The organism is Flavobacteriaceae bacterium (genome assembly GCA_014075215.1).
Lineage (GTDB): Bacteria > Bacteroidota > Bacteroidia > Flavobacteriales > Flavobacteriaceae > Polaribacter.
On the sequence record CP046177.1, the window covers coordinates 634,385 to 692,055 of the forward strand.

At 33.5% G+C, this 57,671-nt stretch carries 48 protein-coding genes, 2 tRNA genes and 6 pseudogenes (2 of these 56 running past the window's edge); 30 read left to right on the forward strand and 26 right to left on the reverse strand.

Annotation, left to right across the window (positions count from 1 at the left end; all coding sequences use genetic code 11):
• The 8 genes and pseudogenes from tilS to GKR88_03230 form a co-directional block, all read left to right on the forward strand.
• On the forward strand, nucleotides 1-882 hold the 3' portion of the coding sequence (tilS, locus tag GKR88_03195) for a tRNA lysidine(34) synthetase TilS (protein ID QMU63378.1). Its footprint begins 435 nt before the window's first position; only the last 882 of its 1,317 coding nucleotides appear in the window; its start codon lies beyond the left edge, outside the window; it ends in the stop codon at nucleotides 880-882.
• Nucleotides 879-2,828 (forward strand): DUF255 domain-containing protein, encoded by a 1,950-nt coding sequence (locus GKR88_03200; GenBank protein ID QMU63379.1) that lies wholly within the window; start codon nucleotides 879-881, stop codon nucleotides 2,826-2,828. Before tilS ends, GKR88_03200 begins: the two co-directional genes overlap by 4 nt.
• Before the next feature lie 467 nt (nucleotides 2,829-3,295).
• Nucleotides 3,296-4,201 carry a site-specific DNA-methyltransferase gene (locus tag GKR88_03205; GenBank protein QMU66629.1) on the forward strand — a complete coding sequence of 302 codons (906 nt, stop codon included), beginning with the start codon at nucleotides 3,296-3,298 and terminating at the stop codon, nucleotides 4,199-4,201.
• 347 nt (nucleotides 4,202-4,548) lie between these two features.
• Nucleotides 4,549-4,866 (forward strand): annotated as a pseudogene (locus GKR88_03210) (hypothetical protein).
• Nucleotides 4,867-4,889: 23 nt separating this feature from the next.
• Nucleotides 4,890-5,174 (forward strand): helix-turn-helix domain-containing protein, encoded by a 285-nt coding sequence (locus GKR88_03215; GenBank protein QMU63380.1) that lies wholly within the window; start codon nucleotides 4,890-4,892, stop codon nucleotides 5,172-5,174.
• A 384-nt stretch (nucleotides 5,175-5,558) separates the two neighbouring features.
• Entirely contained in the window at nucleotides 5,559-6,554 is a 996-nt protein-coding gene (locus GKR88_03220) for an ADP-heptose--LPS heptosyltransferase RfaF (GenBank protein ID QMU66630.1), read from the forward strand.
• 494 nt (nucleotides 6,555-7,048) lie between these two features.
• A pseudogene (locus tag GKR88_03225) lies at nucleotides 7,049-7,467 on the forward strand (oxidoreductase, 2OG-Fe(II) oxygenase).
• Nucleotides 7,461-7,929, forward strand: a pseudogene (locus GKR88_03230) (hypothetical protein). Before GKR88_03225 ends, GKR88_03230 begins: the two co-directional pseudogenes overlap by 7 nt.
• 159 nt (nucleotides 7,930-8,088) lie before the next feature.
• Here GKR88_03230 and GKR88_03235 read toward each other — a convergent pair.
• The 3 genes from GKR88_03235 to GKR88_03245 form a co-directional block, all read right to left on the reverse strand.
• On the reverse strand, nucleotides 8,089-10,500 hold the full coding sequence (locus tag GKR88_03235; protein ID QMU63381.1) for an AAA family ATPase: 2,412 nt from the start codon (nucleotides 10,498-10,500) through the stop codon (nucleotides 8,089-8,091).
• Between the two features lie 121 nt (nucleotides 10,501-10,621).
• A complete protein-coding gene (trmB, locus tag GKR88_03240) occupies nucleotides 10,622-11,293 on the reverse strand; it encodes a tRNA (guanosine(46)-N7)-methyltransferase TrmB (protein ID QMU63382.1) in 672 nt (223 codons plus the stop codon).
• A gap of 7 nt (nucleotides 11,294-11,300) precedes the next feature.
• Nucleotides 11,301-11,513, reverse strand: a complete 213-nt coding sequence (locus GKR88_03245) for a hypothetical protein (protein QMU63383.1) — start codon at nucleotides 11,511-11,513, stop codon at nucleotides 11,301-11,303.
• A 41-nt stretch (nucleotides 11,514-11,554) separates the two neighbouring features.
• Between GKR88_03245 and GKR88_03250 the strand changes: the two genes are divergently transcribed.
• Together GKR88_03250 and GKR88_03255 are read left to right on the forward strand one after the other, a co-directional pair.
• Nucleotides 11,555-12,493, forward strand: coding sequence for a hypothetical protein (locus GKR88_03250; protein QMU63384.1), 939 nt, complete (start codon nucleotides 11,555-11,557; stop codon nucleotides 12,491-12,493).
• A 127-nt stretch (nucleotides 12,494-12,620) separates the two neighbouring features.
• Nucleotides 12,621-13,403, forward strand: coding sequence for an alpha/beta fold hydrolase (locus GKR88_03255; GenBank protein QMU63385.1), 783 nt, complete (start codon nucleotides 12,621-12,623; stop codon nucleotides 13,401-13,403).
• Between the two features lie 96 nt (nucleotides 13,404-13,499).
• On the opposite strand, the gene GKR88_03260 is transcribed toward GKR88_03255, so the two are convergent.
• Nucleotides 13,500-14,615 (reverse strand): ISAs1 family transposase, encoded by a 1,116-nt coding sequence (locus GKR88_03260; GenBank protein ID QMU63386.1) that lies wholly within the window; start codon nucleotides 14,613-14,615, stop codon nucleotides 13,500-13,502.
• Nucleotides 14,616-15,051: 436 nt separating this feature from the next.
• Between GKR88_03260 and GKR88_03265 the strand changes: the two genes are divergently transcribed.
• Nucleotides 15,052-15,297 (forward strand): GlsB/YeaQ/YmgE family stress response membrane protein, encoded by a 246-nt coding sequence (locus GKR88_03265; protein QMU63387.1) that lies wholly within the window; start codon nucleotides 15,052-15,054, stop codon nucleotides 15,295-15,297.
• Between the two features lie 76 nt (nucleotides 15,298-15,373).
• Complete coding sequence (locus tag GKR88_03270) at nucleotides 15,374-16,663, forward strand: M24 family metallopeptidase (GenBank protein ID QMU63388.1); 1,290 nt, start codon at nucleotides 15,374-15,376, stop codon at nucleotides 16,661-16,663.
• A gap of 22 nt (nucleotides 16,664-16,685) precedes the next feature.
• Here GKR88_03270 and GKR88_03275 read toward each other — a convergent pair whose 3' ends face one another.
• A complete protein-coding gene (locus GKR88_03275) occupies nucleotides 16,686-17,006 on the reverse strand; it encodes a heavy-metal-associated domain-containing protein (protein QMU63389.1) in 321 nt (106 codons plus the stop codon).
• Nucleotides 17,007-17,106: 100 nt separating this feature from the next.
• Here GKR88_03275 and GKR88_03280 point away from each other — a divergent pair, with 100 nt between their 5' ends.
• The gene (locus tag GKR88_03280; GenBank protein QMU63390.1) at nucleotides 17,107-17,979 is read left to right on the forward strand and encodes an EamA family transporter; all 873 of its coding nucleotides are present in this window, start codon (nucleotides 17,107-17,109) and stop codon (nucleotides 17,977-17,979) included.
• A gap of 54 nt (nucleotides 17,980-18,033) precedes the next feature.
• On the opposite strand, the gene GKR88_03285 is transcribed toward GKR88_03280, so the two are convergent.
• The 10 genes and pseudogenes from GKR88_03285 to brnQ all read right to left on the reverse strand — a co-directional run bounded on the left by GKR88_03285 (nucleotide 18,034) and on the right by brnQ (nucleotide 26,451).
• Nucleotides 18,034-18,555: an amidohydrolase family protein gene (locus GKR88_03285; GenBank protein QMU63391.1), complete on the reverse strand. Its 522-nt coding sequence runs from the start codon at nucleotides 18,553-18,555 to the stop codon at nucleotides 18,034-18,036.
• Nucleotides 18,527-19,798, reverse strand: a complete 1,272-nt coding sequence (locus tag GKR88_03290; protein ID QMU63392.1) for an amidohydrolase family protein — start codon at nucleotides 19,796-19,798, stop codon at nucleotides 18,527-18,529. The genes GKR88_03285 and GKR88_03290 overlap by 29 nt, the downstream gene beginning before the upstream one ends.
• Before the next feature lie 112 nt (nucleotides 19,799-19,910).
• Nucleotides 19,911-20,918: a recombinase RecA gene (recA, locus tag GKR88_03295; GenBank protein QMU63393.1), complete on the reverse strand. Its 1,008-nt coding sequence runs from the start codon at nucleotides 20,916-20,918 to the stop codon at nucleotides 19,911-19,913.
• Between the two features lie 73 nt (nucleotides 20,919-20,991).
• On the reverse strand, nucleotides 20,992-21,435 hold the full coding sequence (locus GKR88_03300) for a GNAT family N-acetyltransferase (GenBank protein QMU63394.1): 444 nt from the start codon (nucleotides 21,433-21,435) through the stop codon (nucleotides 20,992-20,994).
• 4 nt (nucleotides 21,436-21,439) lie between these two features.
• On the reverse strand, nucleotides 21,440-21,871 hold the full coding sequence (rpiB, locus tag GKR88_03305; protein QMU63395.1) for a ribose 5-phosphate isomerase B: 432 nt from the start codon (nucleotides 21,869-21,871) through the stop codon (nucleotides 21,440-21,442).
• Between the two features lie 539 nt (nucleotides 21,872-22,410).
• Nucleotides 22,411-22,496 (reverse strand) — tRNA-Leu (locus GKR88_03310).
• Between the two features lie 27 nt (nucleotides 22,497-22,523).
• Nucleotides 22,524-22,595 (reverse strand) — tRNA-Gly (locus GKR88_03315).
• Nucleotides 22,596-22,823: 228 nt separating this feature from the next.
• Complete coding sequence (locus tag GKR88_03320; GenBank protein QMU63396.1) at nucleotides 22,824-24,176, reverse strand: OmpA family protein; 1,353 nt, start codon at nucleotides 24,174-24,176, stop codon at nucleotides 22,824-22,826.
• 414 nt (nucleotides 24,177-24,590) lie between these two features.
• Nucleotides 24,591-25,001, reverse strand: a complete 411-nt coding sequence (locus GKR88_03325; GenBank protein QMU63397.1) for a BrxA/BrxB family bacilliredoxin — start codon at nucleotides 24,999-25,001, stop codon at nucleotides 24,591-24,593.
• Between the two features lie 164 nt (nucleotides 25,002-25,165).
• Nucleotides 25,166-26,451 (reverse strand): annotated as a pseudogene (gene brnQ / locus GKR88_03330) (branched-chain amino acid transport system II carrier protein).
• 594 nt (nucleotides 26,452-27,045) lie between these two features.
• On the opposite strand from brnQ, the gene GKR88_03335 reads away from it, so the two are divergent.
• The 6 genes from GKR88_03335 to GKR88_03360 all read left to right on the forward strand — a co-directional run bounded on the left by GKR88_03335 (nucleotide 27,046) and on the right by GKR88_03360 (nucleotide 36,639).
• Nucleotides 27,046-27,801 (forward strand): DnaJ domain-containing protein, encoded by a 756-nt coding sequence (locus GKR88_03335; protein ID QMU63398.1) that lies wholly within the window; start codon nucleotides 27,046-27,048, stop codon nucleotides 27,799-27,801.
• 87 nt (nucleotides 27,802-27,888) lie between these two features.
• Nucleotides 27,889-31,293: an isoleucine--tRNA ligase gene (locus GKR88_03340; GenBank protein ID QMU63399.1), complete on the forward strand. Its 3,405-nt coding sequence runs from the start codon at nucleotides 27,889-27,891 to the stop codon at nucleotides 31,291-31,293.
• 4 nt (nucleotides 31,294-31,297) lie between these two features.
• On the forward strand, nucleotides 31,298-31,675 hold the full coding sequence (locus GKR88_03345; protein QMU63400.1) for a TraR/DksA family transcriptional regulator: 378 nt from the start codon (nucleotides 31,298-31,300) through the stop codon (nucleotides 31,673-31,675).
• Between the two features lie 228 nt (nucleotides 31,676-31,903).
• Nucleotides 31,904-32,521, forward strand: a complete 618-nt coding sequence (locus GKR88_03350) for a lipoprotein signal peptidase (protein ID QMU63401.1) — start codon at nucleotides 31,904-31,906, stop codon at nucleotides 32,519-32,521.
• A gap of 133 nt (nucleotides 32,522-32,654) precedes the next feature.
• Nucleotides 32,655-34,445, forward strand: a complete 1,791-nt coding sequence (gene uvrC, locus GKR88_03355) for an excinuclease ABC subunit UvrC (GenBank protein ID QMU63402.1) — start codon at nucleotides 32,655-32,657, stop codon at nucleotides 34,443-34,445.
• A 1-nt stretch (nucleotide 34,446) separates the two neighbouring features.
• On the forward strand, nucleotides 34,447-36,639 hold the full coding sequence (locus tag GKR88_03360; protein QMU63403.1) for a patatin: 2,193 nt from the start codon (nucleotides 34,447-34,449) through the stop codon (nucleotides 36,637-36,639).
• A gap of 603 nt (nucleotides 36,640-37,242) precedes the next feature.
• Here GKR88_03360 and GKR88_03365 read toward each other — a convergent pair.
• On the reverse strand, nucleotides 37,243-38,277 hold the full coding sequence (locus GKR88_03365; protein ID QMU63404.1) for an IS1595 family transposase: 1,035 nt from the start codon (nucleotides 38,275-38,277) through the stop codon (nucleotides 37,243-37,245).
• Between the two features lie 100 nt (nucleotides 38,278-38,377).
• Between GKR88_03365 and GKR88_03370 the strand changes: the two genes are divergently transcribed.
• Nucleotides 38,378-38,560 carry a hypothetical protein gene (locus tag GKR88_03370; GenBank protein ID QMU63405.1) on the forward strand — a complete coding sequence of 61 codons (183 nt, stop codon included), beginning with the start codon at nucleotides 38,378-38,380 and terminating at the stop codon, nucleotides 38,558-38,560.
• Here GKR88_03370 and GKR88_03375 read toward each other — a convergent pair.
• Nucleotides 38,557-39,722: pseudogene (locus tag GKR88_03375) on the reverse strand (IS3 family transposase). The gene GKR88_03370 and the pseudogene GKR88_03375 sit on opposite strands and share 4 nt — an antisense overlap.
• A 163-nt stretch (nucleotides 39,723-39,885) precedes the next feature.
• Between GKR88_03375 and GKR88_03380 the strand changes: the two are divergent.
• Entirely contained in the window at nucleotides 39,886-40,251 is a 366-nt protein-coding gene (locus tag GKR88_03380; protein ID QMU63406.1) for a hypothetical protein, read from the forward strand.
• On the opposite strand, the gene GKR88_03385 is transcribed toward GKR88_03380, so the two are convergent.
• Entirely contained in the window at nucleotides 40,177-41,055 is an 879-nt protein-coding gene (locus GKR88_03385; protein QMU63407.1) for an IS982 family transposase, read from the reverse strand. The genes GKR88_03380 and GKR88_03385 overlap by 75 nt on opposite strands.
• Before the next feature lie 300 nt (nucleotides 41,056-41,355).
• Between GKR88_03385 and GKR88_03390 the strand changes: the two genes are divergently transcribed.
• The 4 genes from GKR88_03390 (at nucleotide 41,356) to GKR88_03405 (ending at nucleotide 44,596) form a co-directional block, all read left to right on the forward strand.
• A complete protein-coding gene (locus tag GKR88_03390) occupies nucleotides 41,356-41,670 on the forward strand; it encodes a diacylglyceryl transferase (GenBank protein QMU63408.1) in 315 nt (104 codons plus the stop codon).
• A gap of 73 nt (nucleotides 41,671-41,743) precedes the next feature.
• Nucleotides 41,744-42,370, forward strand: coding sequence for an NUDIX domain-containing protein (locus GKR88_03395; protein QMU63409.1), 627 nt, complete (start codon nucleotides 41,744-41,746; stop codon nucleotides 42,368-42,370).
• A 60-nt stretch (nucleotides 42,371-42,430) separates the two neighbouring features.
• Nucleotides 42,431-43,240 (forward strand): 1-acyl-sn-glycerol-3-phosphate acyltransferase, encoded by an 810-nt coding sequence (locus tag GKR88_03400; protein QMU63410.1) that lies wholly within the window; start codon nucleotides 42,431-42,433, stop codon nucleotides 43,238-43,240.
• 411 nt (nucleotides 43,241-43,651) lie between these two features.
• A complete protein-coding gene (locus GKR88_03405) occupies nucleotides 43,652-44,596 on the forward strand; it encodes a LysR family transcriptional regulator (GenBank protein QMU63411.1) in 945 nt (314 codons plus the stop codon).
• 9 nt (nucleotides 44,597-44,605) lie between these two features.
• On the opposite strand, the gene GKR88_03410 is transcribed toward GKR88_03405, so the two are convergent.
• Nucleotides 44,606-46,225 carry an ATP-binding cassette domain-containing protein gene (locus GKR88_03410; GenBank protein QMU63412.1) on the reverse strand — a complete coding sequence of 540 codons (1,620 nt, stop codon included), beginning with the start codon at nucleotides 46,223-46,225 and terminating at the stop codon, nucleotides 44,606-44,608.
• Nucleotides 46,226-46,416: 191 nt separating this feature from the next.
• Here GKR88_03410 and GKR88_03415 point away from each other — a divergent pair, with 191 nt between their 5' ends.
• Both GKR88_03415 and GKR88_03420 read left to right on the forward strand, forming a co-directional pair.
• Nucleotides 46,417-47,793 (forward strand): hypothetical protein, encoded by a 1,377-nt coding sequence (locus GKR88_03415; protein ID QMU63413.1) that lies wholly within the window; start codon nucleotides 46,417-46,419, stop codon nucleotides 47,791-47,793.
• Between the two features lie 133 nt (nucleotides 47,794-47,926).
• Entirely contained in the window at nucleotides 47,927-49,738 is a 1,812-nt protein-coding gene (locus GKR88_03420; protein QMU63414.1) for a DEAD/DEAH box helicase, read from the forward strand.
• Between the two features lie 86 nt (nucleotides 49,739-49,824).
• Here the strand turns inward: GKR88_03420 and GKR88_03425 are convergent, their stop codons facing one another.
• Both GKR88_03425 and GKR88_03430 read right to left on the reverse strand, forming a co-directional pair.
• Nucleotides 49,825-51,069: an aminotransferase class I/II-fold pyridoxal phosphate-dependent enzyme gene (locus GKR88_03425; GenBank protein QMU66631.1), complete on the reverse strand. Its 1,245-nt coding sequence runs from the start codon at nucleotides 51,067-51,069 to the stop codon at nucleotides 49,825-49,827.
• 361 nt (nucleotides 51,070-51,430) lie between these two features.
• On the reverse strand, nucleotides 51,431-51,625 hold the full coding sequence (locus GKR88_03430) for a hypothetical protein (protein QMU63415.1): 195 nt from the start codon (nucleotides 51,623-51,625) through the stop codon (nucleotides 51,431-51,433).
• 962 nt (nucleotides 51,626-52,587) lie between these two features.
• Between GKR88_03430 and GKR88_03435 the strand changes: the two genes are divergently transcribed.
• The 3 genes and pseudogenes from GKR88_03435 to GKR88_03445 all read left to right on the forward strand — a co-directional run bounded on the left by GKR88_03435 (nucleotide 52,588) and on the right by GKR88_03445 (nucleotide 54,285).
• Nucleotides 52,588-53,583, forward strand: a complete 996-nt coding sequence (locus tag GKR88_03435) for a transposase (GenBank protein ID QMU63416.1) — start codon at nucleotides 52,588-52,590, stop codon at nucleotides 53,581-53,583.
• A 204-nt stretch (nucleotides 53,584-53,787) separates the two neighbouring features.
• Nucleotides 53,788-54,078 carry a DDE-type integrase/transposase/recombinase gene (locus tag GKR88_03440; protein ID QMU63417.1) on the forward strand — a complete coding sequence of 97 codons (291 nt, stop codon included), beginning with the start codon at nucleotides 53,788-53,790 and terminating at the stop codon, nucleotides 54,076-54,078.
• Nucleotides 54,079-54,081: 3 nt separating this feature from the next.
• Nucleotides 54,082-54,285: pseudogene (locus GKR88_03445) on the forward strand (IS3 family transposase).
• A 95-nt stretch (nucleotides 54,286-54,380) separates the two neighbouring features.
• Here GKR88_03445 and GKR88_03450 read toward each other — a convergent pair.
• The 5 genes from GKR88_03450 to GKR88_03470 form a co-directional block, all read right to left on the reverse strand.
• A complete protein-coding gene (locus GKR88_03450) occupies nucleotides 54,381-55,349 on the reverse strand; it encodes a methyltransferase domain-containing protein (protein QMU63418.1) in 969 nt (322 codons plus the stop codon).
• A gap of 40 nt (nucleotides 55,350-55,389) precedes the next feature.
• A complete protein-coding gene (locus tag GKR88_03455; protein QMU63419.1) occupies nucleotides 55,390-56,202 on the reverse strand; it encodes a purine-nucleoside phosphorylase in 813 nt (270 codons plus the stop codon).
• Nucleotides 56,203-56,264: 62 nt separating this feature from the next.
• Nucleotides 56,265-56,867: a DUF2064 domain-containing protein gene (locus GKR88_03460; GenBank protein ID QMU63420.1), complete on the reverse strand. Its 603-nt coding sequence runs from the start codon at nucleotides 56,865-56,867 to the stop codon at nucleotides 56,265-56,267.
• Nucleotides 56,860-57,351: a rhodanese-like domain-containing protein gene (locus GKR88_03465; GenBank protein ID QMU63421.1), complete on the reverse strand. Its 492-nt coding sequence runs from the start codon at nucleotides 57,349-57,351 to the stop codon at nucleotides 56,860-56,862. The genes GKR88_03460 and GKR88_03465 overlap by 8 nt, the downstream gene beginning before the upstream one ends.
• A gap of 8 nt (nucleotides 57,352-57,359) precedes the next feature.
• Nucleotides 57,360-57,671: the final stretch of a radical SAM/Cys-rich domain protein gene (locus GKR88_03470; protein ID QMU63422.1), read on the reverse strand. 741 nt of this gene lie beyond the right edge of the window; only the last 312 of its 1,053 coding nucleotides appear in the window; its start codon lies off the right edge, out of view; the stop codon is at nucleotides 57,360-57,362.

Below are 57,671 nucleotides of genomic sequence, written 5' to 3' on the forward strand. Positions count from 1 at the left end.
ACCGGAATCCCGCCGGTAAATGATACTGTAGTAAGACCGCTTCTGGAATTTTCAAGAACCCGCATTATGGCGTATGCCATAGCACATAACATTGTCTGGCGGGAAGATACATCGAATGCTTCTGTAAAATATACCAGGAATAAAATCCGCCACCGGATATTTCCGGTTTTAGAAGATATCAATCCGGAGATATTGGACTCTTTTAAAAATACTGTTTCTTATTTGTATGAAAGCCAACAGATTATTGCCGGTAAAATAGAAAAAGTTTCTAATCGGGTAATAGTGAAAGACCCTCAAGGAATTTTAAAGCTGAATATCTCCGAACTTAAAAAAATACCATATCTAAAAACATACCTCTACCAGGTTTTAAAAGAATATGGATTTACGGCGTGGGATGATATTTTTCAGCTTTTATCCGCTCAATCCGGGAAACAGGTATTTTCTGAAAAATACAGACTGTTAAAAGACAGAACGTATTTAATATTAGCCCCCATTCATAAAACAGTGACAGGCAAAGAGTTTCTAATTCAAAAAAACAATGACGGTGCTCATTTACCTGTTTCACTAAGTATTACGGAAAGTAAGCGAAAAAAAGTTGATGAAAGCACGACCATTTTAGTAGATAAAAACTTGTTAAATTATCCGCTGCGTGTACGAAAATGGAATCATGGAGACTATCTTTGCCCCACAGGTATGGAAGGAACCAAAAAAGTAAGCCGGTTTTTTAAAGACCGTAAATTATCATTGATAGACAAAGAAAATGTTTGGTTATTAACAGATGCCAATGACACTATTATCTGGATTATAGGGATGCGCCAGGACAGGCGATTCGGTATTTCCGAAAACACGAAAAAAATAGTAAAAATAACAACCGTATCATGAAGAAATTAATAGTACTCCTCATCTCATTTTCTACTGTTGTGCTAAACGCGCAAACGGAAACCAATCCTGTAATCTGGAAGACTAGCATAGAAAAAATCTCTGAGACCGAGTATGATTTAATTTTTAAGGCCACCATTCTAAGCCAATGGCATTTGTATTCCCAATACAACCCGGAAGATGCCTCATTACCGTTAACCATATCTCCTGCTGATGAACATCCCGAATTTACACTCATAGGAAAAGCAAGGGAAAGTAAAACATATAAAGAATACAGTGATACGTGGGAAAAAGAAGAATTGTTTTTTAAAGATACAGCTACCATTATTCAAAGAATACAACTTACAGACCCAGCTATTTCAGTCGTAAAACTCAACATTTCCGGTCAGGTGTGTAAAAAAGTATGTATCCAGGTAAATGAAGATTTTACATTCTCGTTAGATGGAAAAGCAATCCGGGATATACCGGTAAGCATCTCGGAAAAAAGTGCAAAACTATCTAACCAATTGAAACTGGATCTTAAAAACACTCAACTGTTAAAAGAAGAAGCAAATACAACGAGTAAAGATGGATTATTAAACCTATTTGTATTGGGTTTTTTGGGCGGCTTATTAGCCTTACTAACACCTTGTGTGTTTCCAATGATTCCTTTAACAGTATCTTTTTTCACCAAGCAATCCAAAAATAAAGCCAAAGGAATAAGTAATGCGATACTCTACGGATTTTTTATTACTCTTATTTATATTTTATTAAGCCTTCCTTTTCATTTTTTAGAGAACATAGACCCGCAAATTTTAAATACCATTTCTACCAATGTTTGGTTAAATATTTTCTTTTTTGCCATCCTGGTATTTTTTGCTTTCTCTTTCTTTGGCTATTATGAAATTGCCTTGCCCGGTTCCTGGGGAGATAAAATGGACTCTGCTGCCGGTATTGGAGGTATTATTGGCATCTTTTTTATGGCAATAACTTTGGCAATTGTCTCTTTTTCATGTACGGGGCCTATTTTGGGGTCATTGTTGGCAGGTTCGCTAACCTCTGACGGGGGAGCAATGCAACTTTCGGCAGGGATGACAGGTTTTGGTTTGGCACTGGCATTACCTTTTGGGTTATTTGCACTATTCCCCGGTTGGTTACATTCACTGCCAAAATCAGGCGGATGGTTAAACACGATAAAAGTAGTTTTAGGTTTTTTAGAACTGGTTTTTGCGTTTAAGTTTTTGTCTAATGCTGATTTGGTAGTACATTGGGGATTATTAAAACGTGAAGTATTTATCGGGATTTGGATTGTATTATTCATAGGACTAGCACTCTACTTATTTAAAAAAATAACATTTCCACATGATAGCCCCGATAAAAAAGTATCCTTTTCAAGAATATCTTTTGGCCTTTTAGTCATTTCTTTTATAGTGTATTTAATTCCCGGGACTTTTAAGAATCCAGCATGGGAGTTAAACCTCTTAAGCGGGTTTCCGCCTCCGCAGTTTTATAGTATCTATCAGCAAAAAAGTGAATGCCCCCTGGGTCTGAATTGTTATAAAGATTTTGACGAAGGCCTGGCCGAAGCAAAAAGAACTAACAAACCGATACTGTTGGACTTTACAGGTTGGGCCTGTGTAAACTGTAGGAGGATGGAAGAAAATGTCTGGAGCGATCCTGCCATATACAATAGTATAAACAGCGCATATATTTTAATTTCTCTTTATGTGGATGACCGAAAAGAATTACCGAAAAATGAACAATTCGATTTTTTAAGGAATAATGGTACGCTAAAGAAAATAAAAACCATTGGCGATAAATGGGCAACTTTTCAAGCCGTAAACTTTCAAACAGCCTCACAACCTTATTATGTTTTACTGAGTCCGGATCTGGAAATACTGGCACCGCCAAAACAGTATACCAATAAAAATGATTATTATAATTGGTTACAAAAAGGTATACGCAAATAGTTGGAAAACACTCCAATACATCGGAGTAAAAGCTTTGGTAGATCGACTAAAACAACCTTTACATCCGTTTTTAAGACCTGTTTTATGTTTGTTTTTGACCATTAAAAACAGATAAACAAATTTTGAAAGGAGTTACACAAATGAAACTTCTTTTTTCAAATGAGGATGTTTACTCAAAAACAGCCTATTATTATAAATGAGTTCAATACAAAAGAATATTTGTACTACTTTTGAGACAGACTGGCGTTGTCTGCCATTGAAAGAACCAAGACATATTATAATCAAAAATCGTAACTTGCAGAATGGAATTTTGGAATAGAGATACAGAAATAAAATTTTTTAGAGAAGCATTAAAAAAAATTGCTTCTCCAGAACAGTTGTTTTACAATTTACAAGATGGTTATTTTGCTTATGTCCCAAATTGCCGAAGCTGAAAAATTCCTTAACCTTTTAAATGAAACTGTTTGATGAGAAGAAACGGAACAGAGACAAGTTCTTTTGGAGCTAATGGAAGAATTAACCATAATTCTGAAAAGTTTTATGATTCTAAGTTATACAAAGAGTTAGATAACAAAAAAGTCATTGATAAAACCATTAATGAATATTCCAAAGAATTAGAGAACAGGATTATTTTTGGAACAGCAGAAAATATGTCTTCGATTCCAAATAATTCATTGCACTTGATGATTACTTCTCCACCTTACAATGTTTCAAAAGAATATGATGAAGACTTATCATTAAAAGAGTATCTCCAAATGTTAAAGAATGTGTTTGAAGAAACGTACAGAGTTCTGGTAAATGGTGGTCGTGCTTGTGTAAATGTCGCTAATCTTGGAAGGAAGCCTTACATTCCTCTGTCTGATTATATATCAAAAATGATGATTGAAATAGGGTTTAATATGCGTGGTGAGATTATTTGGAACAAGGCAGCAAGTGCAAGTCCTTCAACAGCTTGGGGGAGTTGGATGTCAGCTTCTAATCCTACGTTACGAGATATTCACGAATATATTTTAGTCTTTTCAAAGGGAGATTATAAAAGAGATAGAAAAAAGACAGAAAAAGAGTACAGAGAAAATACTATTGCACGAGATGACTTTATGAAGTGGACAAAATCAATTTGGACATTTAACGCTGAATCTGCAAGACGAATAGGACATCCAGCCCCATTCCCAATAGATTTACCATATAGATTGATTCAATTATATTCATTTACGAACGATATAATATTAGATCCTTTTATGGGAAGTGGAACTACTGCGATAGCAGCATTAAAAAGCAATAGAAAATATGTAGGATTTGACACAAACCAAGAGTATGTACATTTGGCAGAAAAAAGGATTCTACCATATAAGAATATATTACAACTTAAATAAGAAAAGAGAGAAAACGATTCGCCAACAAAGGTAGCTGTTGTTTCGTTTTAGAGGCGTGCTAGAAAACTATCTTGGAAGTTTTTAGGGATCCCTATTTTTAGAATCATAAAAACAAGGACTTCGGCTTTACTTTTCACTTTTTTTGTTTGATATTTTAATAGCTTTTTTAAGTTGTAAGCTATTGCCGCTAAGTGCATACAACAAGCACAAAGTATAAACGATAATGGCTCGTAACCTCGCCACTATGCTTATACAAACCGTTGTGTTTCATACTGAGGAAAAGTTCGTCTTAAAAAAATACTCAAAAAATAAGATTATAATTGTAATGAATTAGTTACATTTGTAATATGAGGGAAATCGATATTACAAAAGAGTGTTTAGAATTTATCGATAACCAAAGTGATAGAATTAGACTCAAGTTTTTTCAATTGATTGAAGTAATAGGAGAGATAAAAGTTATAAATTCAAATTTTCTGAAAAAACTGCAATCGACACAATTTTACGAACTGTGAATAAAAGCAGGGAATGAATATCAGATTGTAATCTTTGCTGTCGACCATCTGAATTTTGCTGAATGTACAAAAGCTGTTTGCTTATGTGGATTTCAGAAAAAGAGAACTAAAGATTATAAAAACGCAATCAAACAAGCAGAAAAAATATTATAAAATTATCTAAAAGAACAGTAGTCATGGGAAATTCAATAAATGTAAAAGAACTAATTTCCAAACGATACGGAAAAGAGGGTTCTAAAGAGCGTGAAGAATTTAGAGAAAATGCGTTTTCCTATTATTTTGGAGAAATCATTAAAAATCGAAGAAAGGAATTACAAATGAGTCAAGAGAATTTGGCAAAAAAAATAGGGAAAAAAAGACCCTATATTTCTCGAATTGAAAACGGAGAAGATATTAGATTGTCGAATTTTACTCTGCTTGCGAATGCTTTGGGGTTATCGATTCAATTAACGGTCGAATAAGAGTACAAAAACACAACAAGGTGTATAAAAAATTGCTACTTTTTTCCGGTTTGGAAAACGACGATAGCTTGGTTGTAATTAATACTATTTTAAATAACAACTCAAAAAAAGTTGATAGTCTTTATTGGCTCGAACCAAAGCAATGATTCAGTGACCAACAGTGTGTATAAAGGCTATGTTGCCCATTTGCAATCAATTTAGAGAAGAGGTACCTTTCATAGGTGGGGATAGGCTGTAGATAAAGCTTAAGTCCAAACATAAAATAAAAGTCAGTGCAAACAGAAGGGTTTGTGAGTAGAAATCTGCTACTACTCATATACGAGACCGATAAATACTATAAGGATGCAAAAAAAGACACATATTTTAGTAATTCGATTATCTGCTATGGGAGATGTTGCCATGACAGTACCTGTGTTAAGAGCACTTGTGAATCAACATCCGAATATAAAAATTACATTTGTTTCCAAGCCTTTTTTAGCTCCCTTGTTTGATACTATTCCAAATGTAACCTTTTATGATGCTGAGGTAAAGAACAGACATAAAGGCATTCTTGGATTATTTAGATTATACAAAGAATTAAAATTGCTTGATATAACATATATTGCTGATTTACACGATGTTTTAAGATCAAAAATTCTAAGAACTTATTTTAAGTTATCAGGATATAAAATAGCCGTTATTAATAAGGGCAGAGCAGAAAAAAAAGCATTAACAAGAACGGTTAATAAAGTTTTTAAACCATTAAAAACATCACATCAACGATATGCAGATGTTTTTGAAAAGTTAGGTTTTAGCGTAGACCTTTCGAATGTGATTCCCATACCAAAGCCCGAGTTATCTCAAAATATTCTCACTATTACCGGTAAGAAAAATAGAAAGTGGATTGGTATTGCTCCTTTTGCTGCTTTTAATAGCAAGAAATATCCTTTAAAATTAATGGAAGACGTTATTTTTTCATTGACATACAAAGAAGTTGATATTTTTCTTTTTGGAGGAGGAGAGAAAGAAATAGCTATTTTAAATGGTTGGGAAAGAAATTATCAAAATACTAAAAATATAGCCGGCACATTATCATTAAGAGATGAGCTTATGCTTATTGCTCATTTGGATATTATGGTTTCTATGGATTCCGGAAATGCACATTTTTCTGCAACGCAGGATGTAAAAACAATCACTATATGGGGTGTTACGCATCCTTTTGCCGGATTTGCTCCCTTTAACCAGCCCAAAGAATATGCTATCCTGCCTGATTTAAAAAAATATCCCAATATTCCGTGTTCTGTTTATGGAAATAAGGTCTGCAAAGGCTATGAAAATGTCATGGAATCTATACAACCTTCAGAAATTGTTTCAAAAATTGAGATGATTTTAAACCATTAAAAAAAGAGTTCCGTTTAATAGAAACTCTTTTCATTTGGTTGATTAACTTTTGATCGTTTTTCCAAAACCAATAAAAAATTAATTTTAAGATGGCAATGTACAAAATTTAATACGAATCATAAAATGGAATAATATCATTTCCAGGGCAAACGCATTAAACTTTTATGAATATATCAGTAAAACTAATTTTTCATTAAAGAATTGACATTTAATAATGGATTTTATTCGTAATTTTTTAAACTTACCTTTAATGATTATTCATTTTTTTGAAAATAATTACAGGTTAACTTGGATCAAAAAATCATAAAGTATTGATTAAAAACATGTTAACTTTAATGCGTTTACCCTGAGTAAATTTATAATTAAAAATCTAACTTAAATTACTGTCCGATTTTTGGGGGAATTATAGAACACGAATGCTCACATTATTTGAACTTATATGAGAAGGAGAGAAATTTGAGGAAGCTAAAGTTTCTATTCAAGGTTCACAGGTGATGAATAAAGGTGTAAGAAATAATGATCGTTTATTATTTTTTGATCAAAAGTTGGCTGATCATCTTTGGGAAAAAATTAAGGAGTTTATTCCAAACAAGATTGGGTTTTACAAAGCCATCGGATTAAATGAAATGTTTCGTGTTTATAAATATTCCAATGGGCAAAGATTTAAGATGCATAGAGATGGAAGCTATGAAAGAAACGAACAAGAATCCAGTTTTTTATCATTCCTTATTTATTTAAATGATGATTTTCAAGGAGGAGAAACTGAGTTTAGAAAAATAACAACAGTTGTCCCGAAAAAAGGAATGGCTTTGGTTTTTATGCATCATTTAAGACATGAAGGTAAAGAAGTTTTATATGGAACCAAATATGTGTACTAAGGACAGATATTATGTATCGATTAAATGCATTATGAGAACACTTGCTATAGGTAATACACGGTGGATTAAAAGCTTTGAAGCAGCTTTTACTAAGGATGGAAATAGCTTCTGATGATCATCTTATCTTCTTAGGCGATTATATAGATGGATGGAGTGAATCAGCCCAAGTAATAGATTTTCTAATAGAGCTTGATAAAACTCATAATTGTATTTTCATCAAAGGGAATCACGATATTTACTGTGAAAATTGGTTACAGAAAAATGAAACTCCAGATACATGGTTATTTCACGGAGGAACTCTCACAATAAAAAGCTATGAGAATCATTCAAAAGAGCAAAAGCAAATGCACCTTGATTTTCTAAAGAAAATGAAGTTGTATCATGTAGATGACAAAAATAGATTGTTCATTCATGCAGGTTTTTACCTCTATGCATGGTCCTTTATAAACTTGGAACTTTCTAACCTGAAACTGTATGAAATAGTTTTTATTATTTGAGACCTTTGCAAAATTGATTTGACAAAAAAGTTCGATGCCCGAAGAACATTTTCAACCGGAATAACCTGTTGGTTTTGAGGATTTAAAATTTTCGAGAAGGAAGAAATTTGAAGCCAAATCAATTTCAATACGGAATATATCACTATTTTGCAAAGGTCTCTATTTATCAAATTCAATGGCCAATAAAGCCATTTTTATTTCCGAATAGGAATAGGTATCACTTATTTTTTCTTTCAATTCAGACAAGCTTTTAACCTCTGCTTTTAAGATTTCTTTTTTTAATTTTTTATATCGCTTTTCCGGAATTAATTCCAATATATTGATGGCACCTATATGAATAAAGGCAGACAAATGGCCTTCAATAGTGCCTGCAACCAAACCTCTTTTTTTAGCAATCTCTTCCACTGAAAAACCTTCCTTAAACAACTCAAAAGAAATCTGTTTGGTTGATTTTTCAACTTCTTTTTTTGGTTCGTTTTTGGGTTGAATATCATTTTCCAAACAATAATTTTCAATGGTTTCTAAAATTTCATCCCCGTATTTTTCAATTCTGATCTTACCCATTCCCTTTATTTTTAAGAGTTGTCTTGATGTTCTTGGCAAAACATCACATAAATCATACAATGTTTGCTGAGTAAAAACCTGAAAATGAGGAATGTTTTCTGCCCGGGCAATGTCATTACGCAACTCGCGTAATTGGATTGCTAAAACAGGTTCTCTTGTAGGCGGCAGCTTTTTCTTTTTAGAAACAGGAATATCTTCTAAAACGGCATCTGCTTTCACTTTTAAATATTCCCCAACATGAAAGCCTTTTGCGAGTTTTTTTAATATGTATAATTTTACGGAAAGCATTTCTTGTAGTATTTCAAACTGCTTTTTGAAATCTTTTTTAACCGCTTTATTATCAGAAGAAAAAGTAATCTCTTCCAATGGTTTTTTAATATATGCTTCTGTCTGACTTGTAAAGTAAATAACTGCTTTTCCGAACCTATCCTGAATTTCAGGACTGTTTTCGGCTAAAATAGCCCCGTCAGATAATTTTTGAAGTTGAATTTTGAAACTGTTAGCAACTTTCATCAAAGCTATAACCCCATTGTCTTTTATAATTAGCAATTGAGCAATAATAGCACCTTGTAAACTGGTTCTGTTTTTGTAAAAAATATCCACTAGACGACTTATTGGGTATAAAAATTTCCGGTAATCAAAAATTTCCGCAATTAAATGGAGTTGATAGCTTTTTTCAGAGCTGTTCAATATAGCTTCATCAGGAATATTTTCAGTCATGCTTTTTGTAAAAGCAGCTACCGTCGTATCATTAATAACGGCTTTGTTATGAATTGGAGTTTTTAGAACAATTCCTTCCAAAGAAGTACACCTGCTTAAGGCAACATATGTTTGCCCGTGAGCAAAAGAAGCTTCTGCGTCTATGATCACCTTTTCAAAGGTCAATCCCTGGCTTTTATGAATGGTAATTGCCCAGGCCAAACGCAGCGGAATTTGAGAAAATGAGCCGGCAATTTCTTCTTTTATTTCTTTTGTTTCATCGTTTATTGAATAGTTGATATGCTCCCAAATTTCATAACCGGTTTCAATCTCGGATTCATCATTCGGGCATCTTACGGTAACACTATCGTTATTTAAAGCGGTAACAACTCCTATTTTTCCATTAAAATATCTTTTTTCGGGAGCACTGTCATTTTTAATAAACATCACTTGTGCTCCTACTTTTAATTCCAAATGCTCACTATTGGGATATGCGTTTTCAGAAAACTTACCGGTAATGGTTGCATTAAAAAAGAAGCTTTTTTTAGCTAACTTTTCCAGTTCAGAGCTGTTTATTAAATCAGCTCTTTTGTTATGTGTCGTCAGGGTTATATACCCTTCATTTTTTAAGGGCTTAAAAGCGGGATTATATCTCTCATTTAATATTTGTATCGATTTTTCACTCAGTATATTATTTCTCACTTCATTTAAAATGGAAATGAACGCTTTGTTCTCTTGCCTGTAGATATGTTTAAATTCTATACTAATTGCTTTGGCTTCCTGAAATGCTTTGCTACTAAAAAAATACATGGTTTCATAATATTGTTTTAGTAAATCCCATTCACTTGTATTCACAACAGGTGCCAATTGTTGTAAGTCTCCAATCATTAAAACTTGCACGCCGCCAAATACCTTATCCCGATCTTTGTATCTGCGTAAAACCTGATCGATTCCGTCTAGCAAATCTGCCCGTACCATACTAATTTCGTCAATAATCACTAAATCCAATGACTTGATAATATCGATCTTTGTTTTGCTGAATTTTCTTTGAGCAGTGGATGAGCTTCGAATTTGATTGGGTAAAACAGGCCCAAAAGGAATTTGGAAAAAAGAATGAATAGTCATCCCTTTGGCATTGATTGCCGCTACCCCTGTCGGAGCTACCACTACCATTCTTTTTAATGACTCATTTTTTATTTTATGAAGGAAGGTTGTTTTTCCTGTCCCGGCCTTTCCCGTAATAAAGAGATTTCTATCTGTTTTTTCAACAAATTGCAGTGCAAGCTCAAGTTCAGGATTTTGATACATTTCAATTTTTTAAGCAAGATACCAAATCAAAAGTAATTTTAGATAACATCCCAAGTATTTATTTTTCAAATAATCTTAGAAATTTCCGGGTTTGAGCATTGAGCATGCCTGAATAAGGTTTTTAATAATTAAGTTTAAACTTAATATAGGTAATCGGCTTTCCTTTTTCCAAGTATTGTTTTTCATAAAAGGTCTGGATATTTGTTACTTCTTCCGGAGAGGAGAAATTTTTATATACATCGTGATTTGCATGCAAAACTTCATGCTTTTCACCGTGTAATAAACCCAAAGTATACCCATGTATAAATTCGCTGTCTGTTTTTAGATTTATAGTTCCGTTTTCATTTAAAATATAATGGTATTTTTTTAGAAATCCGGTATGGGTCATCCTGTGCTTTGTGCGTTTATATTTTATTTGAGGGTCGGGAAAAGTAATCCAGATTTCATCAACTTCGCCTTTTCCAAAAATCAAGTCTATTAATTCTATTTGAGTTCTTACAAAAGCAACATTATGTAGCTTATTTTCCAGAGCAGTTTTTGCTCCTCTCCAAAAACGCGCTCCTTTAATGTCTATGCCGATAAAGTTTTTGCCGGGATTTTTACGGGCCAGTGCAATGGTATACTCTCCTTTACCGCAGCCCAACTCTATAACAATCGGATGTGTATTCTTAAAAAAAGAATGCCATTTGCCTTTATAAGAAAAATGAGTCAGAACCTCTTTTCTCGCAGGTTGAATGACATTGGTAAACGTTTCATTTTCTCTGAAACGTTTTAACTTGTTTTTACTTCCCAAGACGGAATTATTTCGAGAAGTCTTCAGTTCCTTCTTTTATGAAACGTCTGGATTCTTTCATCCAGTAATAAAATAAGGCCAATAATATGAATAAAAATACCCAGTTTACGATATTGTTTACCCACCAACTGAAATCACCCTTGCGAAGGAGATCAAAGGGAATAAAAAGAATTTCAGTAAATAATTCTCCTATCCATTTAAAAATATTGAACGCAATCATATCTTAGCTATATTTACATTGCAAAAATATAAAAACAATTTATGCTGACCAATTTTTTCGGAAAGTCATACTCCATCAATTTCATTGTTCTTTTTGCTTTCATACTGCTATATGCTTTGATATCTTTTCTGGGGTTTCCTTCCGAATCAAAACTTACTCTTGGTTATATAATGGAATGCGCAGGCCTGTTTGGTTTAGTATTGCTTTATTGTTTTATAATCGGGTTTATATTATCTAAAAATAAGCTAGCTATAAACAATTCCTATATATTTTTCGTATTTGTTGCTTTTTTTGGATTTTTCCCGGAAGTTTTCAGAGATCCGGATACCTTACTTTTTAATATACTTTTACTGGTTTTTTTGTATAAAATAGTGAGCTTGAGAAATCCGGCATTCTTTTATAAAAAGCTCTTTGACTGTGGGCTTTGGCTAGCGGTATTATTTATATTCAATACTTTTTCTTTAGCTTTTGGATTCCTCATTTTTTTATTGGTTTATATATCTCAAAAATTAGATTATCGCACGGTATTGATCCCTGTGCTTGGTTTTAGCGCTCCGCTTTTTATCTTATTCGCATATTATTTTTGGGGTGATAAGTTAGAGGATTTCTACTCCTTTTTTAACTGGAATTTCTCATACGATTACGAAATATATTTTTTAGGGCCATATGCAAAACCCATATGGATTGTCAGTTTTTTTTCTGTTATCGCGTTTCTGTTTAAAGCACCCAAAGCATTTTTTGTTAGCGGGAATTACAGAAAATACTGGATTGCTGTTATTTTTACTTTAGTACTTTCAATAGCTTATGTTTTATTAAAAAACCCTAAAAACGGCTCTGAATTATTAATTGTTTTTTTTCCGACTTCTATGATGATTGGTAATTGGATAGGGTCAGTTAGTAATAAAATAATTAAAGAAATAATTCTTTTTCTTTTCCTTTTATTACCAGGATTTTTATTTATTTTTAATATCAAAGGCTAGATAGCATTCACAAAGCACACAGGGAAGTTGTACCGATTTGATGTAATTGTGTTATATTTGCCTCAACGTCACGGTGGACAGTGAAACAGGGTGACGACTCGTATAGTTTCATACGCCAGGGCATTATATGCTAAACCACTATATTTATAAAAATAAGAATACCTTTAAGTGGGTGAGTTTTGTTCACGGTGCGGGAGGAAGCAGTTCCATATGGTTTCGTCAAATACGCTCTTTTAAAAAAGAATTTAATGTATTGATGTTAGATCTTCGAGGCCATGGCAATCATAAAACCGTATCAAACACCTCGAATAATAAATATACTTTTGATGCTATTACTAAAGATATTAGCGATTTGTTGGATTATTTACAGATAAAGAAATCTCATTTTGTTGGAATTTCTTTGGGAACCATTCTGATAAGAAATTTAGCCGGAAAAAGGCCTGATTTGGTCGAAAGTATGGTAATGGGAGGTGCTATTATGAAATTAAATCTGCGTTCTCAAGTTCTGATGCAATTGGGGAATGCCTGTAAATCTGTTGTTCCTTATATGTATCTATATAGGTTTTTTGCGTTTATTATCCTGCCTAAGAAAAATCACAAAGAGTCCAGAGTTATCTTTGTTAACGAAGCTAAAAAATTGCATCGAAAAGAGTTTATCAGATGGTTTACACTGTCTTCGGAAATTAACCCTTTGCTACGCTTTTTCAGACTGAAAGATATCCGGATCCCTACTTTGTATATCATGGGTTCGGAAGATCATTTGTTTTTACCTTCTGTAAAACGAATTGCAAGTATGCATACAAAAGCCACATTGCATATTATTAAAAATTGCGGGCATGTTGTAAATGTTGAAAAACCTGATGAATTTAATACCACAACAATTCATTTTTTAACCCAGATAGTGCATTAGAACTTCGTAATGAAGGTTGAAATCATGATAATACAAAGTTAAAATAATATAACTCCAGTCGTGTACATATTCAGAAATGATATCAGGGCAAACGCATTAAACTTTCATAAGATTTAGCACTTTAATGAGGTAATGATTATCCCGTCCAGCCTTTAATCTTCTACTTTTGACACCAACCTTAGATGCTTTTTCATTTTTAAGAAGATTAAGCGCAATTTTGTTTAGAATAGAAAAGTTTTGCGCAGCATTATCTTTTCTTTTTCTAGAAGCATCTTCTTCGAATGCAACATCTAAGGTCCAATGCAGTTTATTTTCAATACCCCAATGTGAACGTATGGTTTTTTGAAAATCTTTAGGCTTAGCCTTTGTGCTAGATATATAATAGCGTGTAGCTGTTTCTATTGGTTTATCAGAGTTTTTAAATTCACGCTTGCTTTCTATTTTAACCATAGCAGTAAGACTATCCCATTTATTATCCGGTGGAATACATTGAAAGTTTGTCATAACACTGCATTTTCGGGTTTCTATCCTTCCATGGTTTAGTTCTTCACTTATAGAGGTTGCTATATTTTCACCAAATCTAAATTCATCTTCAATATTTTGATATAATTGTGCTTGATTTTGTTTTACAGCTAAAATATAGTCCGCTTGTTTTTCAACAATGGCAGTAGCTATATCTGTCTGACATCCCATAGCATCAATAGTTACAATAGTATCTTTAATAGATAACACTTTTAGTAATTCTGGAATTGCAGTAATTTCATTAGATTTTTCATGGGTCTTTACCTGCCCTAAAACTAAGTTGTTTTCATTTGCCCAAGCGCTTACCATATGTACAGGGGATTTTTTACCAGATGCCTTAGCCCCTCTAATGGTTTTACCATCAATAGCAATTACTTCTTTGGGTTGCAGTTCAGCTAGCGTACTAACCCATTGTATAAAACATGTTTCAAATTCTACACTATCAATATTAGAGAATACACGATTAAAAGTGTCGTGAGAAGGTATGCCATTGGGTAGATCTAAAAAAGAGCGTAAAAAATCTTCTTTTGAATAGGCATAGTCTTCCTTTTCATTCCATGAATCTGCACCACAAATAACTGAAATTATCCCGATAAGAAGGATGCTCTCTAAATCGTAAAGTTGCTTGTGGGTGTGTCTAAAATCAGGAATTTGACCGAATATGGTCTTTAGTTTGTTTGTTGTTTTCAAAACTATTAAATTATTGGTTATCAGTATAATATACAAACAATCAATAACATAAACAACTAATAACTAACTGAATCTCAATTAATTAAGAACATTACATATCAATAGGGTTTTTAAAAAGTTTAATGCGTTTGCCCTGCCCCCCGGACCCCCCTCTTTCAACATCATTATCTCATTTAAGTTTTAATAAAATCTGTCCTATCAATGGGGGGAATTATATCCAATTCTTTAAATATTTTGTTTGGTAACTTGTTACGTTCATTGTCAACAAGGAGTTTTTTAGTACTTTAAAATTCTAAATTCTTGCTTTTGATTATGAACTCGTTTAGATTTTTTGGGTTTAAGCAAAAGAAATTTTTATAAATTTAAGGTCAATAATAACTTAAAAATGCGCTATTTTTTATATACTAGATCTTTATTAATCAACTAAATTTATATTATGAGTTTATTTTATGCGTTACTTGTCGGAGCTTTAGCCGGGTTCATTGCAGGAAGGTTAATGAAAGGTGGCGGTTTTGGGATATTAATGAATATTGTCCTAGGTATTGTAGGCGGAATTGTCGGGAATTGGCTTTTTGGATTGGCAGGGGTCTATATCGGAAGCGGGTTTATCAGTGATTTGGTTACCGGTGTTATTGGTGCTGCAGTGGTATTGTTTGTTGCCGGGCTTGTCAAAAAGAAATAGCTTATAACAAAGGGAACTGTTCGGCATCTTTTTTTTGTGTTTGGAAACCGTTACTTTTGATAAAACTTTGAATCTAATGAAATACAGTCGTATCAACACGGAGCTTTTTATTAAAAATCGCAGGAACTTTACCGGTAAAATGAAACCCGGGAGTTTGGCTGTTTTTAATTCTAACGATATCTATCCTATTAGTGCCGACAGTACGATGCCTTTTGAACAGCATCGTGATATTTTTTATTTAAGTGGTGTTGATCAGGAAGAAAGCATATTGGTATTATTTCCTGATTGCCCAAAAGAGAAACATCGTGAAATTTTGTTCTTAAAAGAAACAAATGAACACATTGCTGTTTGGGGGGGTGAAAAACTGACAAAAGAAAGTGCTTTACAAACTTCCGGGATTAAAACGGTGTATTGGCTGCAAGACTTAGAAAAAATTTTGTTTGAGTTGATGACCCAATGTGATACGGTTTATATCAATACGAACGAACATTACAGAGCCAATGTTGAAACGGAAACCAGAGAAGCTCGTTTTGTAAAATGGTTAAGAGATAAGTATCCGGCACATTCAGCAGCAAAAAGCAATCCCATTTTACAAGCCCTTCGCTCTGTAAAAGATCCAATTGAGTTAGATTTGATTCAGCAAGCTTGTGATATTACCGAGAAAGGATTTCGCAGAGTGCTGAACTTTGTAAAACCTAAGATTTGGGAATATGAAATTGAGGCGGAATTCATTCACGAATTTATCAGAAACCGATCCAAAGGCTTTGCCTATACACCTATTATTGCCGGTGGTAACAATGCCAATGTTTTACATTATATAGAAAACAATCAACAATGCAAAGCAGGCGATCTGTTGCTTTTGGATGTGGGTGCGGAATATGCTAATTATGCTTCCGATATGACCCGAACGATTCCTGTCTCCGGTCGATTTTCCGATCGACAAAAAGCAGTGTATAATGCCGTAAACAGGGTTAAAAAGGAAGCTACAAAATTATTGGTTCCCGGGGGTGATTGGACTGAATATCACATAGAAGTAGGAAAATTAATGACTTCCGAATTATTGGGTTTGGGCTTGTTGGACAAAGTGGATGTTCAAAATGAGGATAAAGATTGGCCTGCATATAAAAAATATTTTATGCACGGAACCAGTCATCATATAGGTTTGGATACGCATGATTACGGGCTACTTCACAAGCCCATGCAAGCGAATATGGTATTTACGGTAGAACCGGGTATTTACATTCCCGATGAAGGATTTGGGATTCGTTTGGAAGATGGTGTAGTCATCCGGGAAAATGGCGATCCTTTTAATTTGATGCGTAATATTCCTATTGAAGCTGAAGAAATTGAGGAATTGAGGAATTAAAACAAATATTTTTTTTGTTTGATCATTCCTGTGTTTCTTGTAATGTTATCTCAGTTGCTTTATATGATTCGCCGTCGGCAATGTCGTCAATAAAAGCAATAATTTCTTTGGAAGAAATGGTATTAGCATCAAACGCAACGTTAGCAATACTGTCTTTAAAAATAACCTCAGCTGTTTTTACACCTCCTTTTTTGGAAAGTTTTGATTGAATTAATTTTGCACATCCGATTTCACAGGTCATTCCGGAAATATGAAGTGCTACTTTTTGAGGGCTTTCTTTTTTACATGCCAGTACTAAAAAAAGGCCCAATACAAGAAGTGTGCTAATTTTTCGAAGTTTCATGATTGTTTTTTATTATGAATCCATTGTACAAATTTATACATAATGAATTGTTTATTAATAGAATTATTAGAATTTTGTACGGATTTTAACAAAGCAAACCATGAAAACCTTACAGCAAAAATGGCTTTACCTGATTATTCTTTCTGTGATATGGGGTAGTTCGTTTATTCTGATAAAAAAAGGGTTAATCGGCTTAACTCCCTTACAACTTGGGGCTTTGCGAATACTTATTACTGCTGCTTTTCTATTACTAATAGGGTTTAAAAGTTTGCGGAAAATCCAAAAATTTCACTGGAAATACATTGCATACACAGCAGCACTTGGAACATTTTTCCCTTCTTTTTTATTTGCTTTTGCCATTACCGGAATAGATAGCTCCATAACTTCCATATTAAATTCACTAACACCTTTTCATACCTATATTTTTGGTACATTAGTGTTTGGTTTTACATTTAAGAAAAAACAGTTAATTGGAATTTTAGTAGGATTGATAGGTACTCTGATTTTGGTTTTAAAAGGAGTGGAAACCAATCCGGATCAAAACTACTGGTATGCTCTATTGGTTATTGTTTCTTCAGTCGGGTATGCATTCAATGTAAACATTGTAAAAAAATATTTATCTGATCTTAGTGCCTTAGCCATTACAACAGGAAATTTTTTATTATTGATTATCCCTTCGGGGTTTGTATTACTTTTTAGTGGGTTTTTCACTACGTTTCAATTCAACCCGGAAACGAGTTTGGCTTTTGGTTATATTATTATACTGTCTATTGTCGGTACCGGTATGGCAAAAGTAATGTTTAACCGATTGGTACAAATAGCTTCACCTGTTTTTTCAGCTTCGGTAACGTATTTAATTCCCTTAGTAGCAGTTATGTGGGGTATGATTGATGAAGAAAAACTACATATTGTACAACTGTTGGGAGCCGCCATTATTTTGTTTGGGGTGTATCTGGTAAATAAAACAAAATAGTTTTTTATCCAATCAAAAAGAGAAACATCAAAACGTGAATTTTAATCCTGTTCTCTATCTTTTATAAATTTCACTTCCATTAAAAACGGTTAAAACCACTTTTGTTTGATTTAGTTCTGTTGGAGGTATGGTAAAAATGTCTCGATCTAATACTACAAAATCGACCAATTTTCCTACTTCGATAGAGCCCACTTCATTTTCTTGCCTCATTACATAAGCACCATTAATTGTATAGGCTTTAATTGCTGTTTCTAAAGAAATATTTTGTGGTGCTCTGGTTACTGCGTTTTGGATTCCCACAAAAGGGTTTAATGAACTTACATTCCAATCACTACTCAATGTTAGTCGAGCGTTTGCCTCTGTTAATGATTTTAGCGGAATTAAGTTATTTGACAGTGTACTTCCTATTAAAGAGATATTATCACTCCAAAAATGAGGTTGTGTAAATTCTCCTACAACTTGTGCATCTGCCGTAACATTTAGTTGAGCAAACCTGTTTAGATCAGCAGTATCAATAATTTCTACATGTGTTAGCCGGTGCCTTCCATCAGATGTTCCGGCTTTGTTGAATTGCATTTAAGGCTTCATGAACTCCTCTGTTTCCAATGGCATGTATATGGAAATCAAAACCTATTGATTCTAATTCCCAGATATACATCGTCAGCCTATTTTGAGTAAAATAATTTAGCCCATTATTTGTAGGTTGCTCAAAATAATCAATCAGGTATTGAGAGTGTAATGCTGCCGTTGTATGATGGGTAATTCCATCAACATACAGTTTAATTTGATTAATTTTTAATAAGTTGTTGTCATTATTGCTATATAATGTTTTTAAAGCGGTTATTTGAGAAGCATCATTTTCAGCAGGGTATGCCCAGAGTCCCAAATTAAATCTAGCAGTTAATTTTCCATTTTTTTCTAGATTTTTCCACACTTGGTGTTGATTTCTTTTCCAATATGTTCTGGCATCGGAAACTGATGTAATTCCGTATTTGGCCAGCTCAGGTAATACATACTGCACCATTCCGTTATATTCTCCGTTTGGATTATTTAAAGCGGTTACTGCCTGCTGAAAAACGATATCTCCAGCATTGTCAATTAAAACCCCATTTAAAACGCCATCATCTTTCATGATAATTCCTCCTTGGGGATTTGGGGTTGCTACAGTAATTCCAGCCATTTCCAATGCTTTGGAGTTTACCCACATAGAATGGGATGTTTGTTCCATGATTATGACTGGTCTGTCTGAAACTGCCTCGTCAATGATTTCTATCGGGCTTCTGCTTGCATTAAAAAGGGTATTAATAGAATGCCCAAAACCAATCAGCCAGGCAACATCCGGATTAGCCGCAGAAGCATTTGAAATTTTCGTCTTGAAATTTTCAGCATCTGTCTCTGCTTCATCTAACACAAAGGTAGTGGTTGTAGCTCCTACTTCCATAGGGTGCATGTGTACGTCATGAAATCCTGGTAAGACTATTTTTCCCTGTAAATTTATTTTTAGCACTCCCTCTTCTGCAAATGATGATGCTTCTGCATCTGTTCCTACAAAAAGAATTTTATTCCCATCAATAACCAATGCTTCTGCCCAAGGATTAGCATCATTAACAGTGAATATCTTACCATTAAAATATAATTTTTGAGTGCCGGATACGGATTCAATTGTTTCCCGCATTTTTTTATTCATACAGGAATGAGTACTGAAAACAGTAGCAAAAACTAATGGTAACCATTTCATTTTTTGAAGCCATTTTAAGCCATAATAGATTTTCTGATGCAGAGTTTGAGGTTCAATATAAAAAATTAAAAAACTATTCATATTTTTTGATTCAATAATTTAATACATTGAACTCATTTTCAACCAAATTCAAACAAGCAGTATAAATTTACTTTTCAGGCAATTTCTTTAATAACGATAAGCATATTTATTTTTACTCTTCATTATCTATTACCCCTTTGATTTTTTCTTCTAACTCTTCCATCAATTCCGGGTTGTCTTTAATTAACGCTTTTACGGCATCCCTTCCCTGACCTAATTTGGTATCTGCATAACTAAACCAGGAGCCACTTTTTTTAATGATTCCCAAATCCACTCCAATATCCAGAACCTCTCCCACTTTTGAGACCCCTTCTCCGTACATGATATCAAATTCTGCGGTTTGAAAAGGTGGAGCCACTTTGTTTTTCACCACTTTTACTTTGGTTTGGTTTCCAATGACACGATCTCCTTCCTTGATCTGGGTTCTTTTACGAATGTCTAAACGAACCGAAGCATAAAATTTTAAAGCATTCCCTCCGGTTGTGGTTTCCGGGTTTCCGAACATTACCCCGATTTTTTCACGTAACTGATTGATGAAAATAACCGTACAATTTGTTTTGCTAATGGTTCCTGTTAATTTTCGAAGTGCTTGAGACATCAAGCGGGCATGTAATCCCATTTTTGAATCTCCCATTTCTCCTTCAATCTCAGATTTAGGCGTTAATGCCGCAACCGAATCGATGACTACAATGTCAATAGCCCCCGAACGAATTAAATTATCCGTAATTTCCAGTGCCTGTTCTCCGTGATCCGGTTGAGAAATGATTAAATTATCCATATCAACACCGAGATTTTCAGCATAAAAACGATCAAACGCATGTTCTGCATCTACAAAAGCAGCAATGCCTCCTGCTTTTTGAGCTTCGGCAATGGCATGTAATGTTATAGTGGTTTTGCCGGAAGATTCCGGCCCGTAAATTTCAATGATTCTCCCTCTTGGATATCCTCCAACTCCCAGTGCCAGATCCAATCCTAAAGACCCGGAGGAAATGGCTTCAACATCTTCCACAATAGTATCGCCCATTTTCATGACGGCACCTTTTCCATAGGTTTTATCTAATTTATCTAATGTTAATTGAAGTGCTTTTAATTTGGCTTGTTTTTCTTTATCTGCTGACATATTTTCTAATGAATTATTTCGAATTAAAATTTAAAGGCAAGGTACAAAAAACTATGACACCTATCTTTGAATACTAAGAAGTTCTCAACATTTTAATATGAGGAATTCCGTCTTCTAAATACTTATTTCCCTGCACAACAAACCCAAAAGAATTATAAAATTTAGTGAGGTATGTTTGTGCAGAAATAAGAATGGTTTTTTCTTTAAAACTCTTTTCAATATAGGCTATTGAAGCTGCTATTAATTGATGGCCGTATGCCTGCTTTCTGTGCTCTTTTTTTACTAAAATTCTGCCGATACTCGGGAAATCAAAATAATCTCCGGCATCAAAAATTCGTGCATATGTAATTATTTCCTCTTCCTTAATACCAAACATATGAAAAGCTATGGAGTCTTTATTATCAATATCCTGGTAAATACAATTTTGTTCTACTACAAAAACTTCCGAACGCAGTCGGAGGATACGGTATAGTTCTTCAATGGTTAATTTGCTAAATTTTTTTACAATAAATTCCATAAATTTAACAAGCAGAAATTTTATTCACTCTTTTCTGATGCCGCCCTCCTTCAAATTCGGTAGTTAAGAATGTTTCTACTATTGCTAAAGCTTGAGGAATGGCAGTATACCTTGCAGGAATACAAAGAATATTAGCATTGTTATGTTGTCTAGCAAGTTCTGCTATTTCTTTTGTCCAACACAAACCTGCTCTAATTTTCCAGTATTTATTAGCGGTCATTGCAACACCATTGGCACTACCGCAAATTAAAATTCCAATGGCTGCTTTTTTTGCTATGACATCTTTAGCTACCGGGTGTACAAAATCCGGATAATCTACACTTTCATCAGTGTCAGTGCCATAATTTTTTACCACAATTCCTTTGGATTCCAGTAATGTAACAATAGAAAATTTATACGCTGTTCCTGCATGATCGTTTCCAATGGCAACTGTCATAATGAATTTGTTTTAATTGTGTTGTATCACAAAAATACATGTTTTATTAATATTTTCCTGTTTTGTCGGTACTTACAGTTTGTTTAATTAGTTAACCCTTAAAAATAGGCTATTTGTTGGTTAGGTTTTATTATTAGAGTCCGATTTTTCTCTAACAAATTTTTGCACAGGTAACCAAAGGTATTAAGAATAATCCAAAGAACATCTTCTTTGAGTTTTCTCATTAATTTTTTGAAGTTGAACCCAGCGGCGGCCATCATAAAGTTGATACTATCTCCCATCTGACCTTTTAGGAAGTTGTTTGCTACCCTATGGTCTTGTTTAAGATGGGATATTGTTCATTCTTGCCCAATACGCTGACGAAAGTGAACTAGATCGCTGGCAGCGAAAGGTTGGCCACAACGTTGAACGGTAGCACCACCTAAATACTGAAAATAAGCGTTCACCTCCCAGTGTTCTTCTACCATGTGGAAAACTCAATTTGTTTAACCTATGTTTAGCCCAAACAAAAAAAGCCGAGATAAAAATCTCGACTTTCGTACCGAAGGCGGGACTTGAACCCGCACGAACCTTACAGTTCAAGGGATTTTAAGTCCCTCGTGTCTACCAATTCCACCACTTCGGCATTACATATTTTCACTAACTAAAACAGAGCGAAAGACGGGATTTGAACCCGCGACCCTCACCTTGGCAAGGTGATGCTCTACCCCTGAGCTACTTTCGCAACTATTTTATTATATTTTTCACAAAATAATATTCTTGTTCTTCGATCTTAACACCAAAAATGCCTCAATAAGCATTTCATAAATAGGGCAGCAAATATAATAAGAAAACTATTGAAAAAAAATTTTCATTAAAAAACTTCTCTCTTACTAAAAGCTCTTTTTTATACGCTAAAAAATACGGTAAAGTTTTTTTAGCGTATAAAAAAGAGCGGCTTGTATAAATACCTCTATTCTATCTCAGTAATTTCAATACGCCTGTTTCTGGATCGTCCTTCTTTAGTCAAATTTGTATCTATTGGTTTAGATTCTCCCATGCCTAGAATAGATATATTTTCTTGGGGAATACCATTATCTACTAAGTAGTTTCGTACTGCACTCGCTCTGCTTTTTGATAAAACTCTATTAGCGTTATATTCTCCTACACTATCTGTATGCCCCTCTATTCTAAATTTTGCATTTGGATTTTCTTTCATAACTTCAACAATCGATTGTAAAATTGAATATGTATCTTGTGTGAAATTATAATTCCCCGAATTAAATTTGACTTTTCTTGATAGTGCAGTAAGTGTTTCACTGGTTTCCTTGCTCAGTTTTTTTGAGTGTCCGTTATTATCAGTCTCTTCGGCAGTATCCGATACACTGTTTCCGTCGCTAGGAAGCGGACAACCATTATTATTTGGCGATCCTACTACGTCCGGACAGTTATCCCCTCTATCCAATACGCCATCTCCATCACTATCAGATAAAGGGCAACCATTATTATTAGGAGATCCGGCTATTTTCGGACAATTATCTCCACTATCTATTACACCGTCTTTATCGGTGTCTTGTACTATTGCTGTTTGTTCCGATGTATTTTTATCATTGCTGTTTGTGCTTCCGTCATCGGGACATCCGTTTGAATTTCTTGTGCCCGGAATACTAGGACAATCATCATTATAATCATAAATACCGTCATTGTCTTTATCTTCATTCTGAAATCTGAATATTAACCCTGATGAATACTGAATATGATTGGTATCAAATCTTTCCGAAGAATTGAAGGCCCATTTCGCCAAAGCATCAAAATTTAAACCTACCCCTTTCGAAAACCAAATATTGACACCAGGGCCTACATTTGCAGAAGTTGCTCCCTTGTCAATTTTAAAATACCCAATCCCCCCGTTAAGATATACCTCTAACCAATCTGCCCCCCAAAACAGATTAAAAGCTTCATCAAAATAAAATTGAAAATTACCATCAAGAGCAAAATAATTTTGATCTTCATTCACAACACTTCCATCTAAAATTCTACCACCAGCTTTCCATTTATTTAAACTCCCCCCTATCTCAAAGCTAAGTAATTTACTAAATCGATACCCTAAGTTTAATCTTGCGGGGAACCCTCCGAAAGCAAAATTCTGTGTATTAAAATTCGCTGCACCCCCACTATTATCTACAAAATTAACACCTGCTTTAACTGTCCACCTGTTAACAGAGCTAGAAGTCTTTTGGTTATCAGTCATACCCTTGTTATTTTGACCCTCTGTGATCAATATTGACACAAAAAATGCCAAAAAAAGAAGTAATTGTTTTTTCATTATATTATTATTTTATTAAACAACAAATGTAGAATATTTTCTTAAAAAAGACTTATGAATAAGCTTAAAAAACAATGATTTAGCTAAAAATCACAATATTTTTTATTTGTAGTAAGACTTTTTACAGTGAGGGGTTTTAAACTTTTGATTTAACTATTTGATATATCAAATAGTTGTAAAATATCAAAATTTAGATAACTTACTGACATACAGTTGTTTACTTGAAAGTTTAAATCACTTCAGTGACAAAGACAAAATGAGGAAATCATACTTAAAGCAAATATTTATTTAGTTTGATTAGCAATGATGTAAACTTTCATATTCACTAAAATTAAAATGAGTTCTCTTTTGAGTTAATTATAGAGTCATATTAAGATAATGTAAGTTTTATAAAAGGTTATATTTCAAATTGAATTAACAAAACTTGCTATAAGCTGAAATTAAATTTTCAGCAATCATTTGAGCAGATCTCCCTTCAATATGATGACGCTCTAGCATGTGTACCAACTCGCCATCTTTAAATAATGCCACTGCCGGTGATGATGGGGGGAAAGGAATCATATATTCTCTTGCTTTTTGAGTAGCCTCTTTATCAACACCTGCAAAAACAGTTGCTAAATGATCAGGTTTTTTATCAAATTGTAAAGAGGCTAAAGTTCCCGGCCTGGCTGTTCCGGCAGCACACCCGCAAACAGAATTTACTATTACTAAAGTAGTTCCTTTTTTTGCAAACGTATTTTCAACATCTTTTACTGTAGACAAAGTAGAAAAGCCATTATTAGTCAGCTCTTCGCGCATCGGTTTTACTAATTCTTCCGGATACATAATTTTTTAAAAATTTTAGATTACAAAGATACGGATTATAATATTCATTTTAACTTTTGTTTTTTTCAAAAAAATACAGTTGAAAAGATAGAAAGTTGAAAAGTGTAAAAACTTATATGAAGTTAGTTAGAACTTTTTAAACAGACTTTGAAAGAGTAAATTGACTAAGTCTGAAATAGGTTATTTTTAATGTACGTATGTAGGTTTAATAAAACAAAAACCACACACGCAGGAATTACCCAGCCTAAACTTTGAGATGATAAAGGAATTATTTCCCGGATTAAATTTAAATTTTCTTTTGGGACAAAAAACCCGAGAAAATCGGGAATGCTAAACAAAAAAGTAGTAATGATAACCCCTCTAAAAATAAAAGGGGATGTCATATAATCGGGAAGAATATTCAACAAAATTAATACAATAGTAACAGGATACATAAACATAAGAACAGGCAGAGCAATATCAATAATATAATGAACACTAAACTGGCCAATAACGACTCCTAACACGCAGCTAATAAAAGTTGTGATGACATATACTTTTTGCGAATTTTTAAAAATACTTTTTATATAATCTGCAGCTCCCGTGATAATTCCAACCCCGGTTGTAAAACAAGCTAAAGATACTAATAAGCTCAAAAAAGCAGTGCTGGCAATCCCTAGAGTCTGTGTGCTTATGCCTTTCAAAACCTCGGTTCTTGTTACATTTTCTTCAAACGAACTGTTAAATAGTGCTCCACTCAAAATCAATCCGTATAGACAAGTAGCAATCCTGCGCCGGCTATGAATCCTGATTTGGTAATTAATTCTTTTTTAGCTTCATAGGAATAGTACCCTCTTAAATTGAGCGAAATAATAACCACTGCACCTACCACAACACCACCAATTGCATCAAAAGTCTGATAGCCTTCTAATATACCGCTTACAAAAGGAACTTCATAAGTGTTCAAAACCATAGTGTCTGTAGGATTGGTGATCGCTATAAAAATAATTGTCAAAAGAATACATACAATAACAGGTGTTAAATACTTCCCTACCAGGCTTAAAATTTTTGACCGATTGAGCACAAAAATGAATGTAAGGAAAAAATAAATACTACTGGTAAGCCATGAATTGGTTCCAAAAAAAGGCTGAATAGCCATTTCATGTGTAACAGCAGCTGTCCTTGGTGCAGGTAATGTGATAGAAATCAAATAGATAAGTATACAATAGAGGGTGCTAAACCAGGGAGATACCTTCTTTCCAAGATCGTATAAAGTTCCCTGTACTTTGGCATGCGCCAGAATACCCAAGACTGGAATTACAACTGCAGTGATGGCAAAACCCAATACTACCCACCACCATCTATCCCCGGAACGAACTCCTAAAAAGGAAGGAAGAATCAAGTTTCCTGCCCCAAAAAAAAGTGAAAAGACAGCAAAGCCACTCACCCATATTTCTTTCGTCCTACTCATTTTATATTACTATATGGTACTCTCATTTAAACTTTTTCAATTTGTTAAAAAGATTGCTGTTTTCCATTCTGTTTTTGTCTTCTCTCCTTTTCGTCGCCCTGTCTATCCAAATCAAAAAAAGCTTTTAACAGGACTAGGAATCGCTAACTTTCGTTTACATCAAAAAGTATAAACAATTACAAGGCTGTTATACAGTACAAAAAAAGTAAAATTTGAAAATAAAAGTATTATTTTAACCTTTATTTTTTGATGATCTGTTATCACATCTAGCTGTGTTTTTTGAATGAACTCATTTAAACTTTTTCAATTTGCTAAAAAATTGCTGTTTTTAGCTGTGTTTTTATCTTTTTTTCCTTCCGTAGCGCTGCCTATGCAACTCAAAAAACCCTTCAACAGCCCTAAAAACTTCTAATGTTCGCTTACATCCAAAAAGTTTAAATGAGTTCAAATGAATAGTAAAAGATATAAGGACATAAAAAATGTTCTAGTAATTTTTTAGGTATTGACCCTATAGCTATTTAACTTGAGACTTTGCAACTTTAAACTGCATAACATAATCAAAATAGTATATTTGAAGTTCGTAATAAAAATGATATGAGTAATTTTTCAAAGTGGTTAGGAGTTGGAATCGGTTTTACTTTTGGAGGTCCTATAGGAGCTGTTATTGGATTTGTGACAGGAAGTGTTATAGATGCATATACAAAGGAAGATTTTGACAGGGACAGAAAACTTTTTGAAGGGGAATACAGAAACAGACCTCTTCAAACACAGTCGGGAGATTTTGAAATTAGTTTGCTGGTTTTGGCAGCTATTGTGATTAAATCCGATGGGAAAATTGACCAACGAGAACTCAATTTTGTCCGTTCGCAGTTTGTTGGCATGTACGGAAAAGAAAGAGCCAATAATACTTTTAAATTGTTTAAAGGAATTATAAAAAAACAAATTTCGGCACGGCAGGTTTGCATACAAATTCGTCAACACATGCCACACGCTTCCCGATTGCAGTTGATTCATTTTCTATTCGGAATTGCCAAAGCAGATGAACACGTATCTAAAACCGAGATAGAAGAAATTAGAAAAATTGCCGGATACCTTTATATTAACCAGTCTGATTTTGAGTCTATAAAAGCGATGTTTTATAGTGCTGCAAACAATGCGTATAAAATTTTGGAAATTACCAAATCTGTTTCTGATGAGGAGGTAAAAAAAGCTTATAGAAAAATGGCAAAAAAATATCATCCGGACAAATTGCGAGGATTGGGAGATGAACATTTAAAAGGAGCAGAGGAGAAGTTTCAAAACATTCAGGCTGCTTATGAAAAGATAAAAAAACAGAGAGGGTTTTCCTAACCTTAAAATAGTATTTTTTACCTTCAACTTTTCGTGCAAATTAAGAGAAATTCTGTATTTTCGCATCCTCATTTGAAATGGTGATTTATGAGTGCAAAATTCCCTGAATATAAAGGACTTGACTTACCGGATATAGCCCAAAAAATACTTCAATATTGGGAAAAGCATGCTATTTTTGAAAAAAGTATTTCTACAAGAGAGGGGCAGCCTCCATATGTGTTTTTTGAAGGGCCACCTTCAGCAAATGGACTACCGGGAGTTCACCATGTATTGGCAAGAGCTATTAAAGATATTTTTCCTCGCTATAAAACCATGAAAGGATTTCAGGTAAAGCGAAAAGCAGGTTGGGACACACACGGGCTACCTATTGAGTTGGGTGTTGAAAAAGAATTGGGAATCACAAAAGAAGATATCGGGGAAACCATTTCCGTAGAAACATACAATACTGCTTGTAGAAAAGCGGTGATGCGTTATACAGATATCTGGCACGATTTAACCAAAAAAATGGGCTATTGGGTAAATATGGATGAACCCTACATTACCTATGAGTCCAAATATATGGAAAGTGTTTGGTGGCTGTTAAAACAAATTTATGATAAAAATTTGCTGTACAAAGGATATACAATTCAGCCCTATTCACCAAAAGCAGGAACAGGATTGAGTTCTCATGAATTAAATCAGCCCGGGACCTATCAGGAAGTTACAGATACAACGGTTGTTGCACAGTTTAAAGCAGTAGAAAACACATTGCCGGAGTTTTTAAAAAAATATGATCATTTGCATTTTTTGGCGTGGACGACAACTCCCTGGACACTTCCGAGCAACACAGCACTGACAGTCGGGTCAAAGATTGATTATGTGGTAGTCGCTACGTATAATCAATATACCTTCGAACCGATTCATGTAATTCTTGCTAAAAATCTGATCAGAAAACAGTTCACCGGAAAATACTTCCAAACAGAAGATGTTGAAGATCTTAAATCTTTTTCAAAAGAGAACAAAAAGATTCCTTTTTTAGTTACAACAGCATGTAAAGGAAAAGATTTACTGGGAATCCGATACGAGCAATTGCTAGATTATGTATTGCCCAATGACCATCCTGAAAACGCTTTTAGAGTGATTGTAGGAGATTTTGTAACTACGGAAGACGGAACAGGAATTGTGCATACTGCCCCTACTTTTGGAGCAGATGATGCATTGGTAGCTAAACAGGCAGTACCGGAAATTCCTCCTATGCTGGTAAAAGATAAACACGAAAATTTAGTGCCTTTGGTAGATCTACAAGGACGTTTTAGACCGGAGGTTGGCGAGTTTGCAGGAAAATATGTAAAAAATGAATATTATGCAGACGGAGAGGCCCCGGAAAAATCATTGGATGTTGAACTTGCCATCAAGCTAAAAACAGAAAACAAAGCTTTTAAGGTTGAGAAATACAAACACAGTTATCCCAATTGCTGGAGAACCGATAAACCCATTCTCTATTATCCTTTAGATTCTTGGTTTATCAAAATAACAGCAGTGAAAGATCAAATGCATGAACTGAATAAAACCATCAATTGGAAACCCAAATCAACCGGGGAAGGGCGTTTCGGAAACTGGCTGGCAAATGCAAATGACTGGAATTTATCGCGCTCTCGTTATTGGGGCATTCCATTACCTATCTGGAGAACCGAAGATAAGAAAGAAGAAATTTGCATTGGTTCTGTTGCCGAATTAAAAGCAGAAATACAAAAATCCATTGATGCCGGAATGATGACTGAAGCTATTTTTGCTGATTTTGAAGCAGGGAATATGTCAGATGAAAATTATGCAAAAATTGATTTACATAAAAATATTGTCGATCAGGTTGTACTGGTTTCTCCTTCGGGAAGACCCATGAAACGCGAAGGTGATTTGATAGATGTCTGGTTTGATTCCGGTTCTATGCCCTATGCACAGTGGCACTATCCGTTTGAAAATAAAGAGCTAATTGATGAAAACAAATCCTTCCCGGCCGATTTTATAGCAGAAGGAGTCGATCAGACCAGGGGCTGGTTCTATACGTTGCATGCTATCGGAACCATTGTGTTTGATTCCGTAGCGTATAAAAATGTAGTATCCAATGGTCTGGTTTTAGATAAAAACGGACAAAAAATGTCCAAACGTCTAGGAAATGTCGTAGATCCTTTTGAGACCTTGGATACTTTTGGAGCAGACGCTACACGTTGGTATATGATTATCAACGCCAATCCATGGGATAATTTAAAATTTGACGTGAATGGAATTGATGAGGTAAAACGCAAATTTTTTGGAACTTTATACAATACGTATGCTTTCTTTGCACTCTATGCAAATTTAGATAGGTTCTTATACAAAGAAGCAGAAATTCCACTAGAAGAAAGGCAGGAGTTAGATCGTTGGATACTTTCCGAGTTACATAAATTAATTCGAAAAGTAGACCGTTTTTATGCATCGTATGAACCAACGAAAGCTGCAAGAGCTATTTCTGATTTTACACAAGATGACTTAAGTAACTGGTACGTTCGTTTAAGTAGAAGGCGTTTTTGGAAAGGAGATTATCAGCAAGATAAAATAGCAGCGTATCAAACATTATATACGTGCATGGCTACCATTGCAAAACTTGCGGCTCCTATTGCGCCTTTCTTTATGGATAGATTGTACCTAGATTTGGCAATGGTTACTAAAAAAGAAACTCTTGAAAGTGTACATTTATCACAATTCCCTGAATACAACGATTTTTTTACAGACGAGAACCTCGAACGTAAAATGAAAAATGCACAAACCATTTCTTCTTTAGTATTATCATTAAGAGCTAAGGAAAAAATAAAAGTGCGTCAACCTCTTCAAAAAATTATGATTCCTGTTGAAGATGAGGAGCAAAAAACAGCAATTTTAGCCGTTTCCGATTTAATAAAACATGAAGTGAATATTAAAGAAATAGAGCTATTGGAAGATGCCTCAACGATTTTGGTAAAACAGATAAAACCTAATTTTAAAATTTTAGGCCCGAAATATGGTAAAGAAATGGGGTTGATTTCCAAAGCCATTCAAAATTTTTCTAAAAACGATATCATTACATTTGAAAGAGAAGGTGAAATTTTTATTGAAGTTAATGAAAAAAGCATTAAATTAGAAAGCTCGGACGTGGACATTTCATCTAAAGATATTGAAGGTTGGTTAGTAGCTAGTCAAAACAATATAACAGTAGCTTTAGATGTTACCATTTCTGAGAATTTAAGAAAAGAGGGGATTTCAAGAGAATTGGTAAATAGAATCCAGAATACCCGAAAAGATAGTGGTTTTGAAGTTACCGATAGAATTAAACTAACGGTCTTAAGAGATAAAGATTTAGAGCAATCTATTCTTGAAAATAAAGCATATGTAATGAATGAGACATTAACCGATAAACTGATTTTTGCAGATGAGTTAAACGGCGGAACAGCAATAACATTCGATGCGATTAAAAGTAAAATACTAATACAAAAAATGTAAGATTATGCCAGATACACAAGTAAAATATTCTGATGAAGACTTACAGGAATTCAAAGAAATTATATTAAAAAAAATCAAAAAAGCGGAGGAGGATTTAGCATTGTTAGAAAGCTCATATAAAAACGGATTAAATAATGGTACGGATGATACTTCGCCTCAATTTAAGTCATTTGAAGAAGGTTCTGAAACCATGAGTAAAGAATCAAATGTACAATTAGCTATTCGCCAGGAAAAATTTATCAGAGATCTTAACAATGCACTTATCCGTATAGAAAATAAAACCTATGGAATCTGTAGAGTTACCGGGAAATTAATTCAAAAAGAACGGTTAAAATTAGTCCCACATGCTACATTGAGCATAGAAGCAAAAAGGAGGCGATAAATAAAAAGTACATTAAAATTTATTGCGAGATTAAGTAAATTCAATATCGGAAATGTCATATTGGGTTATTTAAATTTGCTTGTACGCGATGTCATGTCCGCTTGTCAAGTGGCAACTTTATCACTAACATGGTGCTGAAAAGATATTTTATTTTCGGTATTTTTTAAGTTATTGACTCCTGAAAAATGCGATAATATTTCTATTTTTACTTTCTAATTTTAAGATTTTATGTCTAAAAAGCACATTGCATTACTAACGATTATAGTAGCTGTTTTAGTAGATCAAATTACCAAGATTTATGTAAAAACACATTTTGAATATAATGAATCTGTTAAGGTTTTTGATTGGTTTCAGATTCTTTTTGTTGAAAATAATGGAATGGCAATGGGTATAGAACTTGGAGGAAATCTTGGAAAGCTCTTTTTAACATTATTCAGGCTATTAGTGGTTCCGGTGATTGTTTATTGGCTGATAATAACATTGAAAAAGAATATGCCAACGGTGGTTGTAGTAGCAATTGCATTGATTTTTTCAGGAGCTATCGGAAATATTATCGATTCTGTTTTTTACGGAGTTATTTTTGATAGCCCAAAAGGAGGAGGTGTAGCCACGCTGTTTGCAGAAAATCCATACGGATCGCTATTTCACGGGAAAGTAGTAGATATGTTTTATTTCCCCATTATTAAAAATGCTACCTGGCCGGAATGGATTCCTTTTATAGGAGGTGATTCATTCAGTTTTTTCCCGTATATCTTTAATCCGGCAGATGCGTATATAACAGTAGGAGTAGCTTTACTGTTCATATGTAGCAAAAAAGCATTTCCTAAGGAAGAAAAGGAAAAATAGGACTTATATTTACTCGTTAAAAAAAGCTGTTTTTATTTGAATATTTTTAATCCGGATTTAAATCGGAAAAAGTATTTATACTGTTTTAACTTTAAGCATCATCATTTTTCTTAAATAATTTTAACTTAGCTACATGTCTACCGAGCTTTCGCTTCAAATACAAACCTTACCGGGCACTCCGGGAGTTTATCAATATTTTGATAAAAGCGATGTGATTATTTATATAGGAAAAGCGAAAAATTTAAAAAAAAGAGTGGCTTCTTATTTTACAAAAAATCATGAGAATGCAAAAACCAGAATATTAGTAAAAAAAATTGCCTATATCAAACATATTGTTGTAAATACTGAGACAGATGCTTTGTTGTTAGAAAATAACCTGATTAAAAAATACCAACCCAAATACAACATTCTCTTAAAAGATGACAAATCATATCCCTGGATTTGCATAAAAAAAGAATGCTATCCAAGAGTTTTTATGACCCGAAGAGTTATCAAAGACGGCTCTGAATATTTTGGACCCTATACAAATGTGAGAACTGTCAGGGCTTTACTGGAACTCATTAAAGAATTATACCCTATACGGACTTGTGCATACGATTTGAGTAAAGGCAAAGTTGATTCGGGCAAATACAAAGTATGTCTCGAATATCATTTGGGTAATTGCAAAGGACCTTGTGAAGGTTTCCAGACAGAAGATGATTATAATCAAGCTATCAAATCAATTAAAAATATTATCAAAGGAAATTTTAAAGAAAGTTTAGAGCGGTTTCGACACATGATGGCTGACTATGCAAATCATATGAAATTTGAAGAGGCTCAAAAAATCAAAGAAAAAGTAGCATTATTGGCAAACTATCAGGCGAAGTCCACCATTGTAAATCCTGATATTAATAATGTAGATGTGTTTTCTATCATTTCGGATGAAAGCTATGGGTATGCAAATTTTTTCAAAATTGCAAATGGAGCCGTCATTCAATCACATACCGCAGAGATAAAAAAGAAACTGGCAGAAACCGATAAAGAATTACTAGAACTATTTATTGTTGAGATCAGACAGCGATTCAACTCTGTCTCTCAAGAAATCTATGTGCCTTTTAAAGTAGCTGTGGGAGATTCTGTAAAAGTAACGGTTCCTAAACTGGGAGACAAAAAAAGAATTGTAGAGCTCTCTCAGCGTAATGCAAAATACTACAGACAAGAACAATTTAAACAAATTAAAATTGTTGATCCGGACAGGCATGTAAAAAGAATAATGGCACAAATGCAAAAAGATTTACGTCTTACATCGGAACCCAGACATATAGAATGCTTTGATAACTCTAATATTCAGGGAGCACACCCTGTGGCAGCGTGTGTTGTATTTAAGGATGGAAAACCAAGTAAAAAAGAGTATCGCCATTACAATATAAAAACAGTAGAAGGCCCAAATGATTTTGCTTCCATGGAAGAAGTGATTTTCAGGCGATACAAAAGATTGATGTCAGAAGGCGAACCATTACCTCAACTCATCGTTATAGATGGAGGGAAAGGACAATTATCCTCTGCCTTAAAAAGTATGGACCTCTTAGGATTGAGAGGTAAGATTGCCATTATTGGCATTGCAAAAAGATTGGAAGAAATATATTATCCCGGAGATGCTGTTCCCTTGTATTTAGATAAAAAATCGGAAACATTAAAGATAATTCAATTTTTAAGAAACGAAGCGCATCGTTTTGGAATCACTTTTCACAGAAATAAAAGAAGTAAAAATGCTATTCAATCCGAATTGAAACAAATATCGGGTATTGGAAAACAAACCATCATTACACTATTAAAAAAATTCAAATCGGTAAAACGTGTTAAAAATGTTACATTTGAGGAACTGGAAATAGTGGTCGGAAAGAGTAAAGCAAAAAAAATAGTTGATTATTTCCATATCCGATAGCATGAAAAAAAAGGTGTTTTTATTATTATTCCTACTCCCTGTTTTATTGATAGCTCAAACAAAAGAGCCAAAAATAGGTTTGGTTTTAAGTGGAGGCGGTGCCAAAGGGTTTGCCCATATAGGAGTCTTAAAAGAAATAGAAAAAGCAGGCGTAAAAATAGATTATATAGGAGGAACCAGTATGGGTGCTATTGTTGGCGGGTTTTATGCCGCAGGATATTCTGCCTCCCAGATTGAAAAAATGGTGAAGGAAATAGATTTTGTCAGTTTACTACAAGATAAATTACCCAGAAACGCACTGCCTTTATTTGAAAAAGAGTTCGGAGAGAACTATGCGTTAACCTTACCTGTAAAAAATAATAAAATAGGCCTGCCAAGGGGTGTTTCCAAAGGGCAAAATATATTAAAACTATTAACGTATTTATTATCTCCCGTAGATACGATTACTCATCTTTCTAAGTTGCCGATTCCTTTTTTTTGTATAGCTACGAATGTTGAAACGGGAGAGCAGGTAATTTTAGAAGAAGGTTCTTTGCCTTTGGTTTTAAGAGCAAGTGGTTCATTTCCTACCTTTTTAAATCCTGTAGAGGTAAATGGAAAATTATTAATTGACGGAGGTGTTGTAAATAACTTCCCGGCCGAATATATGAAATCTAAAAATGTAGATTTCATCATTGGAGTAGATGTACAGGGGCGTTTAAATAAAAAAGAAAAATTAAATTCGGTAGTATCTATTTTAAATCAAATTGTAAATTTTCAGACATATGGGAAAAGTAATCCACAAAAGAAACATGTAGATATTTATATCAAACCCCGGATAGACACCTTTAATGCGGCTGACTTTGCTAAAAAAAATCAAATACTAAAAAAAGGCGATGAAATTGCACTACAATTTCAGGAAGTTTTTGAAAAAATAGCAAAAATACAAAAGGCAGAAGATATTCGCCCTGAGCTAAAAATAGATAAGGAAAAATATCATATAAGTAAGATTACTGTTTCCGGGACCAACAAATACACAAGAGCATATGTCCTTGGAAAATTAAACTTACAAATAGGTGATAGCATCACATATAAAGAATTAGATAAAAAATTAGACTTTTTAACAGCTACTGATAACTATGAAAAAATAGAATATATGCTAAATAAACAAAAAGAAGGAAATGAACTTCGTATTTCTTTACAAGAACAAAAACATCAGGCAAATATTAGATTGGGAGCTCATTACGATCAATTGTACGAAACAGGCATTTTATTAAATTACAATAATAAAAGACTGCTTATCAGTAACGATCAACTTTCCTTGGGAGTGGTTTTAGGAGACAGAATCAGATATCATCTAAATTACTTTGTTGATAACGGTTTTTATGTGAGTTATGGTTTTAGATCCAGATACAATCAATTTAACACCAATACTAAATTTAGCTTACAGGAAAACCAAAACATAAATAAGATCAATGTTAGTTATACAGATTTTACAAATATGGCTTTCATACAAACCACATTTGACAGAAAGTTCGCAATAGGAGGAGGTGTGGAATTGAAAAAAGTGGCGATAAAGACAGAAACCATTGGTACGGAAACCAGCAATACTACTACTTTTGATGACAGCAATTATTTTAATCTTTTAGGATATTTAAAATTAGATACATATGATCATAGCACTTTTGCTACTAAAGGGTTTTATGCGGATTTGGGATTTAAGTGGTATGCTTTTTCATCTGATTTTAATAGGAACTTTCGATCATTCCCCCAATTAAAAGGAACCTTAGGTTTTGCGACAACTTTTTTAAAAAATATTACGTTTCAATACACTAATGAAGCAGGCTTTTCTTTTAATAATCCTGTTTCTGACGTATTTGATTTCTATTTGGGAGGGTACAACAAAAATTATATTAACACCTTTTTCTCTTTATACGGTTATGAGTTTGCCGAGGTATCCGGCAACACCTTTTTAAAATCCGAATTTGAATTTAGATATCAGTTTGCTAAAAATAACTACGCCAGTTTTATTGCAAACTATGCAAGGGTTAACGATAATGTTTTTAAAGATGGAGACCTTTTTAAAAATACACTTTCGGGATATGCCATTGGATATAGCTTAAAAACTTTTGTAGGGCCTATTGAATTTAAATATAGCTGGTCTCCGGATACAAAAAAACATTACTGGTTGTTCAATCTTGGTTTTTGGTTCTAATGCCATGATGCTTTTGCAAAATAAGAATAGATTCTACATTTATTGATTTAGCTTCAAACTTCTTCTTTCACGAAAATTTTAAATCTTCAAAACCAGTAGGTCACTCCAGTTTCAAATTTCCTTCGGATGTTGAATTTTTTTACCAAATTGACGCTGTAAAGGTCTCCTGTAATTACATATCCAAAAGCCGATATAAAGTCCCCGATAATTTTTGTTTAAAAAACCTATATCAGGAACGTACAATTATGAACTTTACAACTTGAAACTTTCTAACTTTTAAACCGTATGCTAAGAAAATAGGCTGGTCATTAAATAATTTATATATTGTGAATATATTAACCCGTTGTGCATTTTGATAAAATTCGTCAATTCGAGTAAATTTTTCGATTGAAAATGAGAAAAATTTGTATCGAGAATAGAATTTTTGCTCTAAATATGTTCTCGATACGATTTTTCGTAGCTCAAAATCACTCGAACTGACGTTTAAATTTACTTTTTAGTTCAAAATGCACAACGGGTTATATTAATTATTATGTACAACATTATGAGTCGAGAAATTGCCGGAATTCAATTAGCTATTCAATATTTAAAAAAGGCTCTAGTTTAAAATTGCGTTGATATTAATTTTTGATACTTCAATCCAATATTTTGATATTTTTGATACGCATTAATATGTTCTGACACTTTATTTACAAAGGCATTGAGTTTATCGTTTCTATATTTTAATTTTTCTTTGATGCGATACCAGTTCAAATATTGTTGCAAGTATTTGGTAGATACTCCCCAAAACTTGTTATCTATCCATTTCTTAACTCTGTTATGAGTTGAGTTGACATGTTGTATATGATACACTTTGTTTTTGACACGTTGTTTTATGACGCCTTTTAGAGTGTGATGCTCTATTTTATTGTCTATTGCAAATCCTTTGTAGCTTAGATGTGTGTCCCTACATAAAATGGCTTTACTTGCCTTTATTCTGCTGCCAATAGCATTTACAATATCTATTTTCTTTAATCTTCCCATAGTGGCTACAGTAATATCTGGATTAGATGTTCTATCTTGGGTTACAATAACAGCTACTTGATCATTACTGATGCCTTTGGTTTTAGAGCTACCACCACGTTTTCTTGATTCCCGATGATTTACTGGTCGCCCTTTTTCTGAATTTAAAAAGAAGGTCTCATCACTTTCTGTAATGCCTGTAAAATCATCTTTATCGTTTTCTGATAATGGGACTAATATCTTATGAGGCCAGTCAAAAGCCGTTTTCTTGTTTATCGATAAGGCTACTTTTATCTTATCTAAGCTCTTTTCTTCTAGCATTAATTTAAGGTAGTCATCAATCTTGTCCTTATGTTGCAAACCTGCCATCCAAGTACCTGTGTATTCTGTAAAACTGCGTTTGCAGGATTTACACTTATAGCGCTGAGAGCCTTTGTCAATACCAAATTTTACATACTTTGGATGCGAGCAATGGGCGCAACAACCTAACTTATTGTCTAATAAAAAACGCCTAGATTCTTGGCTTCTTACCGTTGGAACTGAATCTTTTGGTGATGTTGACAATTCTTTTAACAATTCCTGCCTTTCAGATTGGGAAAGTTTGGAAATTCCTCGCTTTATTTCTTGTAAATTCATGTATTAAATATACAAATAATAGCTGTTATTAACTAGAGCCTTAAAAAAACTTAATGGTCAGCCTTTTAACCCCAATGAGAAAACATCGGTATTTAATCCTTTGGTATCTATAGAACCGGCTGATGAAGAAAATACTTATAAGATAACGATGATTGCCTGTGTTCCGGATGCATCACTTTTAAAAGTAAAAACCGAAATAGAAAGTGCTATAGCTGTAGACTCAAACAATATGATTTTTGTAAAATATAACGGAATTTCCCGTATTGCTGTAAGCTTCCCCTAATTAGAACTGTTTAAATTTCTAATATTTGATAAATTTATTGTTTTAATTCTCTTGGAGTTAGCCCCAAGAGAATTAATTTCTGCGTATTTTATTGGCGATAATCTACCAAGCCCGTCATGGGGTCGATGATGATTATAATCATACATCCAATCTTGGGTTTGTTCTCTTACTTGGTTAATGTTCTCAAAAATATATTTATCAATAACTCCTCGCCTATAAGTTCCATTAAATCTCTCTACAAATGCATTTTGAGTTGGTTTGACAGGGTGAATATAGGTAAACTCTATGTCATGCATTTGGCTCCATACAGCGGTGATATTAGCAATGAACTCCGGGCCATTATCCATACGTATCTTATTGGGCTTTCCTCTTCTATTAACAAGATCGTTAAGTACCCAAAACACACGATTACTTGGTAAAGAAAAATCTACTTCTATATGTAATGCCTCTCTATTACAGTTATCGATAATAGTAAAGGCTCTAAAACGTCTTTTGTTCTCAAGGGTATCGGTAACAAAATCCATACTCCATGTATCATTAAGATTTTCCGGAACCTCTAATGGTTCTTTCACTCTAGATGGTAATCGTTTTTTTACTTTACCACGTAGAGGAAGTCCTAATGCTTTGTAAACCCTATACAATCGTTTATGATTCCATGGTTTGCCTTGATTACGTAAACGACTATAAGCCTTCCAAAAACCTTCTTCTCAATGTTGAACTGCTTTTTCTTGTAAAGCGAGCTCTATCTCAGTATCGGCTTTGGGTAACGGTTTATAATAATAAACACTCTTGCTCATATTTAAGACTCGGCACGCCCTGCTAATACCATAATGTGCAAGTGTTTTACTTATCGTTCTCTTACGGCAAGGCTTTAAAGCTTTTTTGCAATAACCTCTTTTGCCATTTGATGATCTAAGGCTAGAGAAGCATACATCTGGTTGAGCATCCGGTTCTCACCCTCAAGCTCTTTGACGCAACGTAACTCTCCGGAACTCATCCCGGCATATTTAGAACGCCACTTGTAAAAAGTTGCTGAAATAAACCCATGTTCCCTGCTAATCTCTACAACTGTTTTCCCTTGATCAAACTCTTTCAAAATCTTTGCAAGATGTGAAGGTGAAAATTTACTCTTTCGCTTTGTTTGTCTATTGAAAGTTAAAATTAATCTTTCTAATTTTAAACAGTTCGGTTTTTAGGGAAGATTACAATTGCCAGCTTATCTTAGATAAAAATTAATAAAGAAATTATGAAAAAAATAGTTTTATTTTTGATAGCAATAACTTCATTTATGCAGGCTTGCTCACAAAAAACGTATAAGGATTATATTGAAAAAGAACAATGTAAAAAAAATATTAGTCATCTATGATAACTCTGAGAATGCTTTTTTATTCTGGGATAGTGATGATAAATTTAAAGGCAAAAAATTTACTTTTAAAGATTCTAAGCTTATTAAAGAAAAGAAAGTTCGTATAGACGATGATATACTAACATTATTAAATGATTCATTTAATAATGTTGAGGCATTGAACAAAATAGATAATAACCAGTGCTCAGATAAGGTAAGAATTTGTAAAAGAATTTACTTAAAAATATATGAAAATAACCCGTTGTGCATTTTAAATAATGCTGATTTTAATGTTGTTGATATTTCTATTAAAGATAAATTTGTTGATGTATTGAATTACAGTTAAAGCAGATATCTTAGATATTATTCTTGTTTTAAATCCTTCAAAAGTTTTAGCATAGTTTCTTCGAATCATAAACTGGTCATATAATTGTGAGAACAAAGTTTCTATACGTTTTCTAGATTTTCTAAAAATATAAGCTTGTTTCTTATACTGATTTTGATTATTTCTCATTGGTGTATTTAATTTAATATCATAGGTTTCAAATAAATTAAGTTGAACTTCTGCGGATAAATATCCTCTATCACCAATTAAAGTAGCGCTTTTAATCTGCATTTTAACCGCTTTAAGATAATTGATATCATGTACAGATGCTGGACTAAAATCGATACTCTGAAAAACACCGCTCACAGAACAAATTGCGTGCAACTTATACCCGTAATAATTAGTACCTTGAGATGCACAATAACCTTTGTCTGGAAAGGTATGCATTGTTTCTTTGCAGATTTTAGAACGATAACTTCTTGATAATTTGCAAACTTCCAAAGGCATACTGTCAACGATAAAATAATTCTCAAATTCATTAAAGTAGGAAGCTAATTTTAATCGAATACTGTCCAAATGATCTAATAATCTACGCCTTCTTTTGTTATAAACACTTCGTTCTATTTTCTGGTAAATTGCAATTGGGAGTTTCCTAAACAAATCATTCTCGCTATCAATTCCCATAAATTCTACCGTTAAACTTAAACTGATGAGTTCTAAATCACTAAGTTTAGGTTCACGCCTTTGATAAATTAAAAGCTGTTCTTTTGATATTTTTCTTAATACTTCCAATATTCTTTCGTAATTTGCATTTAAGTTGTTCATTATAAATGATTTGTGATTAAATCAATTTACTGATTTTCAGTAAGATGAACAACCTTTTTTGTCCTAAATCATAATGCACAACGGGTTATATTTATTTAACAATACCGAAAATTTAACTAACAAAAAGCTTGTGGCTTAAGTCGTTTATTTTTTGTACTATATTTGGGGTAAAGTCCAGTAATGTGTTCAACTATATTGAGTACGGTTTTACTACCTATGGTAGAAGTTAATGAAGCTATCTTGATATTGCATTGAGACAGTTGCTTTTCTATTTGTAATTTTGTCATTTAATTTTTTACCATGGAAAAACTTAAAAAGCGTTGGGGGATTACTTCAAATATTCAAATTATACTTATTCTTATAGTATTTGCCATTAATGGTTCTTTTGCTGCATGGGTGACAGCTCCTGTCACCGAGTTTGTCGGCTTAAAAAGTACAACAACAAATGGCTTTATCTATTGGTTTTTAAGGATTTTACTCGTTTTTCCTATTTATCAGTTAACATTGCTTGTTGTTGGATTTATTTTTGGTCAGTTTAGGTTCTTTTGGAATTTCGAGAAAAAATTTCTAATTAAAATCGGTTTTGGTTTTTTGTTTAAACATTCAAAAAAATAGTGAATGCATCTATATTTTTTTGATGAAAGCGGGAAAAAAGAACATTTTATAACCAATTATAAATGAATCCAGTATGTATTTTTCGGATTTTTTGTCTAAAATAAACCAAATTCAAACTCAAAAATTAACAGGCCTAGACATTCAATTCAAATTAGCTCCCAAACTTAGACTACAGTATGACAAGCAAAAAATAGCTGCCAATCATCCTAAAAAAGCAGCTGTTTTATCATTGTTTTATCCTACTAAAGAAAATAAGGTCTGCTTTTTATTGACACTCAGAGCTAATTATAATGGGAAACATGCAAATCAAATTAGTTTTCCCGGTGGCAAAATAGAAATAAATGACCGCAATTTAAAAGAAACTGCTTTAAGAGAGGCTTCCGAAGAGACAGGTATTCTAAAAAAAAATATAAAGATCATACGGGAGGTAACCGATGTATACATTCCTCCCAGTAATTTTTTAGTAACTCCGTTTTTAGGATATACGGAAGTGAAACCGGAGTTTAAAAAAAACTACGAGGTATCGAAATTAGTTGAAGTATTGGCTGAAGATTTACTAAATGAACACAATAGATCGTCTACTATAATACAGACTTCTTATATGAAAAAAACGGAGGTTCCCTGTTTTAAATTGAATGACCATATTGTTTGGGGTGCAACAGCGATGATACTCAATGAAATCAAAGAATTGTTAAAATAACTTTAGCCCTTATAATACTTTTGTATTTTTGTTACTAACAAAGCATATAAATTATGATGAATGCCTTTATTTAAAAGGAATCCTTTCGGGCATATTTTGTTTGTTAAGAAATGGCTGGTCAGAATTTTAGGAGTTATTTCTCATGGCAGATACAGAAGTTTTAATAATCTTCGGATTGAAGGTTCGGATATTATACGGAGCCTTCCTGATAATAATGTATTATTCATTTCCAATCATCAAACTTATTTTGCAGATGTAGCTGCCATGCTACATGTTTTTAATGCTGCACTAAAAGGCAGAGAAGATACTATTAAAAATATAGGATATATATGGAATCCCAAATTGAATATATACTATGTAGCAGCCGGAGAAACCATGCGTTCGGGTTTACTGCCTAAGATATTTGCCTATACCGGTTCTATTTCCATAGAAAGAACTTGGCGTAGTGCGGGCGAAGATGTAAACAGGCAAGTTAAAATGTCAGATATTTCCAATATCAGTAAGGCTTTAAATGATGGTTGGGTAATTACGTTTCCGCAGGGGACAACTACTCCTTTTAAACCTATTAGGAGAGGTACTGTACATATTATTAAAAGTTATAAACCGATAGTTGTTCCTATTGTAATTGATGGTTTCAGACGATCTTTTGATAAAAAAGGGCTGCTTATAAAAAAGCGCAATGTTTTGCAATCTATGGTTATCAAAGAACCTCTGGATATAGATTATGAAAATGAATCCATAGCCGATATTGTTACCAAAATTGAATATGCTATCGAACAGCACTCTTCTTTTTTAAAAGTGATAAGCATAGAAGAATATATGAAACAAGAGGCGGAATTAAATAAAAAAAGAGAATTTTGGAATTTATAAATCAATTTGTTTTTTGATTGAGTGGCATGAATTAAAAAATTGAAAGATTGAACGATTAAAAGGTTAAAAGGTTAAAAAAGTTGAAAAATATTTTAATGATTCCTTTTAAATATTTGAGACCTTTGCAGAATTGATTTGGCAAAAAAGTTCGACGCCCGAAGAAAATTTTGAACCGGAATAACCTATTGGTTTTGAGGATTTAAAATTTTCGAGAAGGAAGAAATTTGAAATCAAATCAATTCAAGTACGGAATAGATCACTATTTTGCAAAGGTCTCTATTTAATAGAAATCATCTTAACTTACACCATTTATCACTTGAAATTACCGGTATTAAATAAAAAAATAGCTGTTTTTTTTGAAAAGCGATAACTATATTTGATAGATTTTAATCTACTATCAAAAATACTTATATGACTATTACACAATTAAAATCTCTCCTTTCGGTAGCAGAACACAAGAACTTTACAGTTGCAGCAGAACACAACTATATAACACAGCCTACATTAAGTATGCAAATTCAAAAATTGGAAGAAGAATTAGATGTTCAGCTATTTAACAGATCTAAAAAACCTGTTGAATTGACCGACATTGGTGCAAAAATAGTTCAGCAGGCAAAAATTGTTATGGATGAGAGTAACCGAATTACCGATATCGTCCATCAACATAAAGGCTTTATCGGAGGTGAATTTAAACTCGGAATCATTCCAACGATAATGCCTACACTGCTTCCCATGTTTTTAATTAATTTTAGACATACATACCCAAAGGTAACACTCATTATAGAAGAATTGACCACCGAAGAAATTATACGAAAATTGACAGATGGCCATATAGATGCAGGTTTGGCTGCCACCCCGCTTGAAAATGGAACCATCAAAGAAAAGCCTTTGTATTATGAACCTTTTGTAGGTTTAATTCCGGAAGGGCATCGCCTTTTTAACAGTAGGCAAATTGATATCGATCAATTGGAGATGGATGACATTCTTTTATTGGAAGACGGACATTGTTTTAAAGACAGTGTCATTAATTTATGCAGAACTTATAAAGAGGATAGTGCAAAAGGATTTCAACTGGAAAGCGGTAGTTTTGATACACTCATTAAATTGTCCAAAGATGGATTGGGAATGACTTTACTCCCTTATTTACATACTTTAGACTTAAGTGAGAAAGACAGAAAATATTTGAGAGAATTTACGGCTCCGCCCCCTGCAAGAGAGGTAAGTTTGATTTATCATAAATCTCAATTGAAGATGCAGATAATAGAGGCTTTAAAAGATACCATTGACGGAGTGGTAAGAGGTGCTATTTCTTTTAGCGATGTAAAAATTATCAGCCCTTTACAAAATGAATCATAAAAACTGATATTATCCGTACATTTTTACTCTTAACTCCTTAATTTTGGCATCTTCCAAATATTCGTCAAAAGTAGTATACCTGTCTATTACCCCTTTTGGAGTGAGTTCAATAATTCTGTTAGCAACAGTTTGTGCAAATTCGTGGTCGTGGGTGGAAAACAATACAGTTCCTTTAAAATTAATTAAGGAATTATTCAATGCTTGAATCGATTCCAGATCCAAGTGATTTGTCGGCTCATTCAATACTAAAATATTGGCTCTTTTCATCATCATTCTGGACAGCATACAACGCACTTTTTCTCCCCCGGACAGTACATTGCTTTTCTTTAGAGCTTCTTCTCCGGAAAAAATCATTTTTCCTAAAAAACCACGTAAAAATACCTCTTCGCGTTCTTCTTCCGTCTGTGCATATTGGCGTAACCAATCTATCAAATTCAAATTTCCATCCTGAAAAAAACCCGAATTATCCAATGGTAAATACGATTGTGTTGTTGTAATTCCCCATTCAAATTTTCCCGATTCCGCTTTTTCATTATTCATAATAATTTGATAAAATGCAGTAATAGCTCTGGAATCTCTGGAAATAATAGCCACCTTATCCCCCCTGCTTAAATTGATATGCACATTACTAAATAAGGTTTCGCCTTCAAAAGTTTCACTCAACCCTTCAACATTCAAAATCTGGTCTCCGGCCTCTCGTTCACTTTTAAAAATAATTGCCGGATACCTTCTGCTGGAAGGTTTAATTTCGTCTATATTTAATTTTTCAATCATCTTTTTTCTACTGGTCGCCTGTTTAGATTTGGCTACATTAGCAGAAAATCGCCTGATAAATTCCTCTAGTTCTTTCTTTTTATCTTCGGCTTTTTTGTTTTGCTGCGCTCTTTGTTTGGCTGCCAGCTGGCTAGACTCATACCAAAAAGTATAATTTCCCGAATAGTGATTAATTTTACCAAAATCAATATCGGAAATATGTGTACATACTGCATCTAAAAAATGCCTGTCGTGCGATACTACAATTACAGTATGGTCATAATTTGCCAAAAAATTCTCCAACCAGGCAATTGTTTCAAAATCCAGATCGTTTGTAGGCTCGTCCATGATTAATACATCCGGATTGCCAAATAAAGCCTGGGCAATTAATACACGTACTTTTTGTTTACCATCCAAATCCCTCATCAGAGCATAATGCAAATCTTCTTTAATCCCCAGATTTGACAGCAATGCTGCTGCATCGGAATCTGCATTCCAACCGTTCATTTCTTCAAATTGTACTTGTAATTCTCCTATTTTTTCTGCATTTTCATCTGTATAATCCGCATATAAGGCATCAATTTCTTTTTTTATTTTAAATAATTCTTTATTCCCCATTACCACCGTTTCCAGTACGGGAAATTCATCAAAAGCATAGTGATCTTGAGATAATACGGACATTCGTTTCCCCGGATCCAGGTATACCTGACCGGAAGCGGGTTCTTGTTTTCCTGACAAGATTTTTAAAAAAGTAGATTTTCCGGCACCATTAGCACCGATAATACCGTAACAATTTCCTTGAACAAATTTTGTATTTACCTCATCAAACAAGACCCTCTTACCAAACTGTACAGATAAATTAGAAACCGATAACATTTTTGTGCTTTTAAATTTGCTGCAAAAGTATAAAAATGATTTATTTTGTCTACCCTATTAAACCCTGTTTTTAAAGCCGGGTAAAGAATTCATCTAATGTTCAATTGATAAAAATGAGCTCTTTTAACAAGGTATTAACAAGCAAACCTTTAATTGATACTTATTTTTGTAATATGATCATTGTTTTAAAGATGTCAGCGAAACTTAAATTAGTTACATATGTACTGCTATTCATAACTCTAACAGGTTGTATATCTGAAAAAGAGAGTATTACTTATTTTGGAGGCAAGATTATAAATCCAAAAGACAATTGTGTAATTTTATATGAGAAAGAAGCAATTGTAGATACTTTTTATTTAGATGATAAGAATAAATTTTTAGGTAAGTTACATAATATTTCGGGAAGCTTATTTGTATTTAAACACGGACCCGAGCATCAATACCTTTATTTAGAACCTGAAGATAGTGTATTGATTCGTTTAAATACCTGGGATTTTGATGAATCTCTCGTTTTTAGTGGTAAAGGTGCCAAAAGAAATAACGTATTAATAGATTGCTTTTTAGATGCCGAAAAAGATGATACGTCTTTTTATAATCTATATAACCTCTCTCCCGCCCGATTTAAAAATAAAGTATCCCTACTGGAAAAACAAAAAAAAGCGAGATTAAAAGAGCTGCTGTCCAGATTTGAAAACGAATCTCAGGAGTATAAAAAGCTTTTGGAAATATCGTTAACGTATCCTGTATACAGGAGGTTGGAAAATTACCAGCTTGCACATAAAAGGGCAAATCGTGATCTCATAAATGAAAAAATCGATGAAACTTTTTTTGCACATCGAAAGTTTATTGATTTTGAGAAGGATACCATTATGTACTACAGTGCATACAGAGATTATATCGTAAGTTATTTATACAATACTGTAAGCAGTGCAGGTCATAAATTGTATTCGGATGAATTTACCACCGAATTACTACATACTATAGATAACCATTTTCACTCGGAAGAAAATAGAAATACGCTGCTCAGACAAACCATCATCTCTCATTTTTATAGAAAATCAAGTTGTGATTTTAACACAAATGCTTTTGAAACCTTTCTAAAATTGACCTCTAATAATGAGGATGTTGCATTGATAAAACGTTTAATAAATGACACAAAAAAAATCAATAAAGGGAAAAAACTGCTCAATTTTAAAATTACAGATTTAAACGGCTCCAATCATTCTATTAACCAAGTAATTAAAGGAAATGATGCGGTATTATATTTTTGGAATTCAAAGTATGTAACCAAAGAATATTTGTATTCTAAAGTCAATTATTTATCAAGAAACCATCCTAATATAAAGTTTATAGGGATACGAATTGATGGCCCTCATAAAGATCATATCAAAAAATTAGATATCAAATCTCAATATTATATCAGTCAAAATAGCGTTGCTAATGAGTTTTTAACGAGTAAACTCCCCAGGACACTTCTAATTAATGAAAAAGGAATTGTTGTAAATGCATATGCCTCCTTGTCATCTCAAAATATTTACAACCAGATAGCAAACCTGGCAAAAAACTAGTTCGGCAATTTTTAATTCTGTTTATTTACTGTACATTTGCCTGATTTTAATAAAGTTTTTGCTTTCCTAAAAATCAAAGTCGTATATCAATAAGATTTACAGGCGGGCATCTTTGAATCTGCAAATACACAGCATGTCAACATTTTCAACATTAGGTCTAAAAGAACCTATATATAAAGCACTAACAGAATTAGGTTATGAACAACCTACTGCCATACAAGAGAAAGCCATACCACAAATCTTATCTTCCACAGATGATTTAAAAGCATTTGCACAAACCGGAACAGGGAAAACAGCAGCTTTTAGCTTGCCTATTTTAGAGCTGGCTGACGAACATAATAAAAACACTCAGGCCATTATTTTATCACCTACTCGCGAATTGGCAGTACAAATTGGTAATAATATACAAGATTTTGCCAGACACATCTCCAATATGAAAGTAGTTACTGTGTACGGTGGTGCCAATATCGAAGAGCAGATCAAAAACCTGAAAAAGGGGGCTCAAATTGTAGTAGGAACCCCGGGAAGAACCGTTGATTTAATCCACAGGCGTGCTTTAAAGCTAGGGAACATACAGTGGTTAGTGTTAGACGAAGCCGACGAAATGTTAAATATGGGATTCAAAGATGAGTTAGATAAAGTTTTAAGTGCTACTCCGGAAACCAAACAAACATTGCTATTTTCTGCCACTTTTCCAAAAGAAGTAGAAGCGATTGCAAAAAATTATATGATTGAACCGGTAGAAATTACTTCAGGTCAGAAAAACCAGGGCGCAGATAATGTAAGTCATGAATATTATATGATTACCGAAAAAAAACGATATGCTGCATTAAAAAGAATTGCAGATCTATACCCGGATATCTATGCCATTGTGTTCTGCAGAACACGTCGGGAAACACAGGAAATAGCTAATCTTTTGATTAGGGACAACTACAATGCAGATGCTTTACACGGCGACTTATCACAGGCACAGCGTAATGCCGTAATGGATAAATTCCGTAAAAAAAATATTAAAATCCTGGTAGCAACCGACGTAGCCGCACGTGGATTAGACGTAAACAATCTAACACATGTCATCAATCACAAATTACCCGATCAGATAGAAAATTACACACACAGAAGTGGCAGGACAGGTAGGGCAGGTAATATGGGAGTCTCTTTGGTTTTGATAAATAATAAAGAAAAAAACAGAATCCCCATTATAGAGCGTACAATTAATAAAAAGTTCATTCACACACAAATACCAACAGGAAAAGAAATCTGTCAAAATCAATTGATGCATTTAATTGACAGAGTACAAAATATAAAAGTAAATGAAAGTGAAATTGAAGAATTTTTACCGGATATTTATGAAAAGTTAGAAGGTTTGACTCGTGACGAACTGATTCAGAAATTTGTATCCTTAGAATTTAATGCCTTTTTATCTTATTATGAAAATGCTGCTGATTTGAATGTACTAACCACAAGAGAGTACTCCGGAAATAGCCGTGGTTCGAATGAAAACATGACGCGTTTCTTTATCAACATTGGCAGGAAAGATCGTCTGAATCCGGCAAAATTAATTGGTCTCATTAATGATCAAAATATTGGAGAAAAGATAGAGATTGGCGCTATTGATATCTTTGATACCTTTTCTTTTTTTGAAATTGATAAAAGCTATAAAGAAAAAACCTTAGCTGCTTTTGCTGCCAGTGAGCCTCAATTCGATGGCCGTTATGTACATGTGGAAGTTACGAAAAAAGGGCGTAGTAGTGGAAGAAAACACAATAAAAAAACTTTTGGAAACAAAAATAATGACGGTTTTGGAAGACGTAGAGATTCTGAAATTCATGATCGTAAAAAAAGTGCAAGAGGTAAAAAGCAATTACGCAGTCATGAAAAACCAAACAGAAGTTCCAGAGATAAAAACACCGGTGGTTTTGGAAGAAGACGTAGAGTCCGGTAGTATTTATGCAATTAAAAGTTTGAAATCTTCCGGATTCAGAATTCGTTACGTTTTTTTCAAACAGGCGAAAAACAAAATTATAACAGTTACATACCTGCTGTAGTAATTTCTTTATAGGCTCCGCTTTCTAATTTACTTCGGATATCGGAAAATGCTTTGATAGTAGTATCGATATCTTCTTGGTTATGTGTTGCCGTGGGGATCAATCTCAAAATAATTAACCCTTTGGGAATCACAGGATATGTTACAATGGAACAAAATACCCCGTAATTTTCACGCAAATCATGAACTAATGCCATTGCTTCCGGAATATCTCCTTTTAGATATACCGGAGTGATACATGTTTCCGTAGTTCCCAGATCAAAACCTGCTAATCGTAAACCGGACTGCAATGCAGTTGTATTTTTCCACAGCTTATCTTTCAGTTCCGGCATGGTACGAATCATTTCCAAACGTTTCAATGCACCCTTTACCATTGCCATTGGAAGTGATTTTGCAAACATCTGGGATCTCATATTATACTGCAAGTATTGTATGATGTTTTTATCTCCTGCAAAAAAAGCACCAATACCGGCCATTGATTTGGCAAAAGTGGCAAAATATACATCAATATCATCTTGTACATCTTGTTCATAGCCGGTACCTCTGCCCCCTTCACCTAAGGTACCAAATCCGTGTGCATCATCTACTAACAAGCGGAAATGGTATTTTTTCTTTAACGCAGTTATTTCTTTCAGGCGTCCCTGTTCGCCGCGCATTCCGAAAACCCCTTCGGAAATAACCAAAATACCTCCTCCGGTTTTTTCTGCTATTTTTTCTGCACGTTTTATGTTTTTTTCAAAACTTTCCATGTCATTATGCTTATACACGAAACGTTTCCCCGGGTGTAAACGAACTCCGTCAATAATACATGCATGAGTATCTACATCATATACGATAATATCATCTTTATTGACCAATGTATCTATGGCTGACACCATCCCCTGATAACCAAAATTGACCAGATAGGAAGCTTCTTTACCTACAAATTCGGCACATTCTTTTTCCAACTGTTCGTGAAATACGGTATGTCCGGACATCATTCTTGCTCCCATAGGATAAGCCATTCCGTGTGCTGCGGCTGCGGCTGCATCGACTTTTAAAATTTCCGGATGATTAGCCAATCCCAAGTAGTCATTAATACTCCATGTAATTACTTTTTTACCATTGAAGTACATTCTGTTAGAAATCGGCCCTTCCAGTTTCGGAAACATATAATATCCTTCCGCTTCATTTGCCCAATTTCCCAAAGGTCCTTTATCTTCGGTAATTTTTTTAAATAAGTCTGTCATCATAACCCTAATGTCATATATTTTTTTCGGCTTACAAATTAACCCATTTTTTATCAGTAAATCAAATTTCAAAAACGCTATTTAGCAATAACTTATATGATTTCCAGTTGGAAAGTGTAAAAGTTGAGTTGAAAACTAACTTGAGACTTTTAACTTTCCAACTTTAAGCTCTTATCTCCCGAACATCCTCTATAAACTGAAAATTTACACCCTGTTTAAAAAAGTAGTTAGCTAATGCCTGCCGGTCTTTAAAAACAAAACTTCCAAGGTATTTTTCGATCGCCTTTATCAAATCGAGGTTTCTTGATATTCTGTGCATTATCGAGTATTTGAATTAATTGTTTTAGTATCATAGTGCTTTCTATTTAATTGGTATAAAACGCTTTTTTATCAAATTCTTACTACTTCTAATCACGGTAGTAACCTGTCCTGTCAGAGGATTAGTACCAACTAACAAGCTTTTACCGCTTTCAAAACCATTCGGAAGAACATAGTTTATTGATTTATTAAGAAGGTCATAAAATTTCTGCCCTTTACTAATTGCAGTTTGAGCCATCTTTTGAGTTATACCTCTTTGTGCCAATCGTTCTAATGAGTTTTTACTAAACTGTGTTCCTGTCTTAACTAACGAAGTATTCGTCTTAGCTCCAACTCTAACTCATATTTCCAAAAAAGTACTAATCTCTTTAGTCAATTCACTTTAGGTTACCCCCCTTCCCTCTTTTAATATATTAATGAAACTTTTGCAAAATAGTGATATACTCCATATTTGAATTGATTTGGCTTCAAATTTCTTCCTTCTCTAAAATTTTAAATACTCAAAACCAACAGGTTATTCCGGTTGAAAGTTTTCTTCGGGTGTCGAACTTTTTTGCCAAATCAATTCTGCAAAGGTCTCTTAATTTTAGTCTCATCTGATTTATCAATTAGTTCTAAATCATAATCATATTTTACTTCCAACCTGAGTTCGGCGAAATTATTTATTGAAATTTAACTATAAAAAGAAAAGAAAGAAGTTATGATTTTCGTATATTAATATTTGAAAACCAATTAATTATACAACAAAATCAATTTCTTTCCTATGCTTATAAATATAGACAAAATCATTGAGATTTTTTATGCCATTGATGAATTTTACCTTGAAATGGGTCCAAAAATAGGGCAATTGATGTTATCAGAATCAAAATCGAAGCGGTCTTATAAAAAACGTAATTTTAAAATGAGCTACAGCCTTTAGATTAGCAAATAGAAATAATTACTTAAAATAAAAACATAATAGTTATGATGAAATTTCTTTTTTTGCTTCTTTTTTTCTTTGTTAATAACTCTTATTTTGTTGATAACCAAAAACACAAAAGAACGGAGTGAACTTTAGCGGCCAGCTAGCTTTTTAGAGCCATCCCCCGTATTAGTCTCCGTTCTTTTTAAAAGTTACTTAGAACCATATAGAATTTCAGTTTCTGCCCTTATTAAAGGTCTTAGTTTAAGTAACTATTATTAATATCTAATTACAAAATTATGAAAACAAATGAAATTATCGGAATCGATGTCAGTAAATTATTAATTGATGTTTGTATCTATTCTAAACAAATTGTTCAACAGTTTGAGAACAGTAAATCTGGATTTAAATTAATGCTAAAGTGGAGTTTTAAAAATTCGTCTTTCTCTAAAGAAGAAACCATGTTTGTATTTGAACATACAGGAATGTACTCTCATTTATTATCTGTGTCTTTAACTGAACAAAAATTATCTTTTTTCATAGCTTCTGGTTTAGAAATTAAAAGATCTATTGGTATTGCTCGTGGAAAGGATGACCAAATTGATGCCAAACGCATTGCTCTATATGGGTATCGATTAAAAGAAGAACTTAAACCCAGTAAGCTACCTAAAAGAAGTATATTACAACTAAAAAGTCTCTTATCTTTAAGGACAAAACTTAACAAACAAAGAGCTGGTTTTAAAGTTACTTTGAAAGAACAAAAAAGAATTTATAAAGCAAAAGAGTATAAAATAATCTTTGACGTTCAACAAAAAATGATTGCAGAACTAACCAAACAAATACACAAGATTAATACTCAAATGCAAGCTATTATTGACCAAAATATAATGTTAAAAGAAACCTATAAACTTGTTACTAGTGTTAAAGGTATAGGAATGCAAACTGCTATAATGATGATTGTGTTTACTGACAATTTTTCAAAATTTGAAAACTGGAGAAAGTTTGCCTCTTATTGTGGTGTTGCTCCTTTTCCTTACCAATCTGGAACTAGTATTAAAGGACGTACAAAAGTCTCTCATTTGGCTAATAAAAAATTGAAAGCAATTATTAATATGTGCGCTATTTCTGCTATACAACATAACCCAGAAATGAAATTATACTATCATAAAAGAATAAAACAAGGCAAAAGTAAAATGAGTACCGTTAACATTATTAGAAACAAATTAATAGCAAGAGTGTTTGCCGTTGTCAAACGACAAACACCCTATGTAGATACTTTTAAATTTGCTGCATAAATTAGTAAAAATAATATCTCAACTTTTACTTGTTTTTATCATAGAATACGAGGTGATCATCATCTTAGTACTTTTCCATTTATCAGGCTATAAATGCTTGAAACATTTTTATATAAACTATGTGTGTAAGCATCTCAACTCTGAGTCCCCAACCCCAGTTTCTTTACTGAATCAAGATTGTAATGTAGATAGAAGAAATCAAGTCTGGGTCTCAGATATGACTTATATACACACAAAACAAGGCTGGATGTATTAACAGTCATTATTGATTTGTTTAATAGAAAAGTTGTTGGATGGCCTTTTAGTAACAATTTAACTGCTGAAAATACTATTATTAATGCTTGGCGTATGGCTATTAAGAACACACATATTACACAATATTTGATATTTCATTCACACAGAGGCTCACAATATGTAAGTAGTAGCTTTACAACTATTGTTAAATTTTACAATGGCTTGATAAGACAATCTATGAGTAGAAAAGGTAATTGTTGAGATAATGCAGTAGCGGAATCTTTTTTTAAATCTTTAAAAGTAGAATGGGTTTATAATCATAAATATCAAACCAGATCTCAAGCGGAACTATCTGTATTTGAATGGATAGAAACTTGGTACAACAAGAAAAGATTACATTCTGCTTTAGGACTAAAATCTATAGAAGAATTTGAACAACAAATCAAACATCAAAAATTAGTAGCATAATCTCACTTCTTTTTGTCCAGTTTTTTGTTGCAAGTTCAAACCAAAAATAGTACGAAAATCAGACCCTAAAAAGACCTACTTGCTCATGGGCATACCTAACAACACCCACCTCCGTCATAATGAAATGTAGATGCTGAAAAATAAATATCATCCCTACCTAAATTTTGTAGAGCTTTAGCGGTCTTATCACAAATTGCCAAGGGTTGGTTTTTTAACAGAGTATGCCCTGCACCGTCGTCAAAATAATCCTCATCGCCATAGTAGATAGCGGCCTTTCCTGTAAAAACACAGGGGCCATCTTCCGGCATCGGGTCTTTTATAGCCGCCACTTCAATAGATTCTATATAAATCAGCTCTTCTGTTGGGTAATTCTTAGGGTCTAAGATCCTGTAAGGCTTACGAGATCTAATTTCAACGGTACCAAAACCGGCATCTGTTAATGCTTTTACATAATCGGCAATGGGCAAACTTCCACTTAAACATAAAGCCCGTAAACGTTCATCATTACGCAGTTTATTATTCATAGGTTGCTCACAAGTAGGATCGCTCATGACCAAACGACCATGAGGTTTTAGCACACGATACATTTCTGCAATTGCTTTTTTTAAGTCATCCGATTTAAAAATATTAAACAAACAATTTTGAGCGGCAACATCAATTGAATTACCTTCAACAGGTAAATCCATGGCATCTCCTTTTCGCAAATCCACAAAATCACTCTTGAACCAGGGATTTATTTTTTCAGCTTCTTTAAAGTTTTTACGAGAAGCTTCCAACATTTCGTCTACGACATCTAAACCAATAACACCGCCTCTTTGACGGTTAAAATAGGCAAATTGTAATAACTCCATTCCGCCTCCAACTCCAACATATAACATTTTCGGGTTATTGGTTAAATCACGGGCATGTACGGTTGAACCACATCCGTAATTCATTTCCTGCATTATTTTCGGAATCTTTAAACCCGGTAATTCCCAAACAGGGTTTGTCGTGCAGCACAGTCCGATATCTGGTGTTAATGCTGCTTCTTTATATACATCATGTGTGGTTTTTAAATAACTCATCATTTTAAGTTTCAGTCGTCAAGTAAATAAAATCAATCGATTAAGTTCTTTTTATTAATTCTTTAAACAAGGTAATCATTTTAGGTTCTGCTTCATTGGCAATTGCCATAATTTCTTCAATATTTAAAGGTTGTAAATTTTTAGGGTCACATTCATCTGTCAATACTGAAATGGCTACACATTCCAATTCCAATTGTTTAGCTACAATAACTTCGGGAACCGTGCTCATTCCCACAGCGTCTGCTTCTAAAATCTGCAACATCCTATATTCGGCTCCGGTTTCCAGTTGTGGGCCTACAACGCCTGCATATACTCCTTTGCGCAATTGTATATTGTTTTGCTGTGCAATTTCCTGTAATTGAAGGTTTAATTTATTAGAGTAAGGCTCCAACATGTCGACAAAAATAGATCCAAAATCAGAGGCTCCTTTAAATGCTAAGGGAGAACTCCCTTGCAAGTTTAAATGATCATTAATAAGCATTAAATCCCCTTTTTTATATGTCAAATTGATGGCACCGGCTGCATTGGAAACCAATAATGTGGATATTCCCAAGGCATGCATGACTCTAATTCCGTAGGTGATCTCATAAAAACTATACCCTTCGTACAAATGAAACCGCCCTACCATCACAACAACTTTTTTACCGGACAACGTTCCATAAATGAGTTTTCCCGAATGAAACTCAACAGTTGCTTCCGGAAAATGCGGAATTTCCGAATACGTGATTTCTTTTTCAATAGCTATTTCGTCAACTAATTTCCCCAGACCCGTTCCCAAAACAATTCCGATTTCCGGATCAATAACTCCATTTGATCTTAGATAGTGAGTTGTTTCTTGTAGTTGTGTTAGCATAAATTTTAAGATTATTTTATTAGTCCCTTCCAGCTTCTTTCATTGGATATTTTTACACTTTTTCAATTAATAACATTCATAAGCAAGTCATTTTCTTTAATATCTTCATATACGTCTATATCATTTAATTCTTCTGATAAATATACAGTAACTGTTTCCAAATCTTTTAGGGTGTCTTTTCTAACGGTTGCTGTTCCCCATTTTTTGTTTTTAAAAATATCGGGATATAAAGTTTTCATTCCCAAAAGGTAATAACCTCCGTCTTTTGCCGGCCCTATAACAACATCATAATCGTTTAATTTTTTAAAAGCACTCTCAATATGAATTGATGTTAAATCGTATAAATCACTACCAATAATTACTACTTTTTCATATCCTTTTTTGAATGAATCTTTAAAAGCATTTTCCATTCTATCTCCTAAATCATCTCCTTTTTGTCGATATTTTTGATAAAATTGAGGATTCCAAATATCGTGCTCTTGAATTTTTTCGGAATAATATACCGCTTTGTCACAAGGTAATTTCAGTGTAACCTCTTTGGTTTTGTTTAGTAAAAAAGTATATATTTTCAACGCATCTATGTCTCCAATGACCTTTGCCAAGCGTGTTTTTACTTTTCCGAGCTCGGGATTTCTAGTAAAAATAATGATTTGATTTTTACTCATATACCTTCTCCCCTTTTAACAACCACTTGCTCCATTCTGCAGTACAGGTATGTACTTTTTCGGTTTCTATATTTTTAGATGTAAAGACTTTATTATCGTTGTTTTTCCATTCAAAAATCCCTCCATATAAATTGAACACATGGATATATCCGGTTTTTTTTAATTTTTCGGCAACATCTTCGGACCGAACTCCCAAAGAGCAATACACAACGATTTTACTCTTTTTATCAGGAATCATGTTCATTGTTTTCCGAATATCAAATTTTTCATAACCCACAAATAGTGCATCTTTAAGGTGACTAACATCAAACTCCTTTTTCTCCCGCGCATCAAGTAAAATGATATCTTCGGTTATTTTCTTTAGACTATCTACGGAGATATAAGGAATATTTTCCGTATTGTATTTTTTTAACAAACTTCTTAGTTCATTTTGGGAGTATGTACTTTTTGAGAGCAATACGAAAATAAAAATTAGCTTCTTCATTTTAACAATTATACTACTGCACCCTGGCAGCTACTCCCCGAACCGGCCGTACAACCATAGCAGTGTTGATGGATAGTAATATTTCTATTTTGTAATAGTTCTTCATTATAATCGGCAATATGTTTTACTTTACCGGCTACTTTTAAATTCAACATTTGATTAAAATCACAATCGTATAACCAACCGTTCCAACTCACTGAAATAGTATTCGTACACATTACATTTTCTAATGCAACAGGGTTGTATGCTTCTACCAAGGCATACATATAATCTTCATAATTTTCCGAAGCTATCAGGTAATCTAAGAATCTGCTTATAGG

Coding starts and splice junctions, on each gene's coding strand:
- GKR88_03200 (QMU63379.1), top strand. CDS start 879: ATGAAGAAATTAATAGTACTCCTCATCTCATTTTCTACTGTTGTGCTA.
- GKR88_03205 (QMU66629.1), top strand. CDS start 3,296: ATGAGAAGAAACGGAACAGAGACAAGTTCTTTTGGAGCTAATGGAAGA.
- GKR88_03215 (QMU63380.1), top strand. CDS start 4,890: ATGGGAAATTCAATAAATGTAAAAGAACTAATTTCCAAACGATACGGA.
- GKR88_03220 (QMU66630.1), top strand. CDS start 5,559: ATGGGAGATGTTGCCATGACAGTACCTGTGTTAAGAGCACTTGTGAAT.
- GKR88_03235 (QMU63381.1), bottom strand. CDS start 10,500: ATGTATCAAAATCCTGAACTTGAGCTTGCACTGCAATTTGTTGAAAAA.
- GKR88_03245 (QMU63383.1), bottom strand. CDS start 11,513: ATGATTGCGTTCAATATTTTTAAATGGATAGGAGAATTATTTACTGAA.
- GKR88_03250 (QMU63384.1), top strand. CDS start 11,555: ATGCTGACCAATTTTTTCGGAAAGTCATACTCCATCAATTTCATTGTT.
- GKR88_03255 (QMU63385.1), top strand. CDS start 12,621: ATGCTAAACCACTATATTTATAAAAATAAGAATACCTTTAAGTGGGTG.
- GKR88_03265 (QMU63387.1), top strand. CDS start 15,052: ATGAGTTTATTTTATGCGTTACTTGTCGGAGCTTTAGCCGGGTTCATT.
- GKR88_03270 (QMU63388.1), top strand. CDS start 15,374: ATGAAATACAGTCGTATCAACACGGAGCTTTTTATTAAAAATCGCAGG.
- GKR88_03275 (QMU63389.1), bottom strand. CDS start 17,006: ATGAAACTTCGAAAAATTAGCACACTTCTTGTATTGGGCCTTTTTTTA.
- GKR88_03280 (QMU63390.1), top strand. CDS start 17,107: ATGAAAACCTTACAGCAAAAATGGCTTTACCTGATTATTCTTTCTGTG.
- GKR88_03285 (QMU63391.1), bottom strand. CDS start 18,555: ATGCAATTCAACAAAGCCGGAACATCTGATGGAAGGCACCGGCTAACA.
- GKR88_03290 (QMU63392.1), bottom strand. CDS start 19,798: ATGAATAGTTTTTTAATTTTTTATATTGAACCTCAAACTCTGCATCAG.
- recA (QMU63393.1), bottom strand. CDS start 20,918: ATGTCAGCAGATAAAGAAAAACAAGCCAAATTAAAAGCACTTCAATTA.
- GKR88_03300 (QMU63394.1), bottom strand. CDS start 21,435: ATGGAATTTATTGTAAAAAAATTTAGCAAATTAACCATTGAAGAACTA.
- rpiB (QMU63395.1), bottom strand. CDS start 21,871: ATGACAGTTGCCATTGGAAACGATCATGCAGGAACAGCGTATAAATTT.
- GKR88_03320 (QMU63396.1), bottom strand. CDS start 24,176: ATGAAAAAACAATTACTTCTTTTTTTGGCATTTTTTGTGTCAATATTG.
- GKR88_03325 (QMU63397.1), bottom strand. CDS start 25,001: ATGTATCCGGAAGAATTAGTAAAACCGATGCGCGAAGAGCTGACTAAT.
- GKR88_03335 (QMU63398.1), top strand. CDS start 27,046: ATGAGTAATTTTTCAAAGTGGTTAGGAGTTGGAATCGGTTTTACTTTT.
- GKR88_03340 (QMU63399.1), top strand. CDS start 27,889: ATGAGTGCAAAATTCCCTGAATATAAAGGACTTGACTTACCGGATATA.
- GKR88_03345 (QMU63400.1), top strand. CDS start 31,298: ATGCCAGATACACAAGTAAAATATTCTGATGAAGACTTACAGGAATTC.
- GKR88_03350 (QMU63401.1), top strand. CDS start 31,904: ATGTCTAAAAAGCACATTGCATTACTAACGATTATAGTAGCTGTTTTA.
- uvrC (QMU63402.1), top strand. CDS start 32,655: ATGTCTACCGAGCTTTCGCTTCAAATACAAACCTTACCGGGCACTCCG.
- GKR88_03360 (QMU63403.1), top strand. CDS start 34,447: ATGAAAAAAAAGGTGTTTTTATTATTATTCCTACTCCCTGTTTTATTG.
- GKR88_03365 (QMU63404.1), bottom strand. CDS start 38,277: ATGAATTTACAAGAAATAAAGCGAGGAATTTCCAAACTTTCCCAATCT.
- GKR88_03385 (QMU63407.1), bottom strand. CDS start 41,055: ATGAACAACTTAAATGCAAATTACGAAAGAATATTGGAAGTATTAAGA.
- GKR88_03390 (QMU63408.1), top strand. CDS start 41,356: ATGGAAAAACTTAAAAAGCGTTGGGGGATTACTTCAAATATTCAAATT.
- GKR88_03395 (QMU63409.1), top strand. CDS start 41,744: ATGTATTTTTCGGATTTTTTGTCTAAAATAAACCAAATTCAAACTCAA.
- GKR88_03400 (QMU63410.1), top strand. CDS start 42,431: ATGCCTTTATTTAAAAGGAATCCTTTCGGGCATATTTTGTTTGTTAAG.
- GKR88_03405 (QMU63411.1), top strand. CDS start 43,652: ATGACTATTACACAATTAAAATCTCTCCTTTCGGTAGCAGAACACAAG.
- GKR88_03410 (QMU63412.1), bottom strand. CDS start 46,225: ATGTTATCGGTTTCTAATTTATCTGTACAGTTTGGTAAGAGGGTCTTG.
- GKR88_03415 (QMU63413.1), top strand. CDS start 46,417: ATGTCAGCGAAACTTAAATTAGTTACATATGTACTGCTATTCATAACT.
- GKR88_03420 (QMU63414.1), top strand. CDS start 47,927: ATGTCAACATTTTCAACATTAGGTCTAAAAGAACCTATATATAAAGCA.
- GKR88_03425 (QMU66631.1), bottom strand. CDS start 51,069: ATGACAGACTTATTTAAAAAAATTACCGAAGATAAAGGACCTTTGGGA.
- GKR88_03430 (QMU63415.1), bottom strand. CDS start 51,625: ATGGCTCAAACTGCAATTAGTAAAGGGCAGAAATTTTATGACCTTCTT.
- GKR88_03435 (QMU63416.1), top strand. CDS start 52,588: ATGAAAACAAATGAAATTATCGGAATCGATGTCAGTAAATTATTAATT.
- GKR88_03450 (QMU63418.1), bottom strand. CDS start 55,349: ATGAGTTATTTAAAAACCACACATGATGTATATAAAGAAGCAGCATTA.
- GKR88_03455 (QMU63419.1), bottom strand. CDS start 56,202: ATGCTAACACAACTACAAGAAACAACTCACTATCTAAGATCAAATGGA.
- GKR88_03460 (QMU63420.1), bottom strand. CDS start 56,867: ATGAGTAAAAATCAAATCATTATTTTTACTAGAAATCCCGAGCTCGGA.
- GKR88_03465 (QMU63421.1), bottom strand. CDS start 57,351: ATGAAGAAGCTAATTTTTATTTTCGTATTGCTCTCAAAAAGTACATAC.